General features: G+C 62.2%; 56 protein-coding genes and 1 tRNA gene (2 of these 57 only partly in view). 30 read left to right on the top strand and 27 right to left on the bottom strand.

Annotated features, from left to right (window positions below):
- Together secA and ACO06J_RS19570 are read left to right on the top strand one after the other, a co-directional pair.
- On the top strand, positions 1 to 1373 hold the end of the coding sequence (gene secA / locus ACO06J_RS19575; protein ID WP_421762387.1) for a preprotein translocase subunit SecA. 1393 nt of this gene lie to the left of the window's left edge; only the last 1373 of its 2766 coding nucleotides appear in the window; its start codon lies beyond the left edge, outside the window; its stop codon occupies positions 1371 to 1373.
- A 102-nt stretch (positions 1374 to 1475) separates the two neighbouring features.
- Positions 1476 to 2678, top strand: a complete 1203-nt coding sequence (locus ACO06J_RS19570; protein ID WP_421762386.1) for a tyrosine-type recombinase/integrase — start codon at positions 1476 to 1478, stop codon at positions 2676 to 2678.
- A gap of 608 nt (positions 2679 to 3286) precedes the next feature.
- Here the strand turns inward: ACO06J_RS19570 and ACO06J_RS19565 are convergent.
- The 3 genes from ACO06J_RS19565 to ACO06J_RS19555 form a co-directional block, all read right to left on the bottom strand.
- Positions 3287 to 3679 carry a hypothetical protein gene (locus tag ACO06J_RS19565; RefSeq protein ID WP_421762385.1) on the bottom strand — a complete coding sequence of 131 codons (393 nt, stop codon included), beginning with the start codon at positions 3677 to 3679 and terminating at the stop codon, positions 3287 to 3289.
- A gap of 354 nt (positions 3680 to 4033) precedes the next feature.
- Positions 4034 to 4540 carry a hypothetical protein gene (locus ACO06J_RS19560; RefSeq protein ID WP_421762384.1) on the bottom strand — a complete coding sequence of 169 codons (507 nt, stop codon included), beginning with the start codon at positions 4538 to 4540 and terminating at the stop codon, positions 4034 to 4036.
- A gap of 74 nt (positions 4541 to 4614) precedes the next feature.
- On the bottom strand, positions 4615 to 5055 hold the full coding sequence (locus ACO06J_RS19555) for a DUF6641 family protein (RefSeq protein ID WP_421762383.1): 441 nt from the start codon (positions 5053 to 5055) through the stop codon (positions 4615 to 4617).
- Positions 5056 to 5392: 337 nt separating this feature from the next.
- Between ACO06J_RS19555 and ACO06J_RS19550 the strand changes: the two genes are divergently transcribed.
- Complete coding sequence (locus ACO06J_RS19550) at positions 5393 to 7315, top strand: restriction endonuclease (RefSeq protein WP_421762382.1); 1923 nt, start codon at positions 5393 to 5395, stop codon at positions 7313 to 7315.
- A 7-nt stretch (positions 7316 to 7322) separates the two neighbouring features.
- Here the strand turns inward: ACO06J_RS19550 and ACO06J_RS19545 are convergent, their stop codons facing one another.
- From ACO06J_RS19545 to ACO06J_RS19535, 3 genes are all read right to left on the bottom strand, one after another.
- Complete coding sequence (locus ACO06J_RS19545; protein ID WP_421762381.1) at positions 7323 to 7580, bottom strand: hypothetical protein; 258 nt, start codon at positions 7578 to 7580, stop codon at positions 7323 to 7325.
- Positions 7580 to 8011 (bottom strand): hypothetical protein, encoded by a 432-nt coding sequence (locus ACO06J_RS19540; protein WP_421762380.1) that lies wholly within the window; start codon positions 8009 to 8011, stop codon positions 7580 to 7582. The genes ACO06J_RS19545 and ACO06J_RS19540 overlap by 1 nt, the downstream gene beginning before the upstream one ends.
- A gap of 679 nt (positions 8012 to 8690) precedes the next feature.
- Complete coding sequence (locus tag ACO06J_RS19535) at positions 8691 to 9503, bottom strand: hypothetical protein (RefSeq protein WP_421762379.1); 813 nt, start codon at positions 9501 to 9503, stop codon at positions 8691 to 8693.
- 159 nt (positions 9504 to 9662) lie between these two features.
- On the opposite strand from ACO06J_RS19535, the gene ACO06J_RS19530 reads away from it, so the two are divergent.
- Together ACO06J_RS19530 and ACO06J_RS19525 are read left to right on the top strand one after the other, a co-directional pair.
- Positions 9663 to 10523: a hypothetical protein gene (locus ACO06J_RS19530; RefSeq protein WP_421762378.1), complete on the top strand. Its 861-nt coding sequence runs from the start codon at positions 9663 to 9665 to the stop codon at positions 10521 to 10523.
- A gap of 285 nt (positions 10524 to 10808) precedes the next feature.
- Positions 10809 to 11255, top strand: a complete 447-nt coding sequence (locus ACO06J_RS19525) for a hypothetical protein (RefSeq protein WP_421762377.1) — start codon at positions 10809 to 10811, stop codon at positions 11253 to 11255.
- A 126-nt stretch (positions 11256 to 11381) separates the two neighbouring features.
- Here the strand turns inward: ACO06J_RS19525 and ACO06J_RS19520 are convergent, their stop codons facing one another.
- From ACO06J_RS19520 to ACO06J_RS19510, 3 genes are all read right to left on the bottom strand, one after another.
- Positions 11382 to 11948 (bottom strand): tyrosine-type recombinase/integrase, encoded by a 567-nt coding sequence (locus ACO06J_RS19520; protein WP_421762376.1) that lies wholly within the window; start codon positions 11946 to 11948, stop codon positions 11382 to 11384.
- 278 nt (positions 11949 to 12226) lie between these two features.
- A complete protein-coding gene (locus tag ACO06J_RS19515) occupies positions 12227 to 12964 on the bottom strand; it encodes a competence protein CoiA (protein WP_421762551.1) in 738 nt (245 codons plus the stop codon).
- A gap of 270 nt (positions 12965 to 13234) precedes the next feature.
- The gene (locus ACO06J_RS19510; RefSeq protein ID WP_421762375.1) at positions 13235 to 13642 is read right to left on the bottom strand and encodes a hypothetical protein; all 408 of its coding nucleotides are present in this window, start codon (positions 13640 to 13642) and stop codon (positions 13235 to 13237) included.
- A 919-nt stretch (positions 13643 to 14561) separates the two neighbouring features.
- On the opposite strand from ACO06J_RS19510, the gene ACO06J_RS19505 reads away from it, so the two are divergent.
- Complete coding sequence (locus ACO06J_RS19505) at positions 14562 to 15596, top strand: glycosyltransferase (RefSeq protein WP_421762374.1); 1035 nt, start codon at positions 14562 to 14564, stop codon at positions 15594 to 15596.
- A 23-nt stretch (positions 15597 to 15619) separates the two neighbouring features.
- On the opposite strand, the gene ACO06J_RS19500 is transcribed toward ACO06J_RS19505, so the two are convergent.
- From ACO06J_RS19500 to ACO06J_RS19490, 3 genes are all read right to left on the bottom strand, one after another.
- Positions 15620 to 16243 carry a hypothetical protein gene (locus ACO06J_RS19500; protein ID WP_421762373.1) on the bottom strand — a complete coding sequence of 208 codons (624 nt, stop codon included), beginning with the start codon at positions 16241 to 16243 and terminating at the stop codon, positions 15620 to 15622.
- A gap of 7 nt (positions 16244 to 16250) precedes the next feature.
- On the bottom strand, positions 16251 to 17258 hold the full coding sequence (locus ACO06J_RS19495; protein ID WP_421762372.1) for a L,D-transpeptidase family protein: 1008 nt from the start codon (positions 17256 to 17258) through the stop codon (positions 16251 to 16253).
- 135 nt (positions 17259 to 17393) lie between these two features.
- On the bottom strand, positions 17394 to 18353 hold the full coding sequence (locus ACO06J_RS19490; RefSeq protein WP_421762371.1) for an acetyl-CoA carboxylase carboxyltransferase subunit alpha: 960 nt from the start codon (positions 18351 to 18353) through the stop codon (positions 17394 to 17396).
- 191 nt (positions 18354 to 18544) lie between these two features.
- Here ACO06J_RS19490 and ACO06J_RS19485 point away from each other — a divergent pair, with 191 nt between their 5' ends.
- Positions 18545 to 18883, top strand: a complete 339-nt coding sequence (locus tag ACO06J_RS19485) for a hypothetical protein (protein ID WP_421762370.1) — start codon at positions 18545 to 18547, stop codon at positions 18881 to 18883.
- Positions 18884 to 18891: 8 nt separating this feature from the next.
- Here the strand turns inward: ACO06J_RS19485 and ACO06J_RS19480 are convergent, their stop codons facing one another.
- Positions 18892 to 19806 (bottom strand): site-specific tyrosine recombinase XerD, encoded by a 915-nt coding sequence (locus tag ACO06J_RS19480; RefSeq protein WP_421762369.1) that lies wholly within the window; start codon positions 19804 to 19806, stop codon positions 18892 to 18894.
- On the bottom strand, positions 19803 to 20117 hold the full coding sequence (locus tag ACO06J_RS19475; protein WP_421762368.1) for a hypothetical protein: 315 nt from the start codon (positions 20115 to 20117) through the stop codon (positions 19803 to 19805). Before ACO06J_RS19475 ends, ACO06J_RS19480 begins: the two co-directional genes overlap by 4 nt.
- A 138-nt stretch (positions 20118 to 20255) precedes the next feature.
- Here ACO06J_RS19475 and ACO06J_RS19470 point away from each other — a divergent pair, with 138 nt between their 5' ends.
- Together ACO06J_RS19470 and aroB are read left to right on the top strand one after the other, a co-directional pair.
- Positions 20256 to 20858: a shikimate kinase gene (locus ACO06J_RS19470; protein ID WP_421762367.1), complete on the top strand. Its 603-nt coding sequence runs from the start codon at positions 20256 to 20258 to the stop codon at positions 20856 to 20858.
- A complete protein-coding gene (gene aroB / locus ACO06J_RS19465) occupies positions 20848 to 21966 on the top strand; it encodes a 3-dehydroquinate synthase (protein WP_421762366.1) in 1119 nt (372 codons plus the stop codon). Before ACO06J_RS19470 ends, aroB begins: the two co-directional genes overlap by 11 nt.
- On the opposite strand, the gene ACO06J_RS19460 is transcribed toward aroB, so the two are convergent.
- Both ACO06J_RS19460 and ACO06J_RS19455 read right to left on the bottom strand, forming a co-directional pair.
- On the bottom strand, positions 21963 to 22964 hold the full coding sequence (locus ACO06J_RS19460) for an OmpA family protein (protein WP_421762365.1): 1002 nt from the start codon (positions 22962 to 22964) through the stop codon (positions 21963 to 21965). The two genes, aroB and ACO06J_RS19460, sit on opposite strands and share 4 nt — an antisense overlap.
- 234 nt (positions 22965 to 23198) lie before the next feature.
- Positions 23199 to 23462 carry a BolA family protein gene (locus tag ACO06J_RS19455; protein WP_421762364.1) on the bottom strand — a complete coding sequence of 88 codons (264 nt, stop codon included), beginning with the start codon at positions 23460 to 23462 and terminating at the stop codon, positions 23199 to 23201.
- Between the two features lie 47 nt (positions 23463 to 23509).
- Between ACO06J_RS19455 and ACO06J_RS19450 the strand changes: the two genes are divergently transcribed.
- The 6 genes from ACO06J_RS19450 to ACO06J_RS19425 all read left to right on the top strand — a co-directional run bounded on the left by ACO06J_RS19450 (position 23510) and on the right by ACO06J_RS19425 (position 29003).
- The gene (locus tag ACO06J_RS19450; protein ID WP_421762363.1) at positions 23510 to 24172 is read left to right on the top strand and encodes a J domain-containing protein; all 663 of its coding nucleotides are present in this window, start codon (positions 23510 to 23512) and stop codon (positions 24170 to 24172) included.
- A gap of 161 nt (positions 24173 to 24333) precedes the next feature.
- A complete protein-coding gene (locus ACO06J_RS19445; protein ID WP_421762362.1) occupies positions 24334 to 25701 on the top strand; it encodes an LLM class flavin-dependent oxidoreductase in 1368 nt (455 codons plus the stop codon).
- Positions 25701 to 26279 (top strand): FMN reductase, encoded by a 579-nt coding sequence (gene msuE, locus ACO06J_RS19440; protein ID WP_421762361.1) that lies wholly within the window; start codon positions 25701 to 25703, stop codon positions 26277 to 26279. The genes ACO06J_RS19445 and msuE overlap by 1 nt, the downstream gene beginning before the upstream one ends.
- Before the next feature lie 21 nt (positions 26280 to 26300).
- Entirely contained in the window at positions 26301 to 27266 is a 966-nt protein-coding gene (locus tag ACO06J_RS19435) for an aliphatic sulfonate ABC transporter substrate-binding protein (protein WP_421762360.1), read from the top strand.
- A 55-nt stretch (positions 27267 to 27321) separates the two neighbouring features.
- The gene (locus tag ACO06J_RS19430; protein ID WP_421762359.1) at positions 27322 to 28173 is read left to right on the top strand and encodes an ABC transporter permease subunit; all 852 of its coding nucleotides are present in this window, start codon (positions 27322 to 27324) and stop codon (positions 28171 to 28173) included.
- A gap of 5 nt (positions 28174 to 28178) precedes the next feature.
- Entirely contained in the window at positions 28179 to 29003 is an 825-nt protein-coding gene (locus tag ACO06J_RS19425) for an ABC transporter ATP-binding protein (protein WP_421762358.1), read from the top strand.
- Between the two features lie 3 nt (positions 29004 to 29006).
- Here ACO06J_RS19425 and ACO06J_RS19420 read toward each other — a convergent pair whose 3' ends face one another.
- The gene (locus tag ACO06J_RS19420) at positions 29007 to 29864 is read right to left on the bottom strand and encodes a carbohydrate ABC transporter permease (protein ID WP_421762357.1); all 858 of its coding nucleotides are present in this window, start codon (positions 29862 to 29864) and stop codon (positions 29007 to 29009) included.
- A gap of 208 nt (positions 29865 to 30072) precedes the next feature.
- Here ACO06J_RS19420 and cobS point away from each other — a divergent pair, with 208 nt between their 5' ends.
- The 4 genes from cobS to ACO06J_RS19400 are packed head-to-tail and all read left to right on the top strand — an operon-like array spanning position 30073 to position 34721.
- A complete protein-coding gene (gene cobS, locus ACO06J_RS19415; protein ID WP_421762356.1) occupies positions 30073 to 31050 on the top strand; it encodes a cobaltochelatase subunit CobS in 978 nt (325 codons plus the stop codon).
- A 17-nt stretch (positions 31051 to 31067) separates the two neighbouring features.
- Positions 31068 to 31793: a class I SAM-dependent methyltransferase gene (locus ACO06J_RS19410; protein WP_421762355.1), complete on the top strand. Its 726-nt coding sequence runs from the start codon at positions 31068 to 31070 to the stop codon at positions 31791 to 31793.
- A gap of 10 nt (positions 31794 to 31803) precedes the next feature.
- On the top strand, positions 31804 to 33690 hold the full coding sequence (cobT, locus tag ACO06J_RS19405; protein ID WP_421762354.1) for a cobaltochelatase subunit CobT: 1887 nt from the start codon (positions 31804 to 31806) through the stop codon (positions 33688 to 33690).
- Positions 33690 to 34721, top strand: coding sequence for an esterase-like activity of phytase family protein (locus ACO06J_RS19400; protein ID WP_421762353.1), 1032 nt, complete (start codon positions 33690 to 33692; stop codon positions 34719 to 34721). Before cobT ends, ACO06J_RS19400 begins: the two co-directional genes overlap by 1 nt.
- Here ACO06J_RS19400 and ACO06J_RS19395 read toward each other — a convergent pair.
- Entirely contained in the window at positions 34718 to 35359 is a 642-nt protein-coding gene (locus ACO06J_RS19395; protein ID WP_421762352.1) for a queuosine precursor transporter, read from the bottom strand. The two genes, ACO06J_RS19400 and ACO06J_RS19395, sit on opposite strands and share 4 nt — an antisense overlap.
- 105 nt (positions 35360 to 35464) lie before the next feature.
- On the bottom strand, positions 35465 to 35749 hold the full coding sequence (rpmB, locus tag ACO06J_RS19390) for a 50S ribosomal protein L28 (protein WP_421762351.1): 285 nt from the start codon (positions 35747 to 35749) through the stop codon (positions 35465 to 35467).
- 207 nt (positions 35750 to 35956) lie between these two features.
- Here rpmB and ACO06J_RS19385 point away from each other — a divergent pair, with 207 nt between their 5' ends.
- From ACO06J_RS19385 to ACO06J_RS19360, 6 genes are all read left to right on the top strand, one after another.
- Positions 35957 to 36751, top strand: a complete 795-nt coding sequence (locus ACO06J_RS19385) for a DUF3108 domain-containing protein (RefSeq protein WP_421762350.1) — start codon at positions 35957 to 35959, stop codon at positions 36749 to 36751.
- 73 nt (positions 36752 to 36824) lie between these two features.
- Positions 36825 to 37286 carry a hypothetical protein gene (locus ACO06J_RS19380; protein WP_421762349.1) on the top strand — a complete coding sequence of 154 codons (462 nt, stop codon included), beginning with the start codon at positions 36825 to 36827 and terminating at the stop codon, positions 37284 to 37286.
- Positions 37287 to 37725: 439 nt separating this feature from the next.
- Entirely contained in the window at positions 37726 to 40779 is a 3054-nt protein-coding gene (locus ACO06J_RS19375; RefSeq protein ID WP_421762348.1) for a helicase-related protein, read from the top strand.
- Between the two features lie 11 nt (positions 40780 to 40790).
- Positions 40791 to 41165: an RNA-binding S4 domain-containing protein gene (locus tag ACO06J_RS19370; protein ID WP_421762347.1), complete on the top strand. Its 375-nt coding sequence runs from the start codon at positions 40791 to 40793 to the stop codon at positions 41163 to 41165.
- A 251-nt stretch (positions 41166 to 41416) separates the two neighbouring features.
- Entirely contained in the window at positions 41417 to 41755 is a 339-nt protein-coding gene (gene fdxA, locus ACO06J_RS19365; RefSeq protein WP_421762346.1) for a ferredoxin FdxA, read from the top strand.
- A gap of 333 nt (positions 41756 to 42088) precedes the next feature.
- Entirely contained in the window at positions 42089 to 42670 is a 582-nt protein-coding gene (locus tag ACO06J_RS19360) for a CarD family transcriptional regulator (RefSeq protein ID WP_421762345.1), read from the top strand.
- Positions 42671 to 42734: 64 nt separating this feature from the next.
- Here ACO06J_RS19360 and arsK read toward each other — a convergent pair whose 3' ends face one another.
- Genes arsK through ACO06J_RS19345 form a run of 3 tightly spaced genes read right to left on the bottom strand, consistent with a single transcriptional unit; the run spans position 42735 to position 45761 of the window.
- Complete coding sequence (arsK, locus tag ACO06J_RS19355; RefSeq protein WP_421762344.1) at positions 42735 to 43973, bottom strand: arsenite efflux MFS transporter ArsK; 1239 nt, start codon at positions 43971 to 43973, stop codon at positions 42735 to 42737.
- A gap of 3 nt (positions 43974 to 43976) precedes the next feature.
- Positions 43977 to 45380 (bottom strand): NAD(P)-binding protein, encoded by a 1404-nt coding sequence (locus ACO06J_RS19350; RefSeq protein ID WP_421762343.1) that lies wholly within the window; start codon positions 45378 to 45380, stop codon positions 43977 to 43979.
- Positions 45381 to 45434: 54 nt separating this feature from the next.
- Positions 45435 to 45761, bottom strand: coding sequence for an ArsR/SmtB family transcription factor (locus tag ACO06J_RS19345; protein WP_421762342.1), 327 nt, complete (start codon positions 45759 to 45761; stop codon positions 45435 to 45437).
- Between the two features lie 140 nt (positions 45762 to 45901).
- On the opposite strand from ACO06J_RS19345, the gene ACO06J_RS19340 reads away from it, so the two are divergent.
- Positions 45902 to 46432, top strand: coding sequence for an arsenate reductase ArsC (locus ACO06J_RS19340; RefSeq protein ID WP_421762341.1), 531 nt, complete (start codon positions 45902 to 45904; stop codon positions 46430 to 46432).
- A gap of 53 nt (positions 46433 to 46485) precedes the next feature.
- Here the strand turns inward: ACO06J_RS19340 and ACO06J_RS19335 are convergent, their stop codons facing one another.
- Positions 46486 to 46983, bottom strand: coding sequence for a hypothetical protein (locus tag ACO06J_RS19335; RefSeq protein WP_421762550.1), 498 nt, complete (start codon positions 46981 to 46983; stop codon positions 46486 to 46488).
- A gap of 82 nt (positions 46984 to 47065) precedes the next feature.
- Positions 47066 to 47338: a DUF4242 domain-containing protein gene (locus ACO06J_RS19330; protein WP_421762340.1), complete on the bottom strand. Its 273-nt coding sequence runs from the start codon at positions 47336 to 47338 to the stop codon at positions 47066 to 47068.
- A gap of 216 nt (positions 47339 to 47554) precedes the next feature.
- Between ACO06J_RS19330 and ACO06J_RS19325 the strand changes: the two genes are divergently transcribed.
- Positions 47555 to 50137 carry an ATP-binding protein gene (locus ACO06J_RS19325; protein ID WP_421762339.1) on the top strand — a complete coding sequence of 861 codons (2583 nt, stop codon included), beginning with the start codon at positions 47555 to 47557 and terminating at the stop codon, positions 50135 to 50137.
- A gap of 181 nt (positions 50138 to 50318) precedes the next feature.
- Here ACO06J_RS19325 and ACO06J_RS19320 read toward each other — a convergent pair whose 3' ends face one another.
- Together ACO06J_RS19320 and ACO06J_RS19315 are read right to left on the bottom strand one after the other, a co-directional pair.
- Positions 50319 to 51794: a M48 family metalloprotease gene (locus tag ACO06J_RS19320; RefSeq protein WP_421762338.1), complete on the bottom strand. Its 1476-nt coding sequence runs from the start codon at positions 51792 to 51794 to the stop codon at positions 50319 to 50321.
- Positions 51791 to 52597, bottom strand: coding sequence for a thermonuclease family protein (locus ACO06J_RS19315; protein ID WP_421762337.1), 807 nt, complete (start codon positions 52595 to 52597; stop codon positions 51791 to 51793). Before ACO06J_RS19315 ends, ACO06J_RS19320 begins: the two co-directional genes overlap by 4 nt.
- 134 nt (positions 52598 to 52731) lie before the next feature.
- Between ACO06J_RS19315 and ACO06J_RS19310 the strand changes: the two genes are divergently transcribed.
- Complete coding sequence (locus tag ACO06J_RS19310; RefSeq protein ID WP_421762336.1) at positions 52732 to 53442, top strand: hypothetical protein; 711 nt, start codon at positions 52732 to 52734, stop codon at positions 53440 to 53442.
- Between the two features lie 63 nt (positions 53443 to 53505).
- Here the strand turns inward: ACO06J_RS19310 and ACO06J_RS19305 are convergent, their stop codons facing one another.
- On the bottom strand, positions 53506 to 55545 hold the full coding sequence (locus ACO06J_RS19305; RefSeq protein WP_421762335.1) for a HAMP domain-containing methyl-accepting chemotaxis protein: 2040 nt from the start codon (positions 55543 to 55545) through the stop codon (positions 53506 to 53508).
- 247 nt (positions 55546 to 55792) lie between these two features.
- On the opposite strand from ACO06J_RS19305, the gene ACO06J_RS19300 reads away from it, so the two are divergent.
- Positions 55793 to 55869, top strand: a tRNA-Arg gene (locus ACO06J_RS19300).
- A 47-nt stretch (positions 55870 to 55916) separates the two neighbouring features.
- Positions 55917 to 56260 carry the 5' portion of a CAP domain-containing protein gene (locus tag ACO06J_RS19295; RefSeq protein ID WP_421762334.1) on the top strand. Its footprint extends 142 nt past the window's final position, so 344 of the gene's 486 nt are visible here — the first part of the coding sequence; its start codon is at positions 55917 to 55919; its stop codon lies beyond the right edge, outside the window.

Below are 56260 nucleotides of genomic sequence, written 5' to 3'. Positions count from 1 at the left end.
TCGCCGTGCTGAACGCGCGCTACCACGAGCAGGAAGCCCATATCATCGCTGACGCGGGCGTGCCCGGTGCAGTGACCATCGCCACCAACATGGCCGGTCGCGGTACCGACATCCAGCTCGGCGGCAACCTCGAAATGCGCATCGAGCGCGAGGTTGGCGAGTTGGAAGGCGCCGAGCGTGAAGCCAAGATCGCCGAGATCAAGTCGCAGATCGCTGCCGACAAGGCGACCGCGCTGGCTGCAGGCGGGCTCTATATCGTGGGCACCGAGCGCCACGAAAGCCGCCGTATCGACAACCAGCTGCGTGGCCGCGCCGGCCGCCAGGGCGACCCGGGGCATTCGAAGTTCTTCCTGTCGCTGCAGGACGACCTGATGCGCATCTTCCCCGTCGATTCCATGGATTCGATGCTGGGCAAGCTCGGCCTCGAGCAGGGCGAGTCGATCACCCATCCGTGGGTCACCAAGGCAATCGAGCGCGCCCAGGCCAAGGTCGAAGCGCGCAACTTCGATATCCGCAAGAACATCCTCAAGTACGACGACGTCATGAACGACCAGCGCAAGGTGATCTTCGCCGAGCGCATCGAGCTGATGGACGCCGATGACGTCGCCGAGACCGTGGCAGAGATGCGCCACAGCGTCATCGAAAGCATCATCTTGAAGTCGATCCCTGAGCGTGCCTATCCCGAGCAGTGGCAGTCCGAGCAGCTGGAAGCGGCTTGCAAGACCTACCTCAATGTCGATGTGCCGATCCACGACTGGGTGCACGAAGAAGGCATCGACGTCGAGCAGGTGCGCGAGCGCATCACCAAGCTCGCCGACGAAGCGGCTGCCTCCAAGGTCGCACGCTTCACCCCCGAGATCATGCGGCAGGTGGAAAAGTCCATCGTGCTGCAGTCGATCGACGGGCTCTGGCGCGAGCACCTCGTAACGCTCGACCACCTCAGCAAGGTGGTGGGCTGGCGCGGCCTCGCCCAGCGCGACCCGCTGAACGAATATAAGCAGGAAGCCTATGAGCTGTTCCAGAGCCTGCTGACGAACCTCCGTGAACTGGTGACCACCCAGTTGAGCCATGTCGAAATCCAGACCCGCCAGCCGGCCCCGCCGCCCCGCGATTTCAGCGACCTCAATGAGATCCACATCGACCCGCTGACCGGCGAGAATGAAGTCGACGAGCCCATCCCGCCCGCCGCCGCGCGCGCCGCGAACGCCATGCTCGCTGCAACGCTGGGCACGGCCAGCCTCGACGGCGGCGTCACCGAGGCCGACCCGTCGCTGCGCCCGATCGATCCCAAACTGCTGGTCGGCGTCTCCCGCAACGCCCCCTGCCCCTGCGGGTCGGGCAAGAAGTTCAAGCACTGTCACGGTGCGTTCTAAAGCGTAGCGCTTTCAATAGCTTAGCTCTCCGATTGCACATAGGCACTACATATGCAAATGTAGTTTCTGTGTGCAATCCTAGGCAAAAGCTAGGCAATCCGGATGGAAGAGCTAACGCAGATCGACGACAACGCAGTCGTCTTCAAGCGTGAAGGCACGTACCAGGCGCGCATTCGGATAGATGGAAAATACATCTATCGCAGCCTTAAAACTGGCGACCTTGCTGTAGCAATTAAAGCTGCTCAGAAACTCGTTTACGAGTTCGAGTTCAGCGCTAGGCACGGCATACCAATCAGCGCCAAGACACTTGGCGGCGTGATCGATGACTACGTCAAATACCGCGAGACAGAGAATAAGCAGGGCCGCACTTCGGACGGCATGCTGCGCCAGATCAAGCGTGTGACGCGGTTTTGGAAAGAGTTTGCGGGCGCAAAGCTGATCACCGCCATCGGTGACAAGGAGCTGCGCGAGTACGTCCAGTGGCGAAGGGACTACTACACGCAGCGGCCTAGTGAGGCGAAGAAGCGCAACGTGAAGGTCAATCCGACCGACAAGACGCTTCAATTCGACATCATGATCGGCAAGGCGGTAATCAACTGGGCGCATGAGCGTGGCGATAGGGGTTTGCTGCCGCTGCCCACGTTTACGTTCACGCCGAAGAAGCTGCGTGTGCGACCGGCGTTTGAGAACGGCGACTACAGAGGCGTACTCCACGCCGCCGAAAGGTGGATCAAAGCCTGCCGCAACCCAAGGCACCTACACACGCGGCAACTGCTTGAGGACTATATCGTAATCCTTGCGCGCTCCGGTATGCGGGTGGGCGAAGCGAACAATCTCAAGGTTCGCGATGTCATTTCGTTTGTCGATAGGCTTGACCGGATCAACTACCGGTTCGTCGTGCGCGGCAAGACCGGTGAACGCGACGTAATACCAGCTGCGTCAGTGGTTCCAAACGTTGTCCGCGTGCTCGCCAGCAAGGGCGAAAAGCCAGATCCCAATGCCTGGTTCTTCTCAATGGCCAATGGCTCAAAGATCATCACGCTCGCTGACCAGTTCGCGAAAGTGCTGGAGCTGGCGGAGCGAAAGACGAATTCCGCTGGGGACGGTTTCTCGCTTTACAGCTTGCGCCACTACTATGCGGTGATGGCCTTACGAGAGGAAATTGGCGTGTACGACGTGGCTCGCAACATGGGCACGAGCGTCGAGATGATCGAGAAGTACTACGGCAAGCAATCGACGCCGAAGGCCAAAGCCACGACGCTAGGTGGCAGGCTCAAGGATACGCACAAGATGAAGGGCGACTAGCGTCGCTCAGTCCGGCCTTCTGTAACCTGAGAGACAGGTTCTTGGACCGGGCGGCAGCCGATCTCAAGCCCCATCAGTTGCGTAGAGTTTTCCACCGAAACAACATCGAAAAGCGCTCCGAGATAACTGACCCTACAGCCGCGGTCGACGCCGTCTATGTAGGGGACATGGAACGCGAAAATCCGGCTCATGTCTTCATCGTCAGCTGCGTTGCCCTGAAACAAGTCCCACACGGGGACTTTCATACAGTTAGGAACAATTGTCCATTCGTGCCCTGGACGCGGCTTCGAAGACCTTCTGCTAATTCGAATATGACGTTCCATTGCGCCCTCCGCACGTCCTATTGTCCTCCGGAGCCGTAAACAAAACGTTCTGCGCTGACATTGGAGCTCGACGCAACCCGCCGAAGCAAGCTCAGCTCCAAACGGCATCGGCATCTATGACGTGGCCCGCAACATGGGCACGAGCGTCGAGATGATCGAGAAGTACTACGGTAAGCAATCGACGCCGAAGGCTAAGGCTCACGACGTTGGGTGGACGGCTCAAAGTCATGCACAAGATGAAATCAAGTGCGGAATGAACCCTGCCGAACCCGTTTCCGCACAGTTCTACCAAGGCGGCGAGTTCGGGTCCTTCGCGGGATTTAGGGGGCAAACAAAACCTGTAAGGGTCCCATCCTCGTTAAGAGCGCGAAAGGCGGTGGCTGCGATCCGTACAAAACGCGCCGGTGCGCTCGTTTGCAATCCGACCTGGATTATGCCGCTCTCCTGATCGAAGGCGTAGCTACCAACGTCACCGTCATAGTTCTTGTAGCTTGTGTCGTCGAGCAGGCCAAACATCATAACCGGATCAATGTTGAACAGCTGATCGTGACATTCGTAGACCCCCATTGTCAGCGCAGTCCCCGAAAACTCATCGGCTCGGATTGCTACCGTCTGAACCAAGACAGCTACAAGCCCAATGCACGCCGCGACGCCTGTCCACTTGCTGTTTGAAAACATGTCCACCCCCCTCCACGTCACCGAGTACCAACTATTGTCCAGATCATGCCGGTCGGCAACCGGCCAAGCGAAGTGAACGGCACTACAAACCTGACAGGAAAGGAAGGGACTAGCGGCACTCAGTACGTTTCCGCCGAACAACAAGCTGCCATGCTGGGGTTAGCGCATGGTTATCGGCGGTTAGCAGCGACTGGCACCGTCTGCGCAGCTTGCGCTAGCAATGCCCCTAGGGAATTTGCCCCTACAGCTTCAACTTGGTTGCGCAGCTATGTGGGTAGCGGGCTGGTCGGACTTTCGGGCTGTAGGGCGCTGCAAACGCGAAGCAGCACCCGACGTTTGGCACTGGTCTAGCGTTCACGGGAAGTGGACCAATAGGTTGGCTCTTTCCCTCGGGGCATATTCGGCGTCGTACAGCGCGACATCCGCTCTTTCGTCGCTGTCGATCACATCGACTTCGTCATCCGAAATAACATGAATGTAGTAGTCCGCAGGACGCCCAATATCCGACAAAACTCGAAGTATGACGGCGCTTTCGACAATCACCGGTCTTGGATATTGCCTGTCAACTCGGCTCGCGATAGCGTCCGCTAACGCTTCGTTGCGGTACGAAAGGCGACCCGCTTTGTTCTTGAGCCGAAACAAATCGGTTTCGATCAATGAAATGTTGAAGTGATATGCCAGATATCGCCCCAGTGTCGTTTTGCCAGCTGCCAGACCACCGCCGATGGCGACAATCTTTCCCGGCAGGTTGTCAAGCACCGGCCGGAGTGCGAGGACGACCGGGCTATAATCGCGCAGGTTTGTGTACATACGAAAGCAAAAGCACAGCGCTGCGGCTTGCTCAAGGGTCACCTGTGCCACTGGACAGCGTCCGGGAACTAAAGAAACGAGCGCGGAATGACCGCGCTCGTTGAGGTTGCAGAAGCAAGCGCCGCCTAACGCTTCATCACAACCGGCTGCTTGGCCTTCGTCACCGCGTTGATGTGACCGTCCAGTTCGCCAGTTTCCGTCGCCGCAATCAGCTTCGGTAGCACCGCTGCCAACTCACGCACGTCGGCAAGCACAACTGCATCCTTTCCCTTTTCGAACTCGATGGCCTTTGCGCCGTAGCGCACAGTGAGCAATAGCTTGCCGTCTGCCTGTGGCTTCCACCACTGCTTGAGCCGCTTGTCGACTTCGACCAGGTGCTTCTGTCCGTCCTGCGTACGCTCCCAGCGCCGCTTCTTTACGACATGAATACGCCCGTCGATCTCAGCCTGCGCCATCGCCAGTTGCTCCCGCAAATGGGCGATCAGTTTGTTGCGCCGCTTCTGCTGGGGCGTCAGCGTGTTCTCACGCGGTACCGCCGCAAACGTCAGTTCCTTCAGCATATTCATCATGCTCTCCATCGCGTTTCGATGAAGCAAGCATGTGGCCATCTATCTGATATTCCTACCGAAATGACGCCTTTCGCTATTTGCCTTGCGTCAGCAATGTCGTGTCAACACGACATCCACAGTGAGCTTGCTTACGCAAACCCCGCATTTTGCCCCTGCAGCTTCAATTTGGCGGGGCCGCTATGTAGGTAGCGGGCTGGTGGGACTAACGGGCTTTAGGGGCTGCTAAACGCAAAGTAGGCGCAAGCTTTAACGCCAGACTAAGGGGAACACTCGCTTGCAACACTCTGGCACTAATTGATCAGAGAAAATATGGTGCTCATGGAAGGGGAAATCAGTGGGCACCGTCGTTCAGATCATAGTCGGACTTGCCATTGGCGGCTTCGTCCTAGTTGTCGCCTTGTGGTTCCTTTTTACGGTGATCAAAGCGATTGTCACAGTGCCTTTGCAATATGCGGCGAACGCTCGCGGCGCAGCAAAGGTGGTCATAGACAGACGCATCACCGAAAACTTTCCGGATTTAGAGACGCTGCGGCAACTCATCAATCAGGTGCGGACTTTCAACCCTGTCCCAACGCCGATCTCCGTGCCAACACCTGCTCGGTACAGATCGATTTTGGGTGCACTCCCCACTTCGCGCGTACCGCTGCTCGACGTCGACAATGAGATGGATTTCTTCAACACTGAGATCGCCCAGCAAGGTTTCTTCACGCTGCGAGACTTCGCGCCCAACCAGCGTGTCAGTGAAGAACCGTTTATTGATGACCTCGACAGCATCCAGCGGCCATCAGACCTCACTGTGCGGCAGATTGCGGAAGACGCCCTGGCACAGACTCCCGCCTATGACGGGACGGACCTGCCCGCAATGGCGGAGAGCAAACTCCCAAATCTTGGCTCTATCCCCGGCAGGTTCGATGTACCGAAGCCAGAGATCATACTGCCGTTCTGGCGGGGACCGCTCGCTTTCCTGAATTTCATGGTGCGCTCGGCAAACGTAACGGCAATTAATCGACACTCAAGTGCAGTTGCCGCCTGGAACGACCTTCAAGAGGAGTATGATGCCGCTCGAGATGAGCTCAAGAAGCAACTCATCGAATTGCAGAAACGGTTGGCCAAGGCCAATGAGGCAAGAGCGAGTTCCTGGCGTTCGGCGAACTACGAGGTCGCCGCTGCACGCGACCGGTGGGAGGCTCGCAAGGCTAGTGAAGTTAACCTGCTGCATTCCATCCTCGAACGGTGGGACGCGGGATACCTAGACGATCCCGCCGACATGGCAAAGGTCGTACTCGAGTTCACTCTGCTACCAAGGTGGCTCCCCATGGCTGTAGCGTCTTCCTTCGACGCAGACTCGGGTGTGTTGATTGTCGATGTTCAGTTTCCGGATGTGGGCCGGGTCACGTGGAACAAACGCGTGGGAGACAAGGTCAAGCCAGCGACGAAGGTGGAGGCAAAAGAGGCAAACGAGCACCTCTACCCGGCACTTGCGATCCGGTATGGATGCGAAGTTGCGCGAGCAGTGAACGACAACCTAGTGAAGACCGTGGTTCTGAACGGCTGGGCTTACTACATTGACCGCGCCACAGGTGAAACGAAGCGGGCGTATGTATCGAGCCTGCTCGCCGACGTAATTAGGCTCCGCCAGCTCAATCTGCCAGAAATAGACGTCGTACAAGCATTCAACGCCCTGAAGGGAGTTAGCGCTCGGGCACAAACGGTGGTCCCAGTGGCACCCATCGTACCTATGAACACCAATGATCGCCGGTTTGTTGACGCCCGCGATGTGCTCGACGGCATGTCGTCCGAACAGAACCTTGCGACGATGGACTGGGAGGATTTTGAGCATCTTTGCAGGGAGCTGTTTGAACAGGAGTTCGCTTCCGACGGCGCTGACGTGAAAATCACTCAGGCAAGTCGTGACGCCGGCGTAGACGCAATCATTTTCAATCCTGATCAAGTGAAAGGAGGCAAGATCGTCGTCCAAGCCAAGCGCTATGCAGCGACCGTCGACGTTTCTGCCGTCCGCGATCTCTATGGCACTGTGCATAATGAAGGCGCGATGAAGGGCATACTCGTGACGACAAGCACCTTCGGGTCGGACTCCTATAATTTCATAGCAAACAAACCGCTAACATTAATAAATGGCGGACAGCTTTTACAATTGCTAGGCAAACACGGCCATAATTTCCGCATAGACCTAGACGAGGCGAAGAAAATGGCAAAAGAACGTTGGTCGCCCAAGCGCGAAACTAGCGATCGGTAGCCCACCGTTATAGACCAATCAGCGCCTGCTTTATCAGGTTGATCATGTAGATGGTGTGGTGGAGCTTGAACACAGCGCCTGAGAGCACATCTGCCTCGGTGTCGGTCCGAACGCGGGTTCGCTTCGTCTTCGCCGACAATTCAGCGATCACGCCCTTCCATTTCCTTGCGTCCGCAAGCCTGGCCTGCAGCCGCGCCAACCCTTCGCGCTTCTGCGCCTGCCTTTCGACCACGGATAGGTCTGGGCGCAACTCATGCGCTCGCATCAATCAAGCTCCATCTCGCGCAACCGGATTTTCTCCTGCACAGCGGTATTCACGGCGTTGATGGCCAGGCGCAGTTTTCCCCTAAGTCGAATGTCCTCGGTCTTGTTGCATTTCGTCATCAGCATGGCCTGCAGGAACACGAGGCTGCCAACGTGCAGGCCGTAGCCTTTCTTGCGCATGCAATTGAAATAGGTCGGGTTCTTGCCGCAGGCTCGGCTGATATCGGCAAGGGTCGAATAGACGCCGCATCGTCGGAGTTCGTCCGCTAGGCGCTGGTCAACATCGAGTTTGGCTTGGGTGAAAGGTGATAAATTTTTTTCCATCACGTATTTAGCAAGGCGACCGAAAAGAGCGCTGTTGGGCAATCGGTTCTCGAAAAGGTCTGTTTCCAGCCGGTTTCCTCGCCGGTTTGCTAAATACAAGCGTGACATGCTGTCCCGAGAAATGGGGGCTTGTGCGGCTCGACCGCTAACGCACGAAACTGCCAGCGCTTGAAAACGCTGTTGCCGTTGGAAGGTGCGCAATGAGCAGAGGGTATGTTTCAGAACCAAGTTCGGTCGTCGCAGGTGCGTCGTCCGATCATGAGTGGGCTCTACTGAACACTTGTAACCCACAAGCACTCCTGGCGCGGACGAGCGAAGGGCCAGCGGTGCTGCGTTTGGGCCCGATGCAGGGCCGAAGGCCGCCATAATAGGGAGATCGCCAAACCACCCCTGACCGTAACAAAACCGGTGGCGCAGCTCGGACGGACCTCAGCAATGATCGTCGTACACTTCGCCTGTAACAGGGCGAAGTGTGGCTTCCTTGCAATGACCAGAGAAGAAAGATCGACCACAAAACATCAACGAAGAAGAAGATGCGAACGAAGTGAGACGACGAGCTTGCGAGGCGAGACGAACGAGTACGCAGCACACGCGAAGCGAAGCTGAGTGTGGGCTTGAAACTAATCCGAGCAGTGAGATGGCGTGTGTAAGTTGCGTTTGCCCAAGCCCTCGATGCTCGATATTTCGAGGCGTCATGCAATGGCACCCAACGCGGCGACGGCTGTTCCTCGTGGAACACAGCGCCATCATGCGTCGTGTTGACACGACGTCTCGCGTTGAAGTCCAGCTATTTGGATTGCTCGTTCTTCGATCGCGGACGCCGAAGGTTGAGTTGGTCCTTAGCCGGTCGCTCCTTGAGCTGCGAAGGCTTCAGAATTGGAAACTGTCCCTTCCCAACGTGCTCGATGATGCACGCCGCCTGGCGCAGATATCGGCTTACAACAATCGCTCGATCTGACGGGTTGTCCGATTCACGGCTGAACTGAAGGTTCGCCGTCTTGGCCAGTTCGTGAAGCGGTAGCTCGGGATGGCTTCTGCGCAGCTTCCATATGTGCAGGTGTTGATGCAGTGACGACAGGACCGGCTTCGTTGCGACCGGGTACTTCGCCTCGCTCCAATTGCTGACCGTTGTCAGTGTCGCTCTCTCCCTTGAGATCAAATGCCCGATTTCGGTGAGGATGCGGTCGGCATGACCGTCGGCAGGAAACGACACCACTATGTGCCCGTTCGCCCGTTCAATAGAAACGTCACCACTGTCGGCCACCTTGTGCACGCGGACCAAGCGCTCAAGCGGCTCGCAGAATAGGAACTGCCCCTTGCTGCGCCACCAGGACACGAAGTCGGTAGGCCGCAAATCCCCGAAGTCCCGATAGAGGCGCGTGTACTGGGGATCGTTGTGCGTCTCGCAGAACTCCCGATAGCCTTCATGCTCCTGCAGGAATGCCCACCAGTAGAAATAGACTGATCGCTCGTATGGCCTTGCCCCCGGATATGGCTTTTTCGGCAGTTCTTCGTCCCGGAATTCATCCTGCTCGGTCGGTGGCGGCGCGTACCGATAGTACAGCAGTCGCTCGCTTCGCCAGTTCGTCGCGTAGACCATCCGCCCCTCCGCACGCCAACATTGACAACGAAGTTCTGCCGCGCCGTACCCGATGTAGTCAACTCACAGCGCGCCCTTTCCGAGCGAATATTGCAGCATGCAGTTCGACAATTCTGTCGCCTGCAAACAACGCGCAATGCGCAGAAAGTATGATCCAAAATGAACAGTGAAGTAATCGAAAAGACTGCAGGCCAAACTAACAATGAGGCAGTCAAAAACAAGGCACCGGACACTCAGCCCGCTGCAACCACGCCTCCTGATATGACTATCAACAAAAAGGAAAACTACCGTTTCATCTCGGTGGAACGAGCACATACGGATACCGAAACGATCGTAGCCCATACTCGCGATGAGTACGTCCGATTGTTCCGCACCCGCGTCCAACAGACCGCTCGCGCAACGCTTGACCTCTGCCGCTTGGTCTACGAGGCATGGAAGTCACTGGATGAAGCGAACTTTGCCGCCTTTTGCCAGGCGGTAGGGTACAAGGACACCAGCAGCACCATCCGCAAGTTCCTTGCCATCGGCAAAGTGCAGCCTCGCCTTGTGCAGTACGCCGACCAACTGCCTGCAAGCTGGACGTCGATCTATCAGCTCACTCAGATCCCGGCGTCGACTTTTGAGAAGATGCTGAACGAGGGAAAGTCGCTGAACAGCCTCTCGGGCGCTGACGTTAAGGAACTAGTGGCAAGCACGCGCGAAATAAGCAGCATCACTGCTGGCCTTCCGCGGGAGAAGGAAACGCGCAACGCACTCTTCGCAAAAGTCGCGTTCACAAAGCGTACGGTCGACGATGCGGATTGGCTCCTGGTCCAAAGAGCGTTTGCAGCGCTAGAAGCTCGTCTGCCGATCAAGTTCGTCGTCGAACAAGTAGCTGAGAACCTTTTCGATCAGCGCAAGCACGTCCTGTACGAGATGGCCAAGCGAGCGGAGGTCAAAAAAGGTCTCAACCCTGACGATTGGGGCCTTGGCGACATAAAGGCCGGCAAGCTGGAGCCAGTTGAGGAATCAGCCAGCTAACAGAGGTGCACTATCAGACTGCCAAGAAAGCCGCCCACGGGCGGCTTTCTCTTTATGACCTCTCTCACGAAAGAGGCACCGCTTGTTCCACGAGGAACAAGCCCCCTCGCGGCAGCCCCTGAACACAGAAGAAGGGGCTCTTGCCAGTCGCCGCGGCCAAATTGACATCGTCTCCAGTTCTTACGGTGTTGCATCCTGTCAATGGGCACTGCCCGAAGACGGTGAGATTGTCTCGACAGCAAACGCCACACGCGCTCGCACCACCCCAAACAAAAGGCCCAGACAATGAACACTACTATCAAGCTTCTCGACTTCGTGACGATCCAGCCTCCTATTCTTGACGCCAACCCTACGCTGGTTGCTGGTACACTTGAGCTGGCCAAAGACCTCTATGATCACGGCTCCGACTACGGCGCCTTGACGGCACTTTTTTACGCTTGGCAGCTGTCTCTGTCGAAGTATGCTCCCCAACCGGCACGCGATTGGATGACCGCAGAGATTGCGCCGGCTGGCGTGTGCCTGAACGAAAAGAAAGCCTTTGAGCCTCTCGCCCGACATGCACTTCAGCTCATTCATCGTCGGGACAAAGCTGCGCTCGGTCGCTACGCTGCGTGTCTTCGGGGTTTTTACGACAAGTTCGGAAAGGGCGACCCGGTTCAATTCCAGAAAGACATTTGGGTAATTCGAGAGATCATGGTGGGCGAATGCCAGCGGGTATTCGGCTGGAACTAGAAAGAAGGTCGGCGCGCTGCAGCCGCCGACGTCGTAACACGACAAAAGCCACCCTTCGGGTGGCTGTCTGCTTCATGCTAGGCTCCGGAGTTGCATTCGGGATGCCTATTTCCCGAAAGACCTTCGCTAAATCAGCTCCACCGCTGCCCGAAGCACGTTTTCGTTCAGCTCAATATACCTTTGGGTGGTAGAAATTGAACGGTGCCCCGCCAGTTCGGCAAGCACGCGAACTGAAACCCCTTTGTGCGCCAGCGTCGTTATGAATGTGCGACGACCGCTGTGTGAAGTTGCGTGGTCCAAACCGGCGTCGTCGTATATGCGTAGGAAGACCTGGCATAGGCTGTTTGCGGAAAACTGCTTGCCAACCCTGCTGCGAAACAGCGGATCATACGGTGTTGGCTGCTTCAACGTGCGAGCGTAAATGGCAATCTCCGCCTGCGCTTGTGCGTTCAGCAGCACAGTACGGCCTTTGTCGCCCTTCGTCTGCGCTGCCTTAAGCTGGATCTCGCTGCGAACATTACCATCGGCATCGAGCACGTCGCCGACGTTCAGCGCTGCAATCTCGCCAACCCGCATACCCGCCAGCCAACTAAGCTGTAGGGCACAGCGATTGCGTTCAGCGAACGCGCTGCGAGAGACATTTGCCATCACCCGCTTGCAGTCCTTGTCGGTCAGTACCTGCGCTTGCTTCATTTCCATGCTCCGCTGCTGGATAACAAATCCATCGCAAACAGCATGTTATCTGATGCTGAGCAGGACAACCGGAATGACGCGGCAACAAATGTCAGCGAGATCAGCTGGTTAGCTTCCTGTCGGGCAAAGCGCCAACATCAACGAATGTAGAGAACGTTATGTTGATGGGCCCTGCAGGTGCTTTGTCGATGAACGAGCGGCGTTCGAACAGTGGTAGCTGATACCCAAAGAGCGTTCAGTAGCGTGCACCTTCCGTATGCGCCGGCCGGCGGTGCTGACTAGAACCTTCGCCTAAAGCGAGGTTGCCGTAGGTAGCGCGCTGCATCCAGCACAGCGGACATCCTGTAGCTTTGTGCCTGCCTCATTGCGGCCAGCCGCTTCATGTCGGCAACCAAATTCGCAATCTTCTCCGCTTCCAATATTTCTGCGTTTTCAGACGCAAGCTTAACAAAGGCAGCGCGCGAGACCGCAACGACAACCGCATCCCTGTCGACCCGATACGGCAGCAGACACCAAAGCCGATCAAGCTTCCCTTCAAGTGAGCCAAAGTCGAAGAAAACAGGGACTGAGCTACTGATCCAGCTCCGCGGAAACACCTTCTCCGGTGCGTGGCACGCGTAAACGAAGTCCTTGCTCATGCTGGAAAGAAGATCGGCATTTTCGACAAAGCGAGTTCGGTCGCGCAGCAGCCTCGTGCCGCAGACCACCCATGCCATGTTGCCGTAAAATAGTTCGCGCGAAGCACGTTCAGATGGGTCGATGGCGGAGTACTGAAACTCAATCACGAGGCCTGCTTCTGTGCGAACGTCGGCGATGTGCTTTTCACCATCATCCGCCAAGCGAATGCTCTCCTGCCAAGTGATCGGGAACTTGTTCTTCCAATCGCGATGCCATTGCAGTTCGCGCTCCCACCAGGCATCGCACGCCAGTGTTCCGCGATGGGCCCAGTGATGCACCCGCATCGTTCCGCACTTGGCTAGAACGGGATCACCACACACGGGACAAGTACCGACCATTTTAGGTGACGGTGGCGTTCGTACGTCATCGACAAGTGCTAGATGCATCGGTTCCATCCGATCCGCTGAACATGAGCCGATCGAGCAAACATTACGTGGCAAGTAAAGACCTACCAACCGGAAATTTGCCTGCGTGTCACTAAACGCATATGCGGAGTTATCCACAGCTTCGTCGTGCAAAGGCCCCTTATAGCTGCCGGTCGCCTGTTACTCGGCGCTGCCACCTTCTTCTTCGGGTAGGTCGAGTGACTGGATAGTGCGCGGATCAACCTACATCTCAAAAAGGAACCGCTGATACTCATCAAATAGCAACCGAAGCCGGTCGCTGGCATAGACCTTCCTCATACGTCGGTCAGCTTCATCGCGTTCCATGGTCAGCCAGCCATCACTCACCAGCTCCTTCAAGACCTGGCTAAAGCGATCTTCGCTGCAGTGCAGTGACAGGTGGAAATCCTTCACCCGCGCTGCGTCGCCATCATCACGTGCGAGCGCTAGCAGCACAATGTCGCCGGCAATGATCGAGCCAGCCCATTGGCATGTGCTGCCGTTCCCATGAGCGGAGCAGCGGCAAACGTCTTGCCAGCTTCCCTCCATCCACTCCGGCCGCACTCCTTGTCGGAGTTTGTGCCGGTCAGCAGCAGAGGAAAACAACCGGAATTGCTTCGCGCTATCAGGCACCCGCCTTGTCCGGGTTCCCAGAGTGTGCTGAGTTCGAATCGAACAAAGAGGGTCGACCAAATGCAATCAGTTCCGCGTCGGAAGCCACAATCTTGAGAACCAAGCGTTACATACTTCCCGTCATAGTTCTGCTTTTGGCTGGCTGTTCGGGCGCAATGACAACTTATGAAGCCCAACGGGCTGGGCACCCGATGCCCATGTTCTACAAGAGCGGCGTCAACTTTCAGCAGATTGTATCCGACAATACAGACTGTCAGGTTGATGCGGTACAGCGAGTTCCAGCCCAAATCCACACCACCACATCACCCGAATACAGTACGCCCGGCTCAGCGATCTGCAACCAGATTGGAACTCAGACCTTCTGCAACCAAGTAGGGGGACAGACATACGGGGGAGAAACTCAATCTTACGACGTAAACGCAAATCTGCGCCAACAGGTACATTTTCAATGTATGGCCAAGAAGGGATATCAGTATGTGAACATCCCCGCTTGCGCTGCCAGCGTTGATTTATCGGATCAAATTAACGAAACAGTACTTCGCCCGCTTTCTTCGAGGACTTGTTATCAAGGTATCAAGTCAGGCGGTTTCATGATAGGTGACTACTGATGATTTACTGCGCCCAGACACTGACACGTTTCTCAGAAGACTTGTAGGCAAACGGTAGGCACCCAAAATAGCCAACCACTATCATGTTGATTTTACTACGCAAATTCCATAAACGTGGCAGTTCAAGCACTGTCACGGCGCGTTCTGAACTAGCCGATTGAGCTGAAAACCAAGGCCGCCTTCAGAGGCGGCCTTTTTGTTTGCGCCTGGGGAGGCACTAGGCGGAGATTGGTGACAATGCTGGGAGCAGCGCTGCCTTGCCCTCGCCCGAAACCGCTGATCCTCTGCCAGGCGACAGGTGAGGGCTGGCCATGCGCATTCTGCTTACAAACAACAGCATGGCTGAGCGGGCCGGGACCGAACTGTACACCTACGAGCTCGCGGTGCGACTGCGACGCCTCGGGCACAATCCGGTCGTCTATTCGCCGACCGTCGGGCAAGTGGGGCAGGCTCTGTGGGAACTGGGGATACCGGTGATCGCCGAGTTGAGCGCTCTCCAGGAGAGCCCTGACCTCATCCACGGTCACCATCACCTCGAGGCCATGACAGCGTGCCTCGCATTTCCCAACGTGCCGGCGGTGTATGTCTGCCACGGCTGGCTGCCGCTCGCAGAACAGCCGCCGACTTTCCCCACCATCATGACCTACATTGGCGTGGGACCGCTGACCCACGAGCGGATCATGACCAGCGTTAAGCTTGACGGTCGACCGGCCGTGATCGTGCCGAGCTTTTTTGACGACGAGACCATCGAGCTCAAGCCGGAGATCGCGGCCGTTCCACGCAAGGCACTGATATATAATAACAACCTGGACGATCAGCATCCTTTGACCAAGGCTATACTCGAGGCATGCAATGAACGCCGGATCGCCGTGGCCAGCATTGGCCGCGGCTTTGGCAGCGTCACATTCGAGCCGGGCAAAGTATTGCGCGAGTTCGATATTGTGTTCGCAGTGGGACGCAGCGCCCTCGAGGCCATGGCGAGCGGTTGCGCCGCGATTGTATGTGACAGTTCTGGCGTCGCTGGACTGGCAACAGCGGAAGGTCTTGAGGGCCCTGGGGGGCTCTTGAACCTATCGGCGCGATCCCGGCTTCGGGTCAGCAGCCGCGCCATTGGAGCGGAGATTGACCGCTATTCACCTGCCCTCATCCAACGGGCCAGCGAACATGTGCGCTCGACCCGCCCGCTCAGCCTGGCTGTGACCAAATTTGTGTCGATCTATCAGGACGCCATCGCGCGCTTTCAGGAAATGCAGCCTTGCCCGCCTGATCAGATGCTCGCCGACACATCGCGCTACTTGCGGAGCCTCGCCCCACTGCTGCAATCGGTGGTCATCCCGCCTCAGTGAGCTCGCCGAGTGCGTGGCTGTGGTCAGGTGCAGGTCACTCGCAACTCGGCAAAGCCCTCTGCGTCAGCGGAGAACACCATCACGGTGCACGTCGTACCAACCAGCGTGCCGAAGCCGGTTTCAGTGACGGTGCCCGCGCCGTTGATGTCGACGGTGTCGGCGGTGATGGATCCGACCTCGATTTTTGCCTTGGACTGGCAGAGCGGATAGCTCTCGTTCGGGGTCACCATGAAGCGGGTGCCCAGCGGGATACAGTCAGTGGTGGGCAGGTTCGGATCGATCTTGGCCGGGGCAGTTGCGACGGCCTCGGTACCAGCCGCAGGCAGTGCGCCAACGACCGCTGGTGGCGTTGCCGCAAGCTTTGCTGCAGCTGCTTTGACATCACCCTCGAGTTTGACCATCCGATCCTGAAGTGCCAGGAGGCCCGCTGCGGTGCCGTCATCGGGAGCGGCGGCGGGGGTAGCGGTGCGCTGGTTGAGCTGGTCCACTGCGGCGGTGAGTTTCGCCATTTCTTCGGTGACGGCCTCAGAGCGCGAGACGCTGTTGAGTTGCACCACGACCGCGCCCGCCAACGCGATAAGTCCGATCAGCGCGGCAAGAAACGGGATGACGCGATCGATCAGGACCAGGCGGCGATGGCGGCGCATCGGAGCGCTAAACGCGGTGAATGGGCGGCGCCGGGATCGGCGGCACCTTGCTGGGATCGATCGTGCCGTCATCGCCGAACAGGCCGCCGATGAAGCTGCCGATGGCCTGACCGCGTGCCTTGGCCGCGGCCTCAGCGTCGGCGGCCGCCTTGGCGTCCGCTGCGGCTTTGGCCTTGCGATCTGCGATTGCGGCGACTTCCTTGGCCATGGCGGCATCGTCAGCCGCCATCTTGGCGACAACCGAAGCCGGAACACCCTGCGCGACCTGCACCGGGCAGGAGCCACTGGCATCGAGCGTCATCCCGTCAGGCACTCCGAAGACGTAGTGCTTGTTGCACACGTCCCAACTGGCTGGTTGGCCCGCCAGTTCGAACCGGTCGTAGCCTTCCTTGATGTCTTTCCAGAAGCTCATATTGGGATCGTCCGCATGCATGGCGAGGTTGCCCGGCGTCATGCGGAACGGAAAGATCTGCAGCTGGAACGACGCATTGCCGCCGGCAAACGTCTCGCGGGCCAAGGCATAAATCTCGGCGATCGACTCGTCGGTCATCGAATAGCAGCCGCGCGACGAGCAATCGCCATGTACCATCAGGTCGGACCCGGTACGCCCATAGGCGCGGTCGAACTTGTTGGGAAAGCCGGTATTGAAGGCGAGGTAGTAGTTGGAATTGGGATTCATCAGCCCGGGGGTGATGTTGTAGAACCCTTCAGGCGACTGCCGGTCGCCCTCGACCACCTTGGGGCCGAGCCCGCCGGACCAGGCACAGATCTCGTAGGTCTTGACCAGCTTGAACGTGCCGCCCGCCTGCTTCCAGACTTCGAGTTCGTTGGTCTGTTTGAAGATGCGCACCATCATCGGCGCGCCAGGCGACGACCCGATAGAGGCGAGCTTGTGCACCAGTTCCTGCTTGAGCGGTGCGTTGGCTTTGGCATTGGGCGCAGGCTTGAAGTTGCTGCAGGCCGATAGACCCAGCCCGACCACTACGATGGCAATAACGCCAATGAAAGCGCGCACGAAACTGCTCAAGACCTGCTACCCGAATTCGATCTGCCCATGCCGATCCGGTAAGGGCGCGACGGTTACCACAGCGTAAGCCGATATGGTTACCGGCCCCTTGAGATCGGCTTTTGCGCCTGGGGCGCGCGCCGATCAACTCAAATTGGTGCCGATAGCGAGGAATTTGTTTCGCCGGTGTTCCCTGACGTCCAGCCGTCCGCGGCTTGAGGGAAAATCGCTGAGAAACTGCGAAATGGCCTTGTTGGTCGAATCCATCACCTCTGCGTGATGGCGATGCGCGCCACCGGGCGGCTCGGGGATGATGCCATCGATCACGCCGAGCGCTAAAAGGTCTGCGGCGGTGATCTTCATGTTGTTGGCCGCGTCCTGCGCCTTGGCGGCATCGCGCCAGAGGATGGACGCCGCGCCCTCGGGTGAGATCACGGCATAGATGGCGTTCTCAAGCATCAGCACGCGATTGGCGACGGCGATGGCAATGGCACCACCGGAGCCGCCCTCGCCGATGACGATGGCAATGTTGGGCACGCCGAGTTCGAGGCACTTTTCGGTGGACCGGGCAATCGCCTCGGCCTGGCCGCGCTCTTCGGCGCCGATGCCGGGATAGGCGCCGGCGGTGTCGACAAACGAGATCAGTGGGATATCGAAGCGATCCGCCATCTCCATGATGCGCACGGCCTTGCGGTAGCCCTCGGGTCGAGGCATGCCGAAATTGTGCTTGAGCCGGGTCTCGGTGTTCGAACCCTTCTCCTGGCCCAGAACGGCGACGGGCTGGCCGTTGAAGCGGCCAAAGCCTGCCTGAAGGGCGGGGTCTTCGGCGAACTTCCGGTCGCCGGCCAGCGGCGTCCACTCGGTGATAAGGGTCTTGATGTAGTCCGACAGATGCGGGCGCTGAGGATGGCGCGCCACCTGCATCTTCTGCCAGGGCGTCAGGCGCCGGTAGATATCGACCAAGGCCTCATCGGCGCGTGCCGAGAGCCGGCTGACTTCTTCATCAATGGAGACCGCCTGATCAGTCGCTGCCAGCGACTTCAGTTCGGCGATCTTGCCTTCGAGATCGGCAACCGGCTTTTCGAAATCGAGATAGGACTGCATCCAACCCGCCAATAGAGCCCAGGGGAAGCGCTCAGTCGCGCCCCAAAGTGGCCGGAAAGTGGCGATGCCGGGCCTTTGAGTCAAGCCGCGATACGCGGCTGCCCCAAACCCTGTGATTAACGATTGTGCGACAGTTTGGTGACAATCATGACAGCGACCTTAACCGCGACCACCACGGACCGTCTTCCACCATGAGTGCCTACGCCTTAATCGATGTGCCCTGCCCACACTGCCACGGGCATTTCATCGAGAACGCCAAGCTCTTGCGCCCCGGCGGTCAGGCCTATTGCCCCGAATGTGAGAGCCTTTTCCATCTCGATGCGAACAGCGAAGCGATGCGGCACACTCTGGCGGAAGCCAAAGCGGCGCGTCGCCGCCGCAAGGACCGGATCGCCGAACTACGCCAGACCTGGATGGACCCGGTTCCTGTTGCGCCCGCAAAGCAGCCACCCTTGCTGATGACTGACGTATTGTCGGCGCTCGACCAGTTGCTGGTGCGGCTCGACGGACTCCATCGCCGGAGTTCCTGAACGCCCGCTCAACCGGCCTCGGCCAGCGGGTGGTGCGTTTCGACCAGTGTTTTCAGCTTTTCATCGAGCACGTGGGTGTAGATCTGCGTGGTGGCGATATCGGCATGCCCCAGGAGGGTCTGCACGACGCGAAGATCCGCTCCGCCAGCGAGGAGATGACTGGCAAAGGCGTGGCGCAGCACGTGCGGCGAAATGCGGGCTGCCGCGATGCCGGCGCGCGCCCCCAGCCCCTTCAGATCGCGTGCAAAAACCTGGCGGCTGAGGTGACCATCCTCACCATTTGCAGGAAACAGCCAGAGGCCCGGCGGTAGCGTCGCCACGTAGGCCTTGATGGCGTCACGCGCCCGGTCGGTCACCGGAACTATGCGCTCCTTGCCGCCCTTGCCCTTGACTGTGAGGTAGCTCGCATCCCGCATCACTGCAGCGCGCTTGAGCTCCACCAGTTCCGAGACACGCATGCCGGTGGCATAGAGCAGTTCGAGCAAAAGATGCAGGCGCTGCGCGGCAGCGAGCTGGGCCGGGCTGGCGTCGGCTGATTCGGCCTCGGTTTCCGCCAAGGCCAGCATGCGGTCGACCTCGGCGATCGACAGCACCTTGGGGAGCGCGCGGCGCGCCTTGGGGGAGGCAATGATGCGGGTGGGATCGTCGCTGCGCACGGCGTCGGCAGCGAGAAACTTGTGGAACTGCCGGATGGCGGAGAGCTTTCGCGCGCTTGACGAAGCGGCAAGCCCTTCGGCTTCGAGGGAAGCGAGATATTGCGTCACATGCTCGCGGCTGGCGCTGGTGAGTGCCGCGCCCCGGCGCCCGAGAAAGGCTGAATAGTCGCCGAGGTCGCGTCGGTAGGCGGCGATGGTGTTCTTGGCGGCGCCGCGCTCGGCGCTCATCATTTCGAGAAAGGCGTCAACGAGGTGGGCCTCGCTCATTCGACGCCCTGTTCCTTGGTGACCACATCGCCCTCATTGGGCGCCGTAGCATCGGCAGGTACGTCAGCGGCGGGCGTGTCGACCGCAACCGCCGGGGTCGCATCGGCCGGACCGTCGGGCTTGCGGGTGGTGTTGATCTCGCGCTTGACCAGCGGATCGCGCTCCGGGCCGGCCACGAGTTCGCGTGGCGGAATCCGGATGGTCACATCCTTCTGCTTGGGAGTGACGGCAGCCACGAGGCCAAACATGGCACCGTAGCCAAGTCCTGCCAGAACCAGCAGAATAACGAAGAGGCGAATAAGGGTCGGCATGGCAATCCGCTTTTGTCACGCGAAGGGGAGTGTCCCTCGTTTCGCGGAGGCGATCAAGTTCCTTGCCATGTTAGCAGGCATTGACTTTATGTGCCCCTAACGCTTCAAACCCCGCACAACAGGGATGTCCGGCTCATCATGTCACGCGAAGGCGTTTCCACCCGCGAGGATCGGCGCGAGGACCTGCTGGCGCGGCTCGGCGGCAGGCCGATCGTGCTGGTGGGCATGATGGGCGCGGGCAAAACTACAGTCGGCCGCCGGCTTGCGAGCCGTATCGGCCGCCACTTTGTCGACAGCGACGAAGAGGTGGAAAAAGCCGCCGGGATGAGCATCGAGGAAATCTTCAAGAATCGGGGCGAGGCAGACTTCCGTGCCGGGGAGGCCAAGGTCATCGCCCGGCTGCTGAAGGAACAGGCCGTCGTGCTCGGCACCGGCGGCGGCGCCTTCATGAACCCGGAAACCCGCGCACTCGTCAAAGAGGCTGCGGTCTCGGTGTGGATCAAAGCCGATTTCGAGCTGTTGTTCGCGCGCGTCTCACGCCGCTCCAACCGCCCGCTGCTGAAGACCGCCAACCCACGAGAAACGCTGCAAAAGCTGATCGAGGCACGCTACCCCACCTATGCCGACGCCGACGTGACCGTGGTGTCGCGTGACGTGCCTCAGGATCAGGTAGCGTCCGAAGTGATCGACGCGATTTTGAATTACCTGACCCCAACCGAGGAGCACGCCGATGGCCGCTGAGCCCACCCGCGTTCACGTGCCGCTCGGCGAACGGGCTTATGACATCGAGATCGGCACCGGGCTCCTCGATAGTGCAGGCGAGCGGTTGAAGGCGAAGTTCCCGGGGCGACGCTTCGGCATTGTCACCGACAGTGAAGTGGCCAAGGCGCAATTGCCGCGGCTCGCCGCCTCGCTTGATGCCGCTGGCCTCAGCCACAGCTCGATCATTTTGCCCAATGGCGAAAGCACCAAGTCGTTCGCACGGCTCGGCGAGGTGGTCGAAGGCATTCTCGACGCGCGGCTCGAGCGCGGCGATCTGGTGATTGCTTTGGGTGGTGGCGTGATCGGTGATCTCGCGGGCTTTGCCGCCTCGATTGCGCGGCGTGGCATGGATTTCGTCCAGATCCCGACATCGCTTCTGGCACAGGTTGATAGCTCCGTCGGAGGCAAGACCGGCATCAACTCTCCCCACGGCAAGAACCTGATCGGTGCCTTTCACCAGCCCAAGCTGGTGCTGGCGGACCTTGACGCACTGGCGACCTTGCCGCTCCGGCAGTTCGCTGCCGGTTATGCGGAAGTGGTGAAGTACGGGCTCATCGACGACGAGTGGTTCTACTTCTGGCTCGAGGAAAACAATCGCGCCATCTTCGCTGGCGATCTGGCGCTGCGGGCCGAAATGGTGGCGCATTGTTGCGCCGCCAAGACCCACTTTGTGCTGGCCGACGAGAAGGAAACCGGCGTCCGCGCGCTGCTCAATCTTGGCCACACTTTTGGGCACGCGCTCGAATCGGCCACCGGCTATTCGGACCGGCTGCTGCATGGTGAGGGCGTGGCCATCGGCATGGTGCTGGCCCACGGCTTTTCCGCGCAACTCGGCCTGGCACCAAGCCAGGATACCGGGCGCATCGCCCAGCATCTGGCCGCTGCCGGCTTGCCCACCCGGCTTGCCGATATTCCCGGGGAGTTGCCCGGCACCGACTACCTGATGAACGCCATCGCGCAGGACAAGAAGGTTGTGCGCGGCGCGCTCACCTTCATTCTGACCCGCGGCATCGGCAAGGCGTTCATCGAAAAGAACGTCGATCCTGCTACGGTCGCCGCTTATCTCGACGCCATGCGGAACGCCTAAGGCGTGACGCTGATCACGACGCGGCGGTTGGCACCCGGTGCTTCGCCGAACTGCTCGGTGGCGCCGCCGCCGGTTGCGGTGGCCTTGTCGAAGGCGATGCCCTCAGCCTTGAGATAGGCGAGAACGTTCTGCGCCCGCTCGATGGCAAACAGCGCACTCGTTGCGTGGCTGCCCTGCCGGCTCGAATAGCCGGTCACCAGCACCCGGCACTTCTGCGTGCCGATATCGGCAATGATCTGGTCCAGCCGCGCTTTGAGCCTTGGCGTCAGGTCATTGGAGTTCTCGTTGAAGCCGATGACGTTGTAGAGCTCATCGCGATTGCAGGCGGCCTGGGGCTCAGCATTCTCCGATGTATCGAGGCTGGCGGTCTGCACCGTGCCGCCGGCCGGCTCGGGCGCATGCAGCTTGGCGACGACCACCGGAGCCATTTGCATAGATGGCGCGGGTTGCGCCGCGACACTTGCGACGGCAGCCCCCGGCTGCGGCCAGCCACCAGCGGGCGGCATAGAAACGCCCTCCATATTGCCGTCGCGCAGCACCAGGAACTCGCCCAGCACCTCGTTGCCCTGATCGGCCTTGGTGCCCTGCGTGCGGAGGCCCGAAACGGTGACCGCGCGACCGTTCACCGAGACCGCCGCAAGATAGAGGTTGCGGTCGTGATTGGACCCATCCCCGCCATAGGCCTCGTTGATCAGCCGGACCCTGACCTCGCCGCCGGGCTTGAACAACGCCTCGGGAATGGGGAAGTCAAAGCTCTGGACATAAGCCGACTTGTCCGCCGCGTCCGCGAACCTTCCGGAACTGACGGTGTCGATGGCCGTGTCGACAGCCGCTTCGCCCACCGGCTTGCCGTCAAAGCTCACCTCGAAGCGCGGCGCGCCGTCATAGGCCTCGCCACCGATGATGAGTGAAAGCGTGCTCGGGGCGGCAAAGGCCGTCGCTGGAACGAATGAAACTGATAAAATGGCGGCGATCACCGCTGCTTTGCGACTGAACATGATGCCCCTCGTGACTGTCTGCCCGCCTGTGCTAGGCAGGACATGAGGCGATAGTTCGGAGAGAACGCGGCACGAGGACACCTGATCGCCGGGTTTTGGTCGCAAAATCCGGACGCGTGCTGATTGCAGGCGTGAATTGGCATTGAGCCTTAAGCCGCTAGCCCCGCGCCACGAGAATGCCCCAGTTGCGCGCCAACGCGCTTGTCGGAACGCAGCAAGCACCTACATCTGGCTTCAGGCAGCAGCGACGACTTCCACCGCAAGGGCGTGAACGCCCGCTTTCAGCTCGGCATCCAGCGTGTCCATCACAGCCCGATGCTGGGCGAGACGGGTGAGGCCGAGAAAGGCTGGCGTCGCGATCCGGACGCGAAAATGGGTCTCGCCTTCGGGCCGGGAGCCGGAGTGGCCCTGGTGCTTCGCGCTTTCGTCGATCACTTCAAGATGGCTTGGCGTGAATTTGACCGAAAGTTTTTCGACAATGACGTCGCGAACCGACATATGGATACCGTTTCTGCTTGGCTTCGTGCGGAGCGTAACTAGGATTGATGAAGCTGGATTCCAAGTACTTTGACAAGATCAGGATCCGCTCGCGCCACCCCGAGGAACCCGAGGTGGTGCAGCATCCGTGTGCCTGGGAGGGTTGCGACCAACCTGGGACGTATCGTGCGCCCAAAGGCAACCGTGCCGAGGGCGAGTATCACACCTTTTGCCTTGAGCATGTCCGTCACTACAACCACGTTTTCAACTTCTTCGCTGGCATGAAGCCCGAGGAGATGGAAACCCATATCAAGCAGGAACGCGAGACCGATGGCCGCCCCAGCTGGGGTTTTGGGGCCAAGGCGGGCTCGCCCGGCCCCCGCATGCCCGGCAAGACCAGCACCACCGGTAAGACCGCAGGCATGCGGCTCAACGCCGACGGCTCGCGCAACGCCGACCCGCTGGGCGTGTTTGCCCGATACGCCCGCTCGCAGGCCCGCGCCCCGCAGCAGGAACGGGTCAAGCCGCTGCTCGAGCAGGACCGCCGCGCTCTCGAAACGCTCGGCTTCCGTGGGCATGCCAAAGCCGATGAGATCAAGCAGGCTTACAAAAGCCTCGTGAAGATCCATCACCCCGATGCCAATGGCGGTGACAAGTCCTCCGAAGACCGGCTGCGCGCCATCATCGCGGCCTACACCCACCTGAAGACCAAGGGTTTCGTCGGCCGCTGACGGCCCGAACGGCCGTTAGCGCGAATTTCACGGATGGCGGAAAGCAAAACTCCGCCATCCGCTCAAAAGGCAAACTACATTACTCGACTAAGTCGATAGGGATAGTAGTTTAACGGCATCGAAGCTGCACGACGGGTGTGGCGGAACGTGAGATGCCGAAAATGAGCAAGGACAGACGCAGCCTCAAACTGGGCGCCTTCATCATGGCGACCGGCCATCACATCGCCGCCTGGCGGCACCCGGACGCCGATGCGGACGCGGGCCACAATATCGATCACTATCGCGGACTGGCCCAGACTGCCGAGCGCGGCCTGTTCGATCTGGTGTTCGTGGCTGATAGCCCTGCCGGATGGGACGCCGATCGCGACCGTGAAATCCAGAGCCGGGTGAGCCATTCCGCCCATTTCGAGCCGGTGACGCTCTGGTCGGCCCTGTCGCAGGTGACGAGCAATATCGGGTTCGTCGCCACGGCCTCGACCACCTACGAAGACCCGTACCTCCTGGCGCGGAAGTTTGCCTCGCTCGATCACATCAGCAAGGGTCGCGCTGCCTGGAACGTGGTGACGACGGCCGCTGACGTCTCGAAGAACTTCTCGATCGCCGGGCACCCCGCCCATGCCAACCGCTATGAGCGGGCCGAGGAAGTGGTCGATCTCGTGCTCGACCTGTGGGACAGCTACGAAGACGACGCGCTGATCCGCGACAAAGCGAGCGGCGTCTTCCTTGACCCCGACAAGGTCCACAAGGTCAACCACAAGGGGCAGTTCTTCCAGGTTGCCGGGCCGCTCAACGTGGCTCGCTCGCCGCAGGGCCGACCGGTCGTAGTACAGGCCGGCGCCTCCGAGCCCGGTCGTGAACTGGCCGCCCGGACCGCCGAAGTGATCTTCACCGCCAACCAGACCCTCGCCGATGGGCAGGAGTTCTACACCGACATCAAGGGTCGGCTCGCCAGATACGGCCGTCGCCCGGAACAGCTGCACATCATGCCCGGCCTGTTCCCGGTACTGGGCGGCACCGAGGCTGAGGCCAAACAGAACTACGAGTTTATCCAGTCCCTGGTGCACCCCACCATCGCCTGGTCGATCCTCAAGCAATACTATGTCGGGGTGGATCTCTCGGGCTATTCGCTCGACGACAAGGCGCCGCCGCTCCCCACCAATACCGAGCTCAACAAGAGCCGGCTGAAGCTGGTGGCGGACCTGCAGGCTCGCAACGGCCTGACGCTGCGCGAACTCTATCTGTCACTCGCCACGGCCCGCGGGCACCGCACCGCGGTGGGATCGCCCGAACAGATCGCAGATGCCCTGGTCGAGTGGTTCGACAACGGCGCTGCCGACGGCTTCAACATCATGCCGCCGGTGCTGCCCACCGGGCTTACCGACTTTGTCGACCAAGTGGTCCCGATCCTCCAGAAGCGCGGCATTTTTCGCACCGCCTATGAAGGGACGACTTTGCGCGAAAACCTCGGCTTTGACCGTCCCATCAACCGTTTCGTGGCGCGCGCCGCCGCTGCCCAAAGGAGTGCATGATGAGCAACCCCAAGATCGTCGGCTTTGCCGGCAGTTCCTCCCGCCCCTCGCGGACCCGCAACCTGGTGGAAGCCATCGCGCAGGCCGCGGCACGACGCACCGCCGCGTCGGTTTCGATCTACGACCTGACCGAGATCCACCCCTCGCTTGGCTCGACGCTGGACCCGCGAACGGCTCCGCCGGACCTCGAACAGCTGATCGCCGAAATCACGGCAGCAGACGTCCTCGTCGTCGGCTCGCCGGTCTACAAGGGCACATATACGGGCCTGTTCAAGCACCTGTTCGACCTAATCGAACCCAAGGCGCTCAAGGACAAGCCGGTGGTGCTGTCCGCGACCGGCGGCAGTGAGCGGCACGCGCTGGTGATCGACCATGGCCTGCGCCCGCTCTTTGCGTTCTTTTCCGCCGACATCCTCGCTACCGGCATTTACGCCACCGAACCCGACTTCGCCGACTACCAACCCGCCAGCCCCAACCTCATCAACCGCATCAATCGCGTCGCCGATGAAGTGAGCTGGCGCCTGTTGGCAGGCCAGGCCGAGACACGGGCGCTTGAGCCTCTCGCTCAAATCGCCTGACCCAGACGTCCAGGAGACACCATGTTTACCCGCAGACAACTTTTCCCGCTCTTTGCCGGAGCGGCGGCAACGCTTACCCTGCCCGGCCTCGTCCGGGCTCAAGAACCAGCCAAGGAATTTCGCATCGGTTGGCAGAAGGGCGGCGTCTTCGCGCTCGCCAAGGCCGATGGCAGTATCGAAAAACGCCTTGCCGATCGCGGCATCGCCGTGAGCTGGAACGAATTCACCTCCGGCCCACCGCTGCTTGAAGCGCTAGGTGCCAATGCCATCGATTTCGGTTCCACCGGCGACGTGCCGCCGCTGTTTGCACAGGCCGCCGGTGGCGATCTGGTCTACGCCGCGGCCACCAAGGGCGCGGTAGACGGTTCGGCGATCCTCGTTGCCAAGGACTCACCGATCCAGACGCTCGCGGACCTGAAGGGCAAGAAGCTCGCCTTCAAGCGTGGCTCCAGCGCCCATAATTTCGCGGTCAAGGCATTGCGCACCGCAGGCCTGACGCTCGACGACGTCGAGGCGCTGGACCTTGGCCCGCCGGACGCCGCGCCGGCCTTCGCCAACGGGCAGATCGACGCCTGGGCCATCTGGGACCCCTACTACGCCATCGCGGCGCAGGACCCCAACACCCGCGTGCTGGTGACCACCGAGGGGATCGTTGATTCCTGGGGCTTTTTCCTCGCCAACGGCAGCTACGCCAAGGCCAACCCGCACATCGTTGCCGATGTGATCGACGAGTTGGCCAAGGTGGGTGCCAGAGCGCAGGCGGACCTCGATGCCACAGTCAAAGCGGTCTCGGCGATCACCGGCGTGCCCGAACCGATCCAGCGCATCGTGCTGACGCGGAAGAACGCCGACCTCGGCCACATCTTGCCGATCAATGACGAGATCATCGCCTACCAGCAGAGCCTTGCCGATGAGTTCTTCGGGCTCAAGATCGTGCCGCGCCAGCTCAAGATCACTGACATCGTCTGGTATCCGCCAGCCGCTTAAGCGCATCGGCGCGGGGTTCGCTCCGCGCCGTTCCACCCCTCAACGGAGCGTCACGATGAGCATTGTTGCCGACCTCGACAAGCCGGCCGTACTGACATCCCGGCCTGCCGGGCGGACATCACCCGGCTGGAGCCGCCTGCGCCTCGATGGGGCGCTGCCCTACATCCTGCCGGTCGGCATCGTACTGGTGTGGCAGATTGCGGCGAGCGCCGGATGGATCTCCAACCGCCTGATGCCCGCGCCGGTCGATGTGGTCCGCGCCTTCTGGGAGAAGACGCTATCGGGCGACCTCCTCACCGATATCAGCGCCAGTGCCGTCCGCGCCATTTCGGGGCTGCTGGTCGGTGGCTCGATCGGGTTCCTGCTCGGGCTCGCCAATGGCGTGTCGCGGCTCTCCCATGCGCTGACCGACACGACGCTCCAGATGCTGCGCACCATTCCCAACCTGGCGCTGATCCCACTGGTGATCCTGTGGTTCGGCATCGGCGAGGAGGCAAAGCTGTTCCTCACCGCGCTGGGCGTGTTCTTTCCGATCTATCTCAATACCCTGCATGGGGTGCGCAATGTCGACCCGCAGCTGATCGAGATGGGGCAGGTCTATGGCATGCGCGGCTTCACCCTGTTCCGCAAGGTGATCTTCCCCGGCGCCCTGCCCTCGATTTTCGTCGGCCTGCGCTTTTCGCTCGGCATCATGTGGCTGACGCTGATCGTTGCCGAAACCATGGCCGCTTCGGCCGGCATCGGTCACATGGCCAACTCCGCGCGCGAGTTCATGATGACCGACGTGGTGGTCCTGGCGCTCGTGATCTACGCGCTGCTGGGGAAGCTGGCTGACGTCGTCGCCCGGCTGCTCGAAAGCCAGACCCTCAAATGGCACCCCGCCTTCCAGAAACCGGCAAGGAGTTGAACCCGATGAGCGAGATCATTCCACCGGTACGGCCCACCAATGCCTGGGGCAAGGAAATCGAGCCCGACTTCGTGCCGCGCCCGATCGCTGCAATCGAAAGGGTCAAGGGCGTCGGCATCAGGCTCGAGGCTGTAGAGAAGGCCTTCGGCGATGTGCCGGTGCTCAGGGGGATCGATCTTGAGGTCCCGGCCGGGCAATTCCTCGCAATTGTCGGCAAGTCCGGCTGCGGCAAGAGCACGCTGCTGCGCTTGCTGGTCGGCCTCGATGATGTTTCGGGCGGCCGCATCAGCTTCCTCAATGACGCGGTGGAAACCACCAAGGCCAATACCAGGATCGTCTTCCAGGAGCCGCGCCTGCTGCCCTGGGCCAGCGTCAGGGACAATGTCGTAGTCGGCCTTGGCGAGGGCGTGGCCCCCGGCGAGGCAAGACGCAAGGCGCTCGCGGCACTTGATGAGGTACAACTGTCGGAAAAGGCCGGCGAATGGCCGGCCAAGCTCTCCGGCGGCCAGCGTCAGCGCGTCGCCCTCGCCCGGGCTCTGGTGAGCCGCCCCGACTTCCTCGCCCTCGATGAGCCGCTCGGCGCCCTCGACGCCCTGACCCGCATCACCATGCAGTCGCTGGTCGAGCGCGTCTGGCAGGAACAGGGATTTACCGCGCTGTTCGTCACCCACGATGTCAGCGAGGCCGTGGCGCTGGCGGATCGGGTGATCGTCCTCGACGAGGGCCGCATTGCCCTCGACGTGACTGTCGATCACCCCCGCCCCCGGACGCGCGGCGCCCCTGACCTGGCAGAACTCGAAGGCCGGCTGCTGAAGGCGATCTTTGCGTAACGGCTACTTGAGCGCGCCCTGGGTCAGGCCGCGCACGAAATAGCGGCCGCCGAAGAAGTAGACGAGCAGGGGTGGGAACGCGGCGATGAGGATCGTAGCGCTCTGGTCTCCCACACCAGCCGACATCAGGGCAACGGTGATCGGCTGCTGGTAGCCGGCGGTGAACACCATGCCGAACAGGTACTCGTTCCAGATGCTGGTGAACTGCCAGATCACCGTGACGATGATGATCGGCGGCGACAGCGGCAGCATGACCCGCCAGAAGATCCGCCAGAACCCGGCGCCATCGATGCTGGCGGCCTTCACCAGTTCATCCGGTACCGTGGCGAAAAAGTTGCGGCAGAACAGGGTGGTGAACGAGATACCCTGGATCGAATGGATCAGGATCAGGCCGTAGACCGAGTTGGCGAGGTGCAGCTGACCCATGATCCAGGCCCAGGGCAGAAGGCTCACCTGCGGGGGCATGAAGACGCCGAGAAAGATCATAGCGAAGATGAATTGGGAGCCGGGGAACTTCCACTTCGAGAGGATGTAGCCGTTGATCACCCCGAACGCGGTCGAGAACAGCGTCGCCGGGATGGTGATCTTGAGCGAGTTGTAAAAGTTCGGCGCAATGCCCTCGCACATGCCGCTGACGCAGGTCTTGGTCCAGGCATCCACCCAGGTTTCAAGGCTGAAGCCCTCGGGCCACGCGATCAACCCATGGCGCGCCACTTCTGCGTAGCTGCGGAACGAGTTGAGCAACACGATGAGCGCTGGCGTCGCGTAGATGGCCGCGAAGACCAGCAACAGGCCATAAACGACGAGCCGAGACCCGAACCATCTGCGTCTGGCGCGCAGGGCCTCGGGGTCGCGCAGCACAAGCCCGCCGGCGGCAATGAGATTGGTAATTATCCGTCTCCTCAGGCAATGGGGTCACCTTAGGGACGGCCCCGGGCCCTGTCCAATGAGCCGTTTGGTCTACACCCGCGTCAAATCCGGCCCTACCCCAAGGCCCGGTATGCTGATATAGAGCCCACAACTCGCAAGACAGCCGTCTTGACCTATTTTCTCGAAGAGCCTCCAAAAAATGAGCGAAATCAGCAATCTGCCCAACAAGGAATTTTCCGTCCGCGAGACCTTCGGGATCGATAGCAACATGAAGGTCATGGGCTATGCGGAAACCAGCCAGCATGCGCCCCCGTTGGACCCGGACTACCTGTTTGACCGCAACACTACGCTGGCGATCCTTGCGGGCTTTGCCTTCAACCGCCGCGTCATGGTGCAGGGCTATCACGGCACCGGCAAATCGACCCACATTGAGCAGGTCGCGGCCCGGCTGAACTGGCCGCTGGTCCGCGTCAACCTCGACGCGCACGTCAGCCGAATCGACCTCGTCGGCAAGGACGCGATCGTCGTCAAGGACGGCAAGCAGATCACCGAGTTCCGCGACGGCATTCTGCCCTGGGCCGTGCAGAATAATATTGCGCTCGTCTTCGACGAATATGACGCCGGCCGCCCGGACGTGATGTTCGTGATCCAGCGTGTGCTCGAAACGCAGGGTCGCCTGACGCTGCTCGACCAGAACCGCGTCATCACCCCGCACCCGGCATTCCGGCTGTTCGCGACGACCAACACGATTGGTCTCGGCGACACGTCGGGCCTTTATCACGGTACCCAGCAGATCAACCAGGGCCAGATGGACCGCTGGTCGATCGTCACCACGCTCAACTACCTGCCGCACGACAAGGAAGTCGGGATCGTTCTCGCCAAGGCAAAGGCCTATACCGGCGAGAAGGGCAAGAAGACCGTCTCCAACATGGTCCGCCTCGCCGACCTGACCCGCCAGGCCTTCATCAATGGCGACCTGTCGACGGTGATGAGCCCGCGTACGGTGATCACCTGGGCCGAAAACTCCGAGATCTTCGGCGATCTGGGCTTTGCCTTCCGGCTGACCTTCCTCAACAAGTGCGACGAGCTCGAACGCCCCGTGGTGGCCGAGTTCTACCAGCGCGTGTTCGGGGAAGACCTGCCGGAATCGGCCGCCAATCTGGCGATCACAGCGTAAGGTCCGGGACGTGGCTCTTGGCCCAGAACATCTACGACAACTCGGCATTCTTTGAGGGATACAGCCAGTTTCCACGATCGCGTGAAGGACTGACTGGCGCACCGGAATGGCCCGCACTGCGAGCCATGCTGCCTTCGCTCGCCGGAAAGCGCGTTCTGGATCTCGGCTGCGGCTTCGGCGCCTTCTGCCGCTTTGCAGTTGGGGAAGGTGCTGCTGAGGTACTCGGCATTGACCTGTCGGAAAAGATGCTGGCCGAAGCCGCTACTCGCGGACCGGGGCTGCCGATCCGCTACGAACGCGGCGACCTCGAGCATCTTGATCTCGGGGGAGAGCAGTTCGATGTCGTGTTTTCCTCACTGGCCGTGCACTATGTCGCCGATTTCGATCGATTGGTGCGAACCATCCGGCGCGCGCTCGTCTCCGATGGGGCGTTTGTGTTTTCAACCGAGCACCCGCTCTACGCGGTGCGCGCCGAACCCGAATTTGATGGCGATGGCGCGTTTCGGCTGAAAGACTATCTCGTCGAGGGTGAGCGCACCTCTGATTGGGTGGTGAACGGCGTCATCAAGCATCATCGCGTCATTTCGACGATGATTCGGACACTGCTCAGTTCCGGTTTCAGCCTCACTGATATCGAGGAATGGGGCCCCAGCGACGCTCTGATTGCTGCCCAGCCCGACTATATCGAACACCGCGTTCGTCCTATGTTTCTCCTCGTCGCCGCTCGCGCCGAACCCAAGTAAGAAGTTTGACATGGCCCTGCCCCCGCGTTCCAAGCCCAACAAGCCTGACACCACGGCGCCGTTCAAAACGGCGATGGGGGCGGCGGTGCGCGCCATTGGCGGCAAGCGCGATCTTGAAGTGACATTCTCGGCTGACCGGCCGATCCTCACCTCCGACAAGGCGCGGCTCGCCAACCTACCGCGCCTGCCGACGTTGCGCGACATCGCGATTGCCCGCGGCCAGGGCGACGCCATGGCCATGCGGCTCGCAAGCCACGACCCGGAAACCCACCGCAAGCGCGCCCCCGCCGAGCCGGAAGCCCGCGCCGCCTATGATGCGCTGGAGCAGGCCCGCGTCGAGGCGCTGGGTTGCATCCGCATGCCCGGCATGACCGGTAATATCCACGAAATGCTGGAAGACCGGCTGTTCCGCGCCAACATGGCGGAAGTCCACGACAAGGCCGATGCGCCGCTGGCCGAAGCACTGGGCCTGATGCTGCGGGAGCGCGTCGCCGGCGTCGCCGTGCCGCCCTCGGGCAATGCCGTGGTCGAACTCTGGCGCAAGGAAATCGAGGCCCGTGCGGGCACGACGCTGACCACCCTCTTCTCCCGCTTCGAGGACCAGGAACTGTTCAGCCGCGCCACGCGGCAGCTGCTGCGCGACCTCAACCTCATCCCCGACAGCGATCTGGACGATGGCGAGAGCGATGACAGCGAGGGCAATGACGACAACGACCCCGAGCGCGGTCAGGACGACGACAAGACGCCCGAGCAGGGTGAAGGCGAAAGCGAAGACGCGGACGCCGATGAAGACCAGACCCCGGGCCAGTCCGACGATTCGGGAGAAGTCGAAGGCGCAGATATGGATTTCCAGGATTCGGACGAGGAGGAAAGCTCGGAGTCAGGCGAGGATTCGCCCAATCCGCCTCCGCCTGGCGCCAATGCCAAGGAATTCCAGAATGTCTTCAACTACAAGATCTTCACCCAGAAGTTCGACGAGATCGTTCGGGCGCAGGACCTTTGCCCGCCCGAGGAACTCGACCAGTTGCGGGCGCTGCTGGATAAGCAACTCGAGAGCCTCGCCGGGGCCGTGGCGCGGCTTGCCAACAAGCTGCAACGGCGCCTGATGGCGCAGCAGAACCGCAGTTGGGAGTTCGATCTCGAAGAAGGCCTGCTCGATACCGCGCGCCTCACTCGCGTAGTGACCGACCCGCTGCAGGCGCTGAGCTTCAAGGTCGAGCGCGATACCGATTTCCGCGACACCGTGGTGACGCTGCTGCTCGACAATTCGGGCTCGATGCGCGGCCGCCCGATCACCATTGCGGCGATCTGCGGCGATATCCTTGCGAGAACGCTCGAGCGTTGCGGCGTCAAGGTCGAGATCCTGGGCTTCACCACACGCGCCTGGAAGGGCGGCAAGAGCCGCGAGGCCTGGCTCGAGGCAGGACGCCCGCCCAACCCGGGCCGCGTCAACGACATCCGGCACATCATCTATAAGGCGGCCGACGAGCCGTGGCGCCACGCGCGCCGTAACCTTGGCCTGATGATGCGCGAGGGCCTGCTCAAGGAAAACATCGACGGCGAGGCCCTGCAATGGGCGCATAAGCGCCTGTTGGGGCGGACAGAAAATCGCCGCATCCTGATGGTGATCTCCGATGGCGCGCCGGTTGACGACTCGACCCAGTCGGTCAACGCGGGCAACTACCTGGAGGCGCACTTGCGGCAGGTCATCGAGGAAATCGAGACGCGCTCCAGCGTGCAGCTGGTGGCCGTGGGCATTGGCCACGACGTGACGCGCTACTATCGCCGCGCGGTGACACTGCTCGATGCCGAGGAACTGGCGGGCGCCCTGACCGACGAGCTGGCTTCGCTGTTTGATGAAGAGCCCGCCGGGGGCTACCGAAGGAACCGCTCCTGATGACGGCGAGGCGCCGCGCCAAGCATCTGCCCGGCGCCGGCCTCGCAGTCCTGAGCCTCGGGGCCGCGATCGTTGTGGGCGCGGCCCTGGTCGCACGGGCGGACGAACAGAGTGTCTCGGCCATCCAGCTTGCGACCTTCATGTCTGCAAAGGTCGGCGAGCCCGTGCAGCGCCTGATCTGGCGTGGCGGGCTGGAAATGAAGAGCCCCGTCGACACCTTTGGTGGCCTCTCCGGGCTTACCTTCATCGGCAGTGACGGCCGCCTGGTGATGGTCTCGGACCGCGGCAATTTCGTTTCCGGGCAACTGATCTATGACGAGGCCGGGCGCCCGCTGAGCCTGATCGGCGTGAGGATCGAGCCCTTGCAAAATTCCAAGGGCAACGACCTGCCCCGCGCCTATGCCCGTGACGCAGAATCGCTTGCGCTGGTGGAGCGCGATGGGGTGCCTAGTGCTGTCCGGGTGGGATTTGAGAACCTGACGCGCGTTGCCGATTTCGCGCTGGTGGACGGGCGGCCGCAGGGCCCTGCCCGCGAAATCACCATCCCCAAATGGCTGAGCGACGTGCGAAGCAACGAAACACTTGAGGCGGTCTGCATCGCACCCCCGACCTCGCCGGTGGCCGGCTCGACCTTGCTTTTGCCTGAGGGCATCCTCAATGACGCCGGCCAGCACGCCGGGTATCTCCTGGGCAAATCCGACAAGGGGCCGCTGAGCTATATTTCTGGCGACGGCATGAACCCGACTGATTGCGCGTTCTTGCCCAACGGCGACCTGCTGGTGCTGGAGCGTGGCATCTCGCTGTTCATGTTCACGATGCGCCTCGTCCGCATTCCAGCAGCCGCCTTGGTGCCAGGCGCCATGCTGGAGGGCTCGGTGCTGCTGCAGACCACCGGCGGCGATATTGACAATATGGAAGCGCTGGCCGTGCACCCAGGCCCCGATGGTCAGACGCGCATCGCCATCGCGTCTGACAACAACTTCAACGACTGGGAACGCAACCTGCTGCTGGAGTTCAGCCTGCCGAACTAGGCAGCGGTGGAGCGCGCTTGCAGCGGCATGATCCTGCCCATCAGCAGCCGGTAGGGGGCCAAGAGCAGCAGCGCCGCAAGGAATTTCACCATGAAGTCGCCCGTGGCGAGCGAGGTCCAGAGCGGCACTTCTGCGCCAACGCCGAGCCAGGGTGCGCCAAAGCCGAGCGATCCGTCCTGCATGCCGAACAGACCGTCGATGAAGCCCAGCGCCGGAGCGAAGGCGATGGTGAAAAAGATCAGAGTATCGAGCAGCGAGCCGAACAGCGACGCCGCCAGCGGCGGCAGGAACCAGACGCGGTTGCGGAGCCGCGAGAACACCGAAATATCGAGCAGTTGACCGATGAGGAAGGCAGTCGCCGAGGCGATGGCGATGCGCGGGGTCGAGAGCACTGCCGACAGACCGAGCGCCAGCACGAAACCGACAACCACCACCAGGCGAGCGCGCGTTGCGCCCTCGTAGCGATTGGTGAGGTCGGTGACGAGGAAGGCGAAGGGGTAGGTGAAGGCGCCCCAAGTGAGGAGATCGCCCAGATGGATCGGGCCGAGGTCGGCGTGGACCGGATACTGGACGAGAATATTGGACGCGGTGACGACCGCGATCATGGCGGCGATAGCCGCGAGCAGGCGAGCGAGCATTCTATGCACCTCTATGTTGGCTGCTGACCGGCATCAGACCGGGGCAGAATACAAAACCGCGCGACCCCAAGGGAATCGCGCGGCCAAATTCGTCAGGGACGGTGCCTAGGCGGCGAGAGCCGCGCGCACTTCCTTCTTGAGGGCCAGCGCGACCGGCGACAGTTCCTCATCGTGGGCCTTCACAAGGAAAGCATCGAGACCGCCACGGTGTTCGACCGTGCGCAGCGCGTTCGCGCAGATGCGGAGCTTGACCGAACGGCCGAGCACATCGGAGAGCAGCGATACGTTGATGAGGTTGGGCAGGAAGCGACGACGGGTGCGGTTGAGCGCGTGGCTCACCGTGTTCCCAGTCATGACGCCCTTACCGGTGAGTTCGCAGCGGCGAGCCATTTGAAAATCCTGTCAATTCTTCCCTCGGCGCAGGACAATCCTACGCAACGGGATGGAGTCTGTTCTTGATTGCGGCCTGTCCCTAGTCCAAAGCGCTTCGTCCGTCAAGTTCACAAGCCCCGGAACGCCTTGCCAGCCGGGCGTGACGTGGGCAAGTTGGGCGCCGAGCGATTCGCCCCTGAGCGCCGTCAGAGGTTCTGGATTTCCGTGCCAAGCACCACGTTCTGCAAATCCCTGTGCGCGGCCGCCATTGGCGTGATGTCGCTGACCCTCTCGGCCCAGGCAGCCGAGGTGCGTGCTGTCGCCAAATATGCGGTGACGCTCGGCGGTACCCAGATCGCCACGGCGAATGTCTCGCTCGATGACACCGGCTCCACCTACTCGATGGCTGTGGATGCCAAAATCTCCGGGCTCGCCCAGCTTGTCGCCAACGGCACAGCACGGCTCGAATCGACGGGGAACTCCACAGGCTCGGGGCTCAGGGCCCAAAAGTTCGATATCGTCACCCATGCCAGCGGCGAGGATTTCTCCGTCGCCATCACCTATGCGAGCGGCGGCGTCGCCTCGTTCGTGGTGACCCCGCCCATCGTCAACAATATTGATCGGGTGGCCATCGAGCGCAAACAGCTGACGGCCGCCAATGACATGGCAGCCTCGTTTGTCTTGAAGGGCGGCAAGCTCGACAAATCGCTCTGTGACCGCAAGCTGCAGATCTTCACGGGCGTTGAGCGGTTCAACCTCTCGATGCGCTACACCAAGGACGATGTGGCGACCTCCAAGCGCACCGGCTATCAAGGGCCGTTGGTGCTCTGCTCGGTGAAATACACCCCGATCTCGGGCCACTACACCACGTCCGAAGTCACGACCTATCTGGCCGCCAGCGAGCGCATCCTGATCTGGTACGCGCCGCTCGCCGCCCCCGGCTACTTCATCCCCTACCGCGCCATCATCAGCACCGAAGCCGGAGACCTGTCGGTCGTGCTGACGGATCTGCAGCAGTAGAGTACGTAGAATATCCAAATATCGCCATCGTCAAAGATCGGGTCTCATCTGCTAAACGGCGGGAGGGAATGCGGTGAGCAAGACGGGGCACTATATTTTTCAGTACATTATCGTCCGAGTGATTTTCATAAACATCCTTCTGGCTGGCGGAGGCATGGGACTGATCGTACTTGGTCTCATTATGGAGACATACGGCCTACACAATGACGCAGTGGAACGGTTTGCTGGCTTCGCGTCGTCGCTCCTCACCTTCCTAGGTGTTCTGGTAACCGCCGGCTCGATTTACCTCAAGTCCTGGATACCATCGAGGCCCGACCCCGCGAGCACAATTCTCACTGCACCAGTGGCCATGATCGCTTGCATGGTGGCGATAATCATATTGTTCTGGCAGGGCTCAATTCCGGCCAATGTCGTCAATGGGTTTGCGCTGCTCGGCCTCGCCGGGGCACTTTTGCGTATTCAGCCCAACCGCCAGAACTGGGGGCCGGCCTTTTCCGCCGAGCCTAGCGAGGGCCATTCTGAAAATCATGGTTAATCAAACCTGAAGATTTTCAGTGTGCCGGAACGGGACGGTCAATCGCTATTTTGCCAATAGCGGCGCGGCAAACCCCGCTGCGACCTGGGCCAATACGTAAACAGCTCAAAAATCTTTGCTGCTGAACGTTTTACCTTCGCTTCACGAACGCCCGATTCGACCGTCAGATCGGGGCCGGTTAACACTTTGGCAACGGGTGTGAACGGTTTTAGCCGGCAATCGGGCAGCTTTGCGGTCCGCACCTCCTCTGTGGTGGCCGGAGTGCTGGCGACCCACCATATGCTGTGGTGAACAAAGGCGGATTTGTGAGTCGCCGCCGATTCGACGCCGGTTTGTTCTCTCTCCGTACCAGTGCTTAATGCGCCACAGTTTTGGCCAGCAACACTGTCTCGTTTTCAGACACTCGTTTCTGCGGGAAAGATCACCTAAATAGGTCAAGATGACTCCCGCAGATGCCTCCTCGCTCAAGGCGATTCTTGGGCCCACCAACACCGGCAAGACCTTCTTCGCCATCGAGCGGATGCTGGCGCATCGCTCGGGGATGATCGGGCTGCCGCTGCGTCTGCTGGCACGCGAGGTCTATCACAAGATTGTCGACCGCATTGGCGCCCAGCACGTGGCGTTGGTCACGGGCGAAGAGCGGATCGTGCCGCCAAAGGCGCGATACTGGGTCTGCACGGTTGAGGCGATGCCCACCGACGTGCCGGTCGAATGCGTCGCGATCGACGAAATCCAGGTGGCGACCGATTTCGACCGCGGCCATGTCTTCACCAACCGTCTGCTGCACGCGCGCGGGCTGAGCGAGACGCTGCTGCTGGGTGCCTCCACGATGGCGCCGCTGATCCGGGCGCTCCTGCCGGATGCCGAAATCATTCACCGGCCACGCTTTTCCGAACTGACCTATGCGGGCTCAAAGAAAATCTCGCGGCAGCCCAAACGCTCGGCGATCGTCGCGTTCTCCGCTACCCAAGTCTATGCCATCGCCGAACTGATCCGGCGCGAACGCGGCGGCGCGGCCGTGGTGATGGGCGCCCTGAGCCCTCGCACCCGCAATGCGCAGGTGGAACTGTACCAGAACGGCGACGTCGACTTCCTCGTCGCGACCGATGCCATCGGTATGGGGCTCAACCTCGATGTGCACCACGTGGCCTTTGCCGACGACACGAAGTTCGATGGCCACCAGACCCGTCCACTGACCCCCGCCGAGTTCGCGCAAATTGCCGGGCGGGCCGGGCGGCACATGCATAACGGCACGTTCGGGGTCACCGGCAATGCCGCCGAATTCGAACCCGAACTGATTCAACAGCTTGAGGGTCATGACTTCGAGCCGGTGCGGCAAGTGCAGTGGCGCAATGCCGAGCTTGAGTTCGCCTCGATCGACGCGCTCCATATCAGCCTTGACCGCACCCCGACGATAAGGGCGCTGACCCGGGTGCCGGTGGCGACCGACCAACGGACGCTGGAATTCGTTGCCCGCAACGAAGCGGGCGCTGCGGCCAGGGGCGAAGCGGCGGTGCGGCTCTTGTGGGAATGCTGCGGCATTCCCGACTATCGCGACATCTCGCCGGCCCATCACGGCGAGATCGTCACCCGGATCTACCTCGACCTCCGCAACCGCGGCCGTGTCGATGCCGACTGGATTGCCGAGCAGGTGCGCTTCTGCGACAATGTCGTCGGTGACATAGACACGCTCAGCAACCGGATCCGCCAGATCCGTACCTGGACCTTTGTCGCCAACCGCAAAAACTGGCTTGAAGACCCTGCACATTGGCGCGAAAAGACCCGTGACATCGAAGACCGCCTGAGTGACGCGCTGCATGAGCGTCTGACCCAGCGGTTTGTCGACCGTCGCACATCGGTGCTGATGCGCCACTTGAGAGACAAGCATATGGTATCGCCTGAAATTAACGACCGCGGCGAAATTAGCCTCGAAGGCCACCTGATCGGCTCGATCGAGGGGTTCCGCTTCACGCTGGCCCGGTCGGAAGGTGGCGATGCCAAGGGCGTCGCAACGGCAGCTGCCCAGGTGGTGGCGCCCGAAATCGCCAAGCGCGCCGAGCGCGTCGCGGGGGCGCCGAACGAAGAGTTCGTGCTGGCCACCGACGGCTATGTCCGCTGGCGCGGCCAGGTGGTCGCCAACCTTGCCGAGGGCGACACACTGTTTGCGCCCCGCCTGATCATCCTCGCCGACGAGAGCCTTTCTGGCCCGGACCTCGAGCGGGTGCAGGACCGGTTGAACCTGTGGCTGAGGCACCTGATAAACACCCAGCTCGAAAGCGTGCTGTCGCTGGAAGCCCCTGCAGACCTTGAAGGTTCGGCTCGCGGCATCGCATTCAGGCTCTACGAAAACCTAGGCATCCTGCCGCGCAGCGCGGTCAGTGACGAGGTCAAGGCACTCGACCAGGACGTCCGCGGCAAGCTGCGGAAGCTCGGCGTCAAGTTCGGCGCCTATCACCTCTATGTGCCGCTGAGCCTCAAGCCCGCGCCGCGCGAGCTGGCGCTGATCCTTTATGCTCTGAAGCACGGCGGCGTCCGCCAGCCGGGTATTTCGGACCTGCCGCAGATCGTGCTGTCGGGTCGCACCTCGTTCCTGATCGACCCTGAGGTGAACCCCAAGCTCTATGAGCTCGCCGGGTTCAAGGTCGCCGGACGCCGGGCCGTGCGGGTCGATATTCTGGAGCGGCTGGCCGATATCATCCGCCCGCTCATCGCCCTTAACCCCGTGACGCATCAGGGACAATTGCCCGCCGGAGCGGCCGAGGGCAACGGCTTTCGGGTGACGGTCGAGATGACCTCGCTGCTCGGGACGGCAGGCGAAGACTTTGCCTCGATCCTCAATTCGATCGGCTATCGCGTGCGCCGCACCCCCAAGGTGGTGGCGCCGGTGGCCGACGCTGCGCCTGCTGCTGACGTCGCCGATGCGGCGGTCAACGCCGAGGCGGTCGGCGCTGTCGAAGGCACCAACCCGCCCGATACAACGCCCGCTGCCGAGACCGCTGTCGTTGCCGAGGCTGCCGCCGATCTCGGCGCCCCCGGCCCCGCCGTGGAAGCTCCTGCCGCTCCAGCCGAGCCCGAGTTCGACGAAGTCTGGTTCCCCGGCGGTCGCCGGCCGGACAATGCCCGGAATGACAACCGCGGCGAGAACCGCCCGCGGCACAACCGCCCGGCCCGCGCTGATGTGCCCGCAGCAGAAGGTGCGCCGACTCTGGCCGAAGGCGAAAAGCCTGCCGAACGGCAGCGCTCGTTCCGCCGCCCCGAGGGTGATGGCAAGCCGAATGGCCGGCCGCGCTCGGATGGCCCGCGTCCCAACGGTCCGCAGGGTGACCGTAAGCCCTTTGAAAATAAGGGGAAACCGTCAGGCGGCAAGCGCTTTGACAAGCCCAGGGACGACTGGAAAGAGCACCGCCCGCGCGAAGAGCGGAAGCCCGCTGCGGTCGACCCGAACTCGCCCTGGGCGGCGCTGCTGGCGCTGCGCAACCCCAAGTCTGACTGACCGGGCGCCGCTTGGACAAACAGCGCCTCGACAAGTGGCTGTTCTTTTCCCGCGCCGTAAAGTCGCGGACGCTGGCGCAGAAACTGATCGAAACCGGTGCGGTGCGGGTCAACTCTGACCGCACCGTGCATACCGACCATAAGGTCGGCGCCGGTGATGTGCTGACCATGACCGTACACGAACGCCTGCTGGTCTGGCGCATCCTCGACCCCGGCAGCCGGCGCGGCCCGGCGACTGAAGCCGTGCTGCTCTACGAGGACCTCTCGCCCCCGCCAGTGCCGCGTGAAGCGGCACCGTCGGTGCAGGGTGCACGAGATCCGGGCAGTGGCCGGCCGACGAAGAAAGAACGGCGCGAAACGGATCGTCTGCACGATGATGACGCGTAAGTGACCTGCCTCGATTTCGCCTCCTCAATTGTGGCAACGCCGCATCTCGAACCGCGCGAAGTTTACCACGCGGGCAACAGGCGGGGACAAGTTGGGCTGATGCGACGAAATCCCCGCAACACCGCGCCGCCGTTTGGCTTGCGATGGCGGGGAAAACCGGCTAGCAACCGGGCTTGGCTCTTGGCGGCGTTCTGCCTCGGGCCGAGAAGGCAAGACCCAGCGCCTCCAACTGATCAGGCTCGCACGCTGATATGACCTACATCGTCACCGACAACTGCGTTAAGTGCAAATACATGGACTGCGTCGAGGTTTGCCCCGTCGACTGCTTCTATGAGGGCGAGAACATGCTCGTCATCCACCCCGACGAGTGCATCGACTGCGGCGTGTGCGAACCGGAATGCCCGGCTGAGGCGATCAAACCCGACACCGAGCCGAACCTCGACAAGTGGCTGGAAATCAACTCGAAATATGCCTCTGCCTGGCCCAATATTACGGTCAAGCGCGATGCGCCGTCCGACGCCAAGGAGTTTGACGGCGTTGAGGGCAAGTTCGAGAAGTTCTTCTCGGAAGCGCCAGGCGAAGGCGACTGACCACAGTTCGGCCATCGCCGAACCCCGCCGATGAACAGGTTCTGAACCGGCGCCCGCCGGGTTTTCGGCTGTCGATTCGTTCCTTTTGATTTTGCTGAAATTTTGTGCTATGCTCCAAGAATGAATGGAGCTTCCCCATCGTCCAGCTTGTGCCAGTAGGCACTTTTTTTTGACATCATGATCTTACTGGAGCGCAGTCGATCGGTCGCGCGGACCAATCGAGTGCGAGATGTGCTGCTCTGCCCTCGTTTCTTGAGGGATGCGTACAACAACAAGACCGGGCTTTCCGCGAGAGCACCGGTCCGGCGGCGGCGTTAGATAGGAGTATTGTCTATGGTTACCAAAAAGCCCGTGCAGCGGCTTGGGTTCAAGACTGGCGAGTATGTCGTCTACCCGGCTCATGGCGTCGGACTGATTACCTCGATCGAAGAGCAGGACATTGCGGGCTTGACCCTCGAGCTGTTCGTGATCTCTTTTGAGCAGGACAAGCTGACCCTCCGCGTTCCCGTTGCCAAGATCAAATCCGTCGGCATGCGCAAGCTCGCCGAAGAGGACGAAGTCAAGAAGTCGCTCGAGACCGTCACCGGCCGCGCGCGCGTCAAGCGCACCATGTGGTCGCGCCGCGCCCAGGAATATGAAGCCAAGATCAACTCGGGCGACCTGATCGCCATCTCTGAGGTGGTCCGCGACCTGTTCCGTGCCGACGACCAGCCCGAGCAGTCTTATTCGGAACGCCAGCTGTTCGAGCAGGCGATGGACCGGATGAGCCGCGAAGTGGCATCGGTCAACAAGCTGACCCTCACCGAGGCCGTGCAGCTGATTGAAAAGAACCTCGCCAAGTCGCCGCGCCGCGGTCCCAAGACCGACGCAGCAGATGCTGCCGACGCCACCGACGCCGAGGAAGCAGCGGCCTGATTGGTCGCACTGCTACTGGAAATCGAAAGGGCTGGTCTTCGGACCGGCCCTTTTGCTTTTCGGGTCAGACTACCGCCGCGGTCGGCAAGCGTGCCGGGCGTTTGACTCCGGCCAACAAAGCGATGGCAAAGAACACTGCGATGCCGGCAACGCCGGTGCCGACCACAACCCAGAGCGTCAACGGCACACCCATCGCACCGATCAGCACCGCGAAGACGAATGGCGCGACGGCAGAGGCCACCTGGCGGGCGGACGACAGCCAGCCGAGGCGAGCCCCATAGCGCTCGCGGCCCAGAAGCTGCAGCGGCAGCGCGCCGGAAACGATGCTGGTGAGGCCCGAACCGAGGCCGAAGAGGATGGCGAACGCGACGCCGCCCGCCAGCGTCGGTGCGGTCAGGGTGAGGACCAGCAGCCCCGTGGGCAGCAGCGCGGCGGCGATCACCGCCAGCCATGACGACAGCAGATCCTTGCCGAACAGCATGTTGACCAGCCGGCTCAGGACTTGGGCCGGACCGAAAAGGCTGGTGACCAGCACCGAACTGGCGCCAAGGCCGAGCGCCGTCAGCAACGGCATCACCTGCAGCAGCACGCCCGAAAGCACAAAACCCTCGATGGCAAATCCGCAGAGCATCAGCAGGAACCCCAGCCGCCGATGCCTCAGGGCAAGCGCCCCGAGGGCTGTGGGGGCCAAAGGCGTGTCGGCGGCCGCGGCGAGTACCACCAGCGGCGCAGCCGGACGCGGCAGCGTTGCGAGCCAGAAATGCAGCGGAGCGCAGACGAAGAGGTTGAGCCCGGCAAACACCAGGTAGACGCCGCGCCAGTCCATGACGTGGAGCAAGAGCGACGTGAACGGCCAGAACAGCGTTGAGGCGAAGCCCGCGATCAGCGTCAGATGGGTGATGCTGCGCTGCGCCCCTCGCCCACCCATCTGCACCAAAGCCGCGAAGGCCGCCGCATAAAGGACCAGCGCCGAGGCGACCTCCATGGCGACGAGCGCGATGGCAAAGACGACCCCGTTGCTGGCAAGCGCCGCCACCACCAGCATCAGCGCCGCGGCGACCGAGCCCACCACCATGGTGCGGGCCGCCCCGAACCGATCCATCAGGTGCCCCATGCCCGGCGCCGCGAGGCCACCGGCGAGGAGCGCCAGGGTCAGTGCGCCGAACACCCATTCCTGCGACCAGCCAAAGCTCTGCCCGATCCCCGGCGCGACGACGCTGAACGCATAGTAGAGCGTGCCGTAGCCGATGATCTGGGTGACACCGAGCGCCCAGATGGCGGCGGCAGGAACGCGGACATCCATGGCTCAGGCGATCTCAACCGTTCTAGTGGAGGACTTTGACGTGCCACATCCGCAGCCTGCCTCGCCCTCGGCCTTGGCGACCTCATCGGCGACGCAGCACGAACTGGTGCTCGCAGCGGGACCGCCGCAACAGCCGGCGCCGCCAGTGACGGGCGCCGTGCCGCACACCCCGGTCTGCGGCAGGACCAGATGCACCTGCCGGGCCGCCACCGGGTCCCCGGCGAGTTCGGCAACGATTGAGCGCACCTGCTCGTAGCCAGTGGCCATCAGGAAGGTTGGCGCTCGGCCGTAGGACTTGGCACCCACGATGTAGACCCCGGCATCGGGATGGCTCAACTCGTCGACGCCATGCGGCGGGACGTCGCCGCAGGAGTGGACGTTCGGATCGATGAGCGGCGACAGCGCCGGCGGCGCCTCGGTCGCCGGATCGATGCCGATGCGGAGTTCGCTGAGGAGGCCGAGATTGGGGCGGAAACCGGTGGCGACGATGATGCGATCGACCCCCAGTTTCACATCGATGGAGCCGAGCTTGCCCTCGACCACGACACCAGGGTGCGATGGGGTGACGCGGCTGGCGGCAAACGGCGCCAGCACTTCGAGACGGCCCGCATCGATGGCGCGCTTGGCCGCAAGGCCCAGGGCACCGCGCTCCGGCAACTGGTCGTTGAGGCCACCGCCGAGCAGGCGCTCGATGCGGTTGCGGCGCAGCGCCCAGAGGACACGGGTGCCGGGCGCTTCGGCCTCGAGGGCCAGCAGATCAAGCGCAGCATTGATGGCCGAGTGGCCGCTCCCGACCACCAGCACGGTCTTGCCGGCATAGGTCGCGCGATCAGCACCCAGAACGTCCGGGATGCCATAAGCGATCAACTCTCGCGCCGCCGCCTCGCCGGGGACTGCGAGACCATCGATGCCCATCGGGCCGGGCTGACCCCAGGTGCCCGACGCATCGATAACGGCACGCACGAGCGTAGATTGCTCGGTGCCATCAGCATCGACCCAGCGCAGGTCGAACGGACGCCTGCTGCGGCCCGGCGTCGTGACCTTGTCGAGCCCTTGCTTCGTGACGGCGGTGACCCGGGCTCCGAGGCGCAGGTGCGGTGCGATCTGCGGCAGGTGCGCCAGAGGCTCGAGGTAGCGGCTGACGATCTCGCCACCGGTCGGCAGGTCGGTGGCTTCTGGCTCATCCCAGCCGGATGCGAGCAGCAGCGTGCGGGCGGCAGCGTCGACCGTGTATTGCCAGGGCGAGAACAGCCGCACATGCGCCCATTGCCGGATCGCCGCACCGACCTCGCTACCCTGCTCAAACACCACGGGAACCTGCCCGCGCTGCACCAGATGGGCAGCAGCGGCGAGCCCGACCGGACCGGCGCCGATGACCGCGACGGGAAGCGTTGTGATATCGTCCATGGCTATTCCATCCTTCCAGAAATTTCGAAATAGTGGTGAAAACGAAAGGCACGTTCAGGCTGCGGCGATGTCATCCTGGGAGGAGCAACCGGCAGCCGCATCGGCGCAGCACTCGTCCGAGAGGTAGCCAATGAGACCGTTCATCGCGGAATAGTTGGCGCGGCAGATCAGCGTGGTCGCGTGGCGTTCCTGCGAGACCAGTTGCACCTCGATCAACTTGCGCAGGTGATGCGACAGCGTCGAGGCCGCGATATCGAGCTTCAGCTGCAGCTTGCCGACGGGCAGGCCGCCATCCCCCGCGCGAACGAGCGAGCGGTAGATCTGCAACCTTGTGGCGTTGCCTAGTGCCTCAAGCTGGGAAGCTGCTGTTTCGAGTTTCATGGAAATAGGATAGCCGCCCTCCGGCGACTGTCAACCCTCTTTCGAGGATCATCGAAATACGCTGTCATCAAAGGTTCATTTGACCTGAAGAGGACTATATCGATAATTCCGGATATATCGACTCTTGAGGAGGCCGCACGATGGCTGCAGAGCGCGTCTACAATGTGCTGTTCCTGTGCACCGGCAATTCGGCGCGCTCTATTCTGGGTGAGGCGCTGTTGAACCAGCTTGGCCAAGGCCGCTTCCACGGCTTTTCGGCTGGCAGCAGCCCCAAGGGCCAGATTCACCCGATGACACTCGAAACATTGAAGAAGGCCGGAATTGCCACCGACGGCTATCGCTCCAAGAGCTGGGAGGAGTTCGCCGGACCCGAGGCCCCGGTGATGGATTTCGTCTTCACCGTTTGCGACAACGCCGCAGGTGAGACCTGCCCGATCTGGCCCGGCCATCCGATGACCGCCCATTGGGGCATCGAAGACCCCGCAGCCATCACCACCCCCGGCTTCAAGCAGGAGGCGGCGTTTGAGGACGCGCTGAAATACATGCGCAACCGTGTTGTAGCCTTCATCAACTTGCCCATCGCCAGCATCGACCGCATGGCGCTTGGCACCAAGCTGCGCAATATCGGCGCCATGGACGGCTCGACCACCAAGGCGTCCGGGGCTGCGTAGCTGACAGGTCGAGGCGCGGAGGACCTCCCCGCGCCCCGGCCAGTCTGTTTGGCCTACTGCGCCGCCACCGCGTCGCAGCTCACTTCGGGGTTCATGTCCGAGAACGTCCCCGTGGGGTTGCTCCGCCACGCCCAGACGTGGAGCTCGTAGAACGCCGGCAGGCCGTAGCGGTTGGGCGCGTTGGTGAAGCTGAACAGGTGCCCGTCGAGGTTGGCCGGACCCTTGGTGGTGATGTATTCAACCGCGATCAGCTGCATCGAACCATCGGCCTGCGGCTCGTACATCACGGCTTCCGGATGGGCGATGTCGATCGCGTCGTCCTTGAGGTTGGCCTCGGAGACGAAGTGGACGCCCATGGCGCCGCCTTCGATGCCGCTGACGCACGGGATCGGGGCATAGCCCTCGGCCTTGGCGACTGCGAGATCCTTGAAGCGGTCATTGGCGCCGCGCACCGCGGCGGCCAGCGGGTTGTTGGCCTCGTGCGCCTCGGCACGGGCAAAGCGCAAGCCGCCAATGGGTTCGTAGGCGACAGCCGTGCCGACCGAGAACATGGCGGCAAGGATTAGGGCCTTGGCCCCGAATGAAAGTGTCATTGCTGACTCCATGAGTGGTGGGGCGAAAGGCCCTTAGTGCTTAGCGGTAGAAATAGGGGTCGAGCACGCGCACTTCGGTGATGCGGTCGACAGGCAGCGCGTTCTTCTGCGCGACGCTGCGGATCGCCTCGGGCGACGGACCGTCATAGACGCAATAGCTCTGCTTCTTGTCGGGCGAGACGAACGACTGCACCCAGGTGACACCCTTTTCGGCGTTGCGGGCGACGACGCCGCCCATGGCGGCAGCACCGGATTCATCGATCGGGACGATGAGGCCATCGGGGAAGTTGCGTTCAACGATATAGCGGGGCATGTGATAATCCTTGTCTGAAAGCCGCCCTTGCGGCGGCGACACAGCAATCGCATCATCGAGGTGCGCGTCGTATCGGTGGGATTGCCCAGTTTCCGATCGGCGATTACCCATATTTCTGCCCGTGCCGGGGATTAATCCCGCGCCGGTGACGTTGTGGTTAGGGGTGGCGTCTGGCCGTTTCGATTTGCAGGTCGAAACGGCAGAGGGAATATTTTGATGATGTTACTGGAGCGCGATGCGCACCTTGCAACATTGCGCACGCTGGTTGCCGACGCCGCCGCCGGGCGAGGCCGGCTGGTTGCTGTGACCGGCGAGGCAGGCGCCGGCAAGACCGCCCTGATCGCCCGGTTTACTGCGGAACTTGGCCCCACGGTGCGCCTGCTGCGCAGCGCCTGCGAGGACCTGTCGATCCCCGATCCGCTAGGGCCGCTTTACGACCTGGCGCGCGAGGCCAACTGGCCCATCGACCGCGTCGGCGGCACGCAGGGCGAGCGCCTGCCGCTGTTTTCAGATGCGCTGGCGGTGTTCGAGACACCCTCGCGGCCGACGGTGATCGTTATCGAGGACTTGCACTGGGCCGATGACGCGACGCTCGACCTGGTGCGGTTCATGGGGCGGCGCATCGCCAGCACGCATATTCTGCTGCTGCTCACTGCCCGCAATGATGACAGCGAAGGCCAGAAGCGCCTGCGCCGGGCGCTGAGCGATATCCCGCCCAACAATCTCCACCGAATCGATGTGCCGCTCCTGAGCGAGGCAGCGGTGACGCAACTGGCCGGCGGCACCGGGCAGGATAGCGGCGCCATCTACAGGGCGAGCGCCGGCAACGCGTTTTTTGTCACCGAACTGCTGCAGGATGGGACAGATCACAACCTGCCGCAAAGCGTGCGAGACGCCATCCTGGCGCGGGTCGAGCGGCTCTCCCCCGATACCCGCTCGGCACTGCACACCGTGGCGGTGTTTCCTCGCCGCGTGGAGACGGCGGTTCTGCGCCGGGTGCTGTATGGCGGTGACGAATGGCTGGCCGAGTGCGTTGCGGCGGGCCTACTCGAAGCGCGCGGCGACAGCTACGCCTTCCGCCACGAGATCGCCCGCCGCACCGTCGAGGCCGATTTGCCGCAACATCGCCGCGAGGCGCTGAACGCGCAGGTGCTGGCGGCACTGCGGCAGATCCCCGATATCCCGGCAGCACGCCTCGCCCACCACGCGGTGGAAGCCCGCAATGCCCAAGCGGTGCGCGAACTCGCGCCGCGCGCCGCCTATGAGGCCTCGCGCATCGGCGCGCATCGCGAGGCGGCCGGGCACTATGAGGCGATGCTGAAGCTCACCGATGGCTTCACGCTCGACGAGCAGGCCGAGATCAACACCCGCTATGCCTTCGAGTGCCACGTGATCGGCCGCATCCCCGAAGCGATCGAGGCGCAGAAGCGGGCGCGAGACCTCTACCGCCGCCTCGGCAACCGGGTCGACGAGGGCAATGCGCTGCGCTGGCTGAGCCGTTTGAGCTACCTCAACGGCCGCCGGCGCGATGCCGACACCTATGGTGCCGAAGCGATCGCCATGCTGGAGACGGAACCGCCGGGCGCCGAACTCGCCATGGCGTATTCCAACCTCTCCCAGCTGGCCATGCTTGAGGATGAGCATGAAAAAGCCATCCGGGAGGGCCGCTCGGCAATTGCGCTGGGTCAGGTGCTGGGGCGGCCCGATATTGTCTCGCACGCCCTCAACAACATGGGCACGTCACGCGCCTGGGGCGACCGCCAGCAGGGGCGGGTGGAACTGAGCCAGAGCCTCGAGATGGCGCTGGCGCACAATTTCCAGGAGCACGCGGCGCGCACCTACACCAATTACGGGTGTTTCGAGATCAATGTGCTGGAGTACCAGGCAGCGCGTGAGCAGTTTGAGACCGGCATCAGCTATTGCATCGACCACGACCTCGATACCTGGCGCTGGTACATGCAGGGCTGGCTCGCCGAGACCCTGCTGCGGCTCGGGCACTGGACCGAAGCGGCGGACAAGGCCGGCGAGATCGTCGACGCCGAGTATGTCTCGCCGCTGATGCGATATACCTCGGTGCTGGCGCTGGCCCGCCTGCGGCTGCGGCGCGGCGACCCCGATCTCGAACCGCTGCTGGCCGAGCTCAAGGCATTCACCACCTTCAATGGCGAAGTCCAGCGTCTCGCGCCCTATGCGACGATCCTCGCCGAGCGCGCCTGGCTGGGGCTCGGCGATCGCGCCGAAGCGCTGCAGGCGATCGATTGCGCGCAATCGCTGATCAGGTCGTACGAGCAGTTCGGCGAACTGGCCGTGTGGCGCTGGCGGCTTGATCCGGGTCACAAGCCGGGCGACTTACAGGGCCTCGCCGAGCCTTTTGCCGCGGAGATTGCGGGGGATTGGCGCCGCGCGGCGCGGCTCTGGGACGAGATCGGCGCGCCGTTCGAGCAGGCGCTGGCCCTGATGGGCGGGGATGAGGTGGCACAGCGCGAGGCGCTGCAGCTGCTTGAAACGCTGGGCGCGCCGCCCGCGACGAACAAGCTGCGCACCATCATGCGCCGGCAGGGGATCAACGTCGCCAACGGCCCGCGTGCCGCCACGCGCGCCAACGCGCTAGGCCTCACGGCGCGCGAGATGGAAGTGCTGATGCTGGTGGGCCAGGGACTCTCCAGCAAGCGCATAGCTGCGCAACTGGCGATTTCGCCCAAGACCGTCGATCACCATGTGGCGACGACGCTCGAAAAGCTCGGCGCGCACTCACGCAATGAGGCAAGTGCGGTGGCACGTGAGGCCGGGTTGATCTGAGGGGTCGTCGGTCTGCGTTGGACGCAGCGCAATCGTCGAAACGCTTGAAGGCCCCCTCACCCGGCCTTTGGCCGACCTCTCCCCCGAAGGGAGAGGTAAGCTGAGGCACGATCAAGCCACCTCGCCACCTCTCCCTCTGGGGGAGAGGTCGGCCCAAAGGGCCGGGTGAGGGGGCCTTCCTCTATTCGACCGCGACGATCTTGTACTTCTGGCCGGGCGTCAGCGTGTCGCCCGGATAGAGGTTGTTGATGATGTAGAACAGGTCCGTGCCGCGGGCGAGGCCGCTCATCTTGCGGGCGAGCGAGTCTGCCGTGTCGACGCTGCCGGCGGTGACGGTGCGGATCACCAGCTTCCGGGCGCTCTTGATGTCGCTCGCGGTAGCGACACGGAAACTGCGCAGCGTCGCGTCAGCGGCCTTGTCGAAGGCGGGGCTGTCGGACTTGGCGGCAAAGATGAAGCGGTAGACCCGGCCATCAAGCCGCGCCACGGCGACCCGGAAGTTCCACTGCGGGGTGACGGCGACGCCGGTGGCCATGTCGATGCCATTGGCGCTCTGCTTGATCACCGTGGTCGGTTGCAGGCCCGCGATCCAGCCGGACTTGAGGTAATCCTCAAGCGCCATGCTGGCGGGCACTTCCGCGCTGTCAAAGCGCACGGCTTCGCCTTCGCCGGCAACGCCCACTACGGCGCCCTTCGAGATCTGCAGGGTGTAGCCGTCGGGCACCGCGAAGGTGAACTTCAGCACCGGATTGACATAGCGACGGCCGACAATGGCGCCCTGCGCCGGGCTGTCGCCAAAAGCGAGGCCGTCAACGCTGGCCATATAGCCGTCGCGATCGGTCTCGCCGATGCCGGGGGCGCCGAAGAAGGCCCGCGCCGTTTCGATCGCCTTCTGGATGCGATCGGGTGTCGAGGGATGGGAGGAAAGGAAGTCATCGGCCTGGTCGGCATCGCCAACCGAGAACTTGGCAAAGCGCGCCATGGCGCCGAGGAAGCGCGCCGCTGCGTGCGGGTCATAACCGGCGCGACCGGCGGTGAGGATGCCTTCCTTGTCGGCGGCAAGTTCCTGTTGCTGGCTGAACGCGGCAAAGGAGAGCTTTGCGGCATTGGCGCTCTGGTCGGTCTCGGCATTGGCACCGAAGACGCCCGTGATCACCTTGTCGACGATCTCATCGGTCTTGGCGCGGTTGGAGCGGGCGCGGGCGTGTTTCAGCGTCACATGCGCGATTTCATGCGCGAGGACGGCAGCGAGCTCGGAGGTATCGGAGGCGAGCGCCAGGATGCCGCGCGTCACATAGACATAGCCGCCGGGCAGCGCGAAGGCGTTGACCTCGGAGGTGTCGAGAATGGTGACGGTGACCTTCTGGTTGGGCTGGTTCGCTGCCGCCAGCAGGCGCCCGACGATGCGGGCGAGCATGATCTCGGCCTGCCGGTCCGAATAGATGCCGCCATACGAGGCGATGATGCGCGGATGCTCGCGCGCGCCAATGGCATCGTCCTCATTGTCGTCCGGGCTCGCGACAATCGGCGCACTCTGGCCATTGGTGTGGCTGACTTCGACGCCCGACGGCATGAAGCTCGAGCACGAGGCGAGCAGCAACGGCAGCAGCCCGAGCAGCGCCACCCCAAGGACTTTCCTGATCGGTGCTGCGATCATTTATACGCCAAGACCTCGATCTGCTCGGGATGGGTCACGGCGATCCGTGGACCGTCATGCACATCTACCCAGCCCCTTACCCTGACCAATGCCCCGCCCAATTGCAGGGGATCGATCCCCGATCCGGAAAACAGGGCAAGCGCCGCGCGATCGATGACGGCGGTGAAATCCTGCTTCCACGTTCGGCCGAAATTCAGATAGACGCGCCCCTGCACAGTATCGGCTTGCAGCACGCGTCCTTCCACCAGCTCATAGTGGCCAGAGCGTTGGGCCAAATCGTCAGGCCTGTCTGCTCTGCGCACGGCATAATAGGGATCACTCCAGATGCCAAGCCTGTTCGCGCGCGCCTTGCCCTCGGCCGCCATCAACTCACCCGAACAAGCGCGGTTATCGGCGAAAGTGTAGAGCCGGGCGAGCCCGGCGGCGACCATCTGCTGCTGCACCCAGATCTCGGGCGATCCAAGCACATACGTCTGGCCGAGCGTGCGCCCGTGCCGATCCATGGTTTCGCCCCCATAGCGGATGATCACCTGTTTGCCGAGCGTGAGCGTTTCGAGGGCGGCGCGGGCGGCCTCGGCCTTGGGCCAGGCAACGAAGTCCTCGCTCCCCTGCGGCAGCTTGGGCGCTTGCGTTCCGATGAGGCGCACCACCATGCCGGTATCGAGAACGATGGTGTCGCCATCAGCAACGGAAACCACCGTGCCGCGCGGCCCGTCGGTGAGGCCAGCGCAGGCCCGCGCGCTTATTGGCATGGCGACCAGCACCGCCAAAGCCCCAATTCTGAGCACATCATTGAACCGCAAGTTCCGCCCCAAACGCGACGCAACAAACTGCACCAAATTGCGGCGAAATTCTTCCCACCTGCACCACAATCGCGCACACTGCCGCCCAGCGCCTCGGAGGCGCCAGTCCAGCAATCGGATGCCCGACCAGACCCATGTTGGCCGAATTCCTCGTCTACGCTGCGAGCCACAAGGCCACGCCGCCGACCTTCCGCCGGTATCTGGGTGATGCTGTCGGCAGGTGGCGGCACGGCGAGCGGCAGGCCCGGGCCTGGGCGCCGCACCTCACCAAGGCCCGCGGGCTGATCGACAGCACGATCGATGACATCGCATCACGGCGCACCGTGGTGGTGCTCGGGTCAGGGCCGCTGTTCGATATCCCGCTCGAATCGCTGGCCCGCACCTTTGAGCGGGTCGTACTGGTCGACTGGGCGCACCTGTCAGCGGTTGCACCGAGGTCGCGGCCCTATAGCAATATCGAGCGGCAATGGCGGGACCTTGGGGCCGCAGCGTGCGAGCCGCTGGCGTTCCTCAGCGAGATATCCGATCTCGACTGGGTCATCTCACCCTGCCTCATCTCGCGGCTGGCGGAAACGGCGCCCGCGGGTCAGCAGCGGCGCGCGGTGGATTGCCATCTCGACGCGCTGGCCGCACTCCCCTGCCCGGTGACGCTTATTGCCGAACTCGACTACCGGGTGTTCAACCGGCATGGCGTGATGCTGGACCATGCTGACCTGCTGTTCGGCCGCCATGTGCCGCGCACGGGCCTGCGCTGGAAATGGGAGGTGGCGCCGTTTCGCGAACATGATCGCCACACCCGCCGCGTCCACTCCGTCGCGGCCTGGCCCGACTGGCGCCACGCGTGAGTGCAAAACAAGAAGGCCGGCCCCATTGGACCGGCCTTCTGATGTTCGCAGGTTTGGCTGGCCTCAGAACTCGTTCCAGTCTTCCTTGAGCGCAGCGTTGCCCTTGGAGAGATAGGAGTTCGCTGCAGCCTTCACCTTCTGCTGCAGCGCCTTGATGCCGGTGGCAGGGGGAGCCGCGGCAGGACGCGCGGCCGGGGCCGGGGTGGCGGTGCGGCTGGTGTGCTGGTCGACCACGAAGCGGTCGACGATGGTGTCGAGCTCGTTCGCCTGGCTCTCGGTCTGCTCGATCGCGGCATTGGTTTCTTCGACGAGAGCCGCATTGTGCTGGGTCATCTCGTCCATCTGACGGATCGCGCCCGAGACTTCGGCGATGGCGTTCGACTGTTCGCGGCTGGCGCTCGAGATGTCCTTGATCAGCTCGGCGCTTTCCTTGACCGAACCCAGCATGTCGATCAGCTTCTGGGTGGCTTCTGCCACCAGCTTGCTGCCTGAACTCACTTCACCCGCAGACTGCTCGATCAGCACCTTCACCTCAGATGAGGCGCTGGCTGCCGACTGCGCAAGGCGGCGGACTTCCACGGCCACCACAGCAAAGCCCTTGCCCGCATCACCGGCGCGCGCCGCTTCCACCGAGGCGTTGAGCGCGAGGAGGTTGGTCTGGAAGGCGATATCGTCGATGAGCCCGATGATGTTGGAGATCTTGGCCGAGGACGAACTGATCCGCTCCATCGCCGCATTCGACTTGGTCATCACCTCGCCGGTGAGCGCTGCCGTATCGGAGACGTTCTGCGCCTTGCTGGAGGCCTGCTCGGCCCGCTTGGCGTTCTCGATCACCGTGGTGCTGAGCTGCTCCATGGCCGCAGAGGTCTCTTCGATCGCTGCCGCCTGCTTGGTGGTGCGTTCGGCGAGATCATTGGCACCGGCAAGGATCTCACCAGTCGCGGTCTTCAGCCCACCCGAAGTATGCCGCAACTGGCCCACCACGTCCGAGAGGTTATCGACCACGGCATTGGTATCGGCCTTGAGCTTGGCGAAGGCCCCGCGATATTCGCCCTGCATGCGCATGGTGAGATCGGTCTGGGCGAGAGCAGCCAGCACCTCTCCGGTCTCGCTGATCCCGGCATCTACGGTCGACAGCAGGTCGTTGACGTTCTTGGCGACGGCCTGCAAATCCTCATCGGGGACCGACAAGGCAATACGCTGGGTGAAGTCGCCATCGACGGCGGCATTCACTGCGGTCGCAAGCCCATCCATCAGCTGGGTCATCGACGCCGCGCGTTCACGGGTCTGGCCGGTGCGGATCGCTTCGGCATCGTTCAGTTCACGCACCTTGATGGCATTGACCTGGAACACCTTCACCGCCGCCGCCATCTCCCCGATCTCGTCACCCCGCGACGTATAGGGGATCGCCTCGTCGAGGTGACCCTCCGCAAGCGTGTTCATCCGCGCCGTCATGGCGCCCAGCGGGTTCAGCACGCGGCGGATGGCAACGGCAATTGCTGCAATGCCGGCGAGCAGAACTGCGATCGAAAGAGTAATCGCCCACAGCTGCGCCGACGCCACGGACGCCGCTGCAGCCGCTGACTCATCGTTGGAGTTGACCACCTTGTCGTCCGACATGGCCTTGAGCGCCTTGGAAAACGCGTCGCCTGCCGTCTCCTGCTCATGGTATTTCGCGGTTGCGGTTTCGGGCGCGCTGGCGAGCGCTGCCTCAACCTGCTGTGCCGCCTGCACCCAGGCACCCCAGGCTGCCACAACACCGTCATAGGCATCCTGGTCACCCTGGTCGACGATCATCGGCTTGTAGTCTTCGAGCAACTGGGCCGTGCTCGCCTCGACTTGCTGGAGGGTGCTCGCAGTGACCTGCCGCTCGGCATCGGAGACCGGGATGATCTCTTCGGCGATCAGCATCTGGGCTTCCATCGCCGAGGCCCGGATATCACCGATCTTCAGCATGGTCGGCAATGAGTTTGCGGCCAGATAGTTGACCTTTTGAGCCACCTGACCGAGGGATATCCACCCCACCGTGGCCTGTCCGAGCGCGATCGCGCCCAGTAGTGAAATCATGACGACGATGGTTTGCTTGCTGGTCAGGCCGGCCATTGCGGTATCCTTCGGGCAAGATGCGGCGCACCCCCGCCCCGATGGCTTGGCTTCATCCAGGCCGCACCCTGAACACGGCCCAGATTAAAGTCGATACCTTAAGTTAGTGCTTATTTGATCGATATTTGGGCAGTTTTTGGATGTCATCGCCCCCCTCCGGCTGCCTCGAGATTCGGATTTTATCCGCCAGATCACGAAGGTTGAGGTTTCCTCTGCGGCGCGGTTTTGCTATCCAGCACTGCTGTGCGGCCCCGTAGCTCAGCAGGATAGAGCGCAGGATTCCTAATCCTGAGGCCACGCGTTCGAATCGCGTCGGGGTCACCACGGCATTTCCGGACACGTCCCGGACACCAAAGGAGAACATCAGCCCAATGCCCGTAAGCGCCCCCGCAAGAGCCATCGCCACCCTCACCCGTCTGGCCATGGCCGGCAGCCTTGCTGCTGTGCTTGCAGCCTGCTCGATGGGCGGCCAGCCGCTGTCGCCGGGCCTGTCGGCACCGATGAACCAGCCGGGCGCACAACTGAGCCGCGTCGAGGCGCTGTTCCTCCTCAATGACTATCGCCGTACCCAGACCGCCGGTGACGTGCGCGGCGACGCCGTGCTCGACGACCGGGCACAGACCCTTGCCACCGCCTACGCCAAGACGGGCACGCCACCGGTAATGCCGGCCGGGGTGACGATCATGCGCGTCAGCGCCGGCTACAATACCTTTGC

It is taken from the genome of Devosia sp. (assembly GCF_965229025.1).
Lineage (GTDB): Bacteria > Pseudomonadota > Alphaproteobacteria > Rhizobiales > Devosiaceae > Devosia_A.
Note: the sequence above shows the minus strand (reverse complement) of the source record. Positions and strands in the feature narration are given on the sequence as shown.

Coding starts and splice junctions, on each gene's coding strand:
- ACO06J_RS19310 (WP_421762336.1), top strand. CDS start 52,732: ATGTTGGCCGAATTCCTCGTCTACGCTGCGAGCCACAAGGCCACGCCG.
- ACO06J_RS19335 (WP_421762550.1), bottom strand. CDS start 46,983: ATGTTCTCGGTCGGCACGGCTGTCGCCTACGAACCCATTGGCGGCTTG.
- ACO06J_RS19330 (WP_421762340.1), bottom strand. CDS start 47,338: ATGCCCCGCTATATCGTTGAACGCAACTTCCCCGATGGCCTCATCGTC.
- ACO06J_RS19425 (WP_421762358.1), top strand. CDS start 28,179: ATGAGCGAGATCATTCCACCGGTACGGCCCACCAATGCCTGGGGCAAG.
- ACO06J_RS19490 (WP_421762371.1), bottom strand. CDS start 18,353: ATGCAGTCCTATCTCGATTTCGAAAAGCCGGTTGCCGATCTCGAAGGC.
- ACO06J_RS19555 (WP_421762383.1), bottom strand. CDS start 5,055: ATGAATATGCTGAAGGAACTGACGTTTGCGGCGGTACCGCGTGAGAAC.
- cobS (WP_421762356.1), top strand. CDS start 30,073: ATGAGCGAAATCAGCAATCTGCCCAACAAGGAATTTTCCGTCCGCGAG.
- msuE (WP_421762361.1), top strand. CDS start 25,701: ATGAGCAACCCCAAGATCGTCGGCTTTGCCGGCAGTTCCTCCCGCCCC.
- ACO06J_RS19455 (WP_421762364.1), bottom strand. CDS start 23,462: ATGTCGGTTCGCGACGTCATTGTCGAAAAACTTTCGGTCAAATTCACG.
- ACO06J_RS19545 (WP_421762381.1), bottom strand. CDS start 7,580: ATGCGAGCGCATGAGTTGCGCCCAGACCTATCCGTGGTCGAAAGGCAG.
- ACO06J_RS19500 (WP_421762373.1), bottom strand. CDS start 16,243: ATGCGCCGCCATCGCCGCCTGGTCCTGATCGATCGCGTCATCCCGTTT.
- arsK (WP_421762344.1), bottom strand. CDS start 43,973: ATGGATGTCCGCGTTCCTGCCGCCGCCATCTGGGCGCTCGGTGTCACC.
- ACO06J_RS19470 (WP_421762367.1), top strand. CDS start 20,256: ATGTCACGCGAAGGCGTTTCCACCCGCGAGGATCGGCGCGAGGACCTG.
- ACO06J_RS19320 (WP_421762338.1), bottom strand. CDS start 51,794: ATGATCGCAGCACCGATCAGGAAAGTCCTTGGGGTGGCGCTGCTCGGG.
- ACO06J_RS19435 (WP_421762360.1), top strand. CDS start 26,301: ATGTTTACCCGCAGACAACTTTTCCCGCTCTTTGCCGGAGCGGCGGCA.
- fdxA (WP_421762346.1), top strand. CDS start 41,417: ATGACCTACATCGTCACCGACAACTGCGTTAAGTGCAAATACATGGAC.
- ACO06J_RS19515 (WP_421762551.1), bottom strand. CDS start 12,964: ATGGTCGGTACTTGTCCCGTGTGTGGTGATCCCGTTCTAGCCAAGTGC.
- ACO06J_RS19505 (WP_421762374.1), top strand. CDS start 14,562: ATGCGCATTCTGCTTACAAACAACAGCATGGCTGAGCGGGCCGGGACC.
- ACO06J_RS19525 (WP_421762377.1), top strand. CDS start 10,809: ATGAACACTACTATCAAGCTTCTCGACTTCGTGACGATCCAGCCTCCT.
- ACO06J_RS19445 (WP_421762362.1), top strand. CDS start 24,334: ATGAGCAAGGACAGACGCAGCCTCAAACTGGGCGCCTTCATCATGGCG.
- ACO06J_RS19565 (WP_421762385.1), bottom strand. CDS start 3,679: ATGTTTTCAAACAGCAAGTGGACAGGCGTCGCGGCGTGCATTGGGCTT.
- ACO06J_RS19345 (WP_421762342.1), bottom strand. CDS start 45,761: ATGAAACTCGAAACAGCAGCTTCCCAGCTTGAGGCACTAGGCAACGCC.
- ACO06J_RS19485 (WP_421762370.1), top strand. CDS start 18,545: ATGAGTGCCTACGCCTTAATCGATGTGCCCTGCCCACACTGCCACGGG.
- ACO06J_RS19450 (WP_421762363.1), top strand. CDS start 23,510: ATGAAGCTGGATTCCAAGTACTTTGACAAGATCAGGATCCGCTCGCGC.
- ACO06J_RS19430 (WP_421762359.1), top strand. CDS start 27,322: ATGAGCATTGTTGCCGACCTCGACAAGCCGGCCGTACTGACATCCCGG.
- ACO06J_RS19475 (WP_421762368.1), bottom strand. CDS start 20,117: ATGCCGACCCTTATTCGCCTCTTCGTTATTCTGCTGGTTCTGGCAGGA.
- ACO06J_RS19540 (WP_421762380.1), bottom strand. CDS start 8,011: ATGTCACGCTTGTATTTAGCAAACCGGCGAGGAAACCGGCTGGAAACA.
- ACO06J_RS19400 (WP_421762353.1), top strand. CDS start 33,690: ATGACGGCGAGGCGCCGCGCCAAGCATCTGCCCGGCGCCGGCCTCGCA.
- aroB (WP_421762366.1), top strand. CDS start 20,848: ATGGCCGCTGAGCCCACCCGCGTTCACGTGCCGCTCGGCGAACGGGCT.
- ACO06J_RS19480 (WP_421762369.1), bottom strand. CDS start 19,806: ATGAGCGAGGCCCACCTCGTTGACGCCTTTCTCGAAATGATGAGCGCC.
- ACO06J_RS19520 (WP_421762376.1), bottom strand. CDS start 11,948: ATGAAGCAAGCGCAGGTACTGACCGACAAGGACTGCAAGCGGGTGATG.
- ACO06J_RS19350 (WP_421762343.1), bottom strand. CDS start 45,380: ATGGACGATATCACAACGCTTCCCGTCGCGGTCATCGGCGCCGGTCCG.
- ACO06J_RS19375 (WP_421762348.1), top strand. CDS start 37,726: ATGACTCCCGCAGATGCCTCCTCGCTCAAGGCGATTCTTGGGCCCACC.
- ACO06J_RS19530 (WP_421762378.1), top strand. CDS start 9,663: ATGAACAGTGAAGTAATCGAAAAGACTGCAGGCCAAACTAACAATGAG.
- ACO06J_RS19460 (WP_421762365.1), bottom strand. CDS start 22,964: ATGTTCAGTCGCAAAGCAGCGGTGATCGCCGCCATTTTATCAGTTTCA.
- ACO06J_RS19535 (WP_421762379.1), bottom strand. CDS start 9,503: ATGGTCTACGCGACGAACTGGCGAAGCGAGCGACTGCTGTACTATCGG.
- rpmB (WP_421762351.1), bottom strand. CDS start 35,749: ATGGCTCGCCGCTGCGAACTCACCGGTAAGGGCGTCATGACTGGGAAC.
- ACO06J_RS19360 (WP_421762345.1), top strand. CDS start 42,089: ATGGTTACCAAAAAGCCCGTGCAGCGGCTTGGGTTCAAGACTGGCGAG.
- ACO06J_RS19570 (WP_421762386.1), top strand. CDS start 1,476: ATGGAAGAGCTAACGCAGATCGACGACAACGCAGTCGTCTTCAAGCGT.
- cobT (WP_421762354.1), top strand. CDS start 31,804: ATGGCCCTGCCCCCGCGTTCCAAGCCCAACAAGCCTGACACCACGGCG.
- ACO06J_RS19325 (WP_421762339.1), top strand. CDS start 47,555: ATGATGTTACTGGAGCGCGATGCGCACCTTGCAACATTGCGCACGCTG.
- ACO06J_RS19340 (WP_421762341.1), top strand. CDS start 45,902: ATGGCTGCAGAGCGCGTCTACAATGTGCTGTTCCTGTGCACCGGCAAT.
- ACO06J_RS19395 (WP_421762352.1), bottom strand. CDS start 35,359: ATGCTCGCTCGCCTGCTCGCGGCTATCGCCGCCATGATCGCGGTCGTC.
- ACO06J_RS19305 (WP_421762335.1), bottom strand. CDS start 55,545: ATGGCCGGCCTGACCAGCAAGCAAACCATCGTCGTCATGATTTCACTA.